Source organism: Gordonia sp. (in: high G+C Gram-positive bacteria), assembly GCF_049647785.1.
GTDB lineage: Bacteria > Actinomycetota > Actinomycetes > Mycobacteriales > Mycobacteriaceae > Gordonia.
The window spans coordinates 56,025-113,695 of record NZ_JBARYI010000094.1; the positions used below are offsets into that span (position 1 = coordinate 56,025).

At 62.4% G+C, this 57,671-nt stretch carries 38 protein-coding genes (2 of these 38 cut by a window edge); 12 read left to right on the forward strand and 26 right to left on the reverse strand.

What is annotated here, in order from left to right:
* The 4 genes from WBA38_RS16765 to WBA38_RS16780 form a co-directional block, all read right to left on the reverse strand.
* Positions 1-954: the 5' portion of a sulfate/molybdate ABC transporter ATP-binding protein gene (locus WBA38_RS16765; RefSeq protein ID WP_424293876.1), read on the reverse strand. Its footprint begins 72 nt before the window's first position; only the first 954 of its 1,026 coding nucleotides appear in the window; its start codon is at positions 952-954; its stop codon lies beyond the left edge, outside the window.
* Positions 951-1,757: an ABC transporter permease gene (locus WBA38_RS16770; protein ID WP_424323144.1), complete on the reverse strand. Its 807-nt coding sequence runs from the start codon at positions 1,755-1,757 to the stop codon at positions 951-953. Before WBA38_RS16770 ends, WBA38_RS16765 begins: the two co-directional genes overlap by 4 nt.
* The gene (gene modA, locus WBA38_RS16775) at positions 1,754-2,380 is read right to left on the reverse strand and encodes a molybdate ABC transporter substrate-binding protein (protein WP_424293878.1); all 627 of its coding nucleotides are present in this window, start codon (positions 2,378-2,380) and stop codon (positions 1,754-1,756) included. Before modA ends, WBA38_RS16770 begins: the two co-directional genes overlap by 4 nt.
* 128 nt (positions 2,381-2,508) lie before the next feature.
* The gene (locus tag WBA38_RS16780; RefSeq protein ID WP_424293879.1) at positions 2,509-2,916 is read right to left on the reverse strand and encodes a TOBE domain-containing protein; all 408 of its coding nucleotides are present in this window, start codon (positions 2,914-2,916) and stop codon (positions 2,509-2,511) included.
* Between the two features lie 180 nt (positions 2,917-3,096).
* Between WBA38_RS16780 and glp the strand changes: the two genes are divergently transcribed.
* From glp to WBA38_RS16805, 5 genes are read left to right on the forward strand one after another with little or no spacing between them, the layout of a single operon-like run.
* A complete protein-coding gene (gene glp, locus WBA38_RS16785) occupies positions 3,097-4,296 on the forward strand; it encodes a gephyrin-like molybdotransferase Glp (RefSeq protein WP_424293880.1) in 1,200 nt (399 codons plus the stop codon).
* Positions 4,293-4,769, forward strand: coding sequence for a cyclic pyranopterin monophosphate synthase MoaC (gene moaC / locus WBA38_RS16790; RefSeq protein ID WP_424293881.1), 477 nt, complete (start codon positions 4,293-4,295; stop codon positions 4,767-4,769). The genes glp and moaC overlap by 4 nt, the downstream gene beginning before the upstream one ends.
* A complete protein-coding gene (mobA, locus tag WBA38_RS16795; RefSeq protein WP_424323145.1) occupies positions 4,766-5,347 on the forward strand; it encodes a molybdenum cofactor guanylyltransferase in 582 nt (193 codons plus the stop codon). The genes moaC and mobA overlap by 4 nt, the downstream gene beginning before the upstream one ends.
* Positions 5,344-5,598 (forward strand): DUF6457 domain-containing protein, encoded by a 255-nt coding sequence (locus WBA38_RS16800; protein WP_424293883.1) that lies wholly within the window; start codon positions 5,344-5,346, stop codon positions 5,596-5,598. Before mobA ends, WBA38_RS16800 begins: the two co-directional genes overlap by 4 nt.
* The gene (locus WBA38_RS16805; RefSeq protein WP_424293884.1) at positions 5,595-5,831 is read left to right on the forward strand and encodes a MoaD/ThiS family protein; all 237 of its coding nucleotides are present in this window, start codon (positions 5,595-5,597) and stop codon (positions 5,829-5,831) included. Before WBA38_RS16800 ends, WBA38_RS16805 begins: the two co-directional genes overlap by 4 nt.
* A gap of 12 nt (positions 5,832-5,843) precedes the next feature.
* On the opposite strand, the gene moaA is transcribed toward WBA38_RS16805, so the two are convergent.
* From moaA to WBA38_RS16820, 3 genes are read right to left on the reverse strand one after another with little or no spacing between them, the layout of a single operon-like run.
* Entirely contained in the window at positions 5,844-6,848 is a 1,005-nt protein-coding gene (gene moaA, locus WBA38_RS16810; RefSeq protein WP_424293885.1) for a GTP 3',8-cyclase MoaA, read from the reverse strand.
* On the reverse strand, positions 6,845-7,273 hold the full coding sequence (locus WBA38_RS16815; RefSeq protein ID WP_424293886.1) for a molybdenum cofactor biosynthesis protein MoaE: 429 nt from the start codon (positions 7,271-7,273) through the stop codon (positions 6,845-6,847). The genes moaA and WBA38_RS16815 overlap by 4 nt, the downstream gene beginning before the upstream one ends.
* Positions 7,273-7,755: a MogA/MoaB family molybdenum cofactor biosynthesis protein gene (locus tag WBA38_RS16820; RefSeq protein ID WP_424293887.1), complete on the reverse strand. Its 483-nt coding sequence runs from the start codon at positions 7,753-7,755 to the stop codon at positions 7,273-7,275. The genes WBA38_RS16815 and WBA38_RS16820 overlap by 1 nt, the downstream gene beginning before the upstream one ends.
* Before the next feature lie 281 nt (positions 7,756-8,036).
* On the opposite strand from WBA38_RS16820, the gene WBA38_RS16825 reads away from it, so the two are divergent.
* The 4 genes from WBA38_RS16825 to WBA38_RS16840 all read left to right on the forward strand — a co-directional run bounded on the left by WBA38_RS16825 (position 8,037) and on the right by WBA38_RS16840 (position 14,558).
* Entirely contained in the window at positions 8,037-10,205 is a 2,169-nt protein-coding gene (locus WBA38_RS16825) for a glycosyltransferase family 2 protein (RefSeq protein ID WP_424323146.1), read from the forward strand.
* Between the two features lie 58 nt (positions 10,206-10,263).
* Entirely contained in the window at positions 10,264-12,219 is a 1,956-nt protein-coding gene (locus WBA38_RS16830; RefSeq protein ID WP_424323147.1) for a galactose oxidase-like domain-containing protein, read from the forward strand.
* A complete protein-coding gene (locus tag WBA38_RS16835; RefSeq protein ID WP_424323148.1) occupies positions 12,201-13,250 on the forward strand; it encodes a glycoside hydrolase family 6 protein in 1,050 nt (349 codons plus the stop codon). The genes WBA38_RS16830 and WBA38_RS16835 overlap by 19 nt, the downstream gene beginning before the upstream one ends.
* A gap of 129 nt (positions 13,251-13,379) precedes the next feature.
* A complete protein-coding gene (locus WBA38_RS16840; protein ID WP_424294271.1) occupies positions 13,380-14,558 on the forward strand; it encodes a glycoside hydrolase family 6 protein in 1,179 nt (392 codons plus the stop codon).
* Between the two features lie 37 nt (positions 14,559-14,595).
* On the opposite strand, the gene WBA38_RS16845 is transcribed toward WBA38_RS16840, so the two are convergent.
* The gene (locus WBA38_RS16845; protein ID WP_424294272.1) at positions 14,596-15,303 is read right to left on the reverse strand and encodes a trimeric intracellular cation channel family protein; all 708 of its coding nucleotides are present in this window, start codon (positions 15,301-15,303) and stop codon (positions 14,596-14,598) included.
* Positions 15,304-15,429: 126 nt separating this feature from the next.
* Here WBA38_RS16845 and WBA38_RS16850 point away from each other — a divergent pair, with 126 nt between their 5' ends.
* Positions 15,430-15,669, forward strand: coding sequence for a hypothetical protein (locus WBA38_RS16850; protein ID WP_424294273.1), 240 nt, complete (start codon positions 15,430-15,432; stop codon positions 15,667-15,669).
* A 26-nt stretch (positions 15,670-15,695) separates the two neighbouring features.
* Here WBA38_RS16850 and WBA38_RS16855 read toward each other — a convergent pair whose 3' ends face one another.
* The 11 genes from WBA38_RS16855 to WBA38_RS16905 all read right to left on the reverse strand — a co-directional run bounded on the left by WBA38_RS16855 (position 15,696) and on the right by WBA38_RS16905 (position 24,271).
* Positions 15,696-16,379, reverse strand: a complete 684-nt coding sequence (locus WBA38_RS16855; RefSeq protein ID WP_424294274.1) for a DUF6629 family protein — start codon at positions 16,377-16,379, stop codon at positions 15,696-15,698.
* Positions 16,380-16,593: 214 nt separating this feature from the next.
* On the reverse strand, positions 16,594-16,779 hold the full coding sequence (locus WBA38_RS16860; RefSeq protein ID WP_424294275.1) for a type Z 30S ribosomal protein S14: 186 nt from the start codon (positions 16,777-16,779) through the stop codon (positions 16,594-16,596).
* A 17-nt stretch (positions 16,780-16,796) separates the two neighbouring features.
* Entirely contained in the window at positions 16,797-17,375 is a 579-nt protein-coding gene (gene rplE, locus WBA38_RS16865; protein ID WP_424294276.1) for a 50S ribosomal protein L5, read from the reverse strand.
* 1 nt (position 17,376) lies between these two features.
* Entirely contained in the window at positions 17,377-17,694 is a 318-nt protein-coding gene (gene rplX / locus WBA38_RS16870) for a 50S ribosomal protein L24 (RefSeq protein ID WP_424294277.1), read from the reverse strand.
* A gap of 3 nt (positions 17,695-17,697) precedes the next feature.
* On the reverse strand, positions 17,698-18,066 hold the full coding sequence (gene rplN, locus WBA38_RS16875; protein WP_424294278.1) for a 50S ribosomal protein L14: 369 nt from the start codon (positions 18,064-18,066) through the stop codon (positions 17,698-17,700).
* A gap of 245 nt (positions 18,067-18,311) precedes the next feature.
* The gene (locus WBA38_RS16880) at positions 18,312-19,364 is read right to left on the reverse strand and encodes a hypothetical protein (RefSeq protein WP_424323149.1); all 1,053 of its coding nucleotides are present in this window, start codon (positions 19,362-19,364) and stop codon (positions 18,312-18,314) included.
* Positions 19,361-20,638: an ATP-binding protein gene (locus WBA38_RS16885; protein ID WP_424294280.1), complete on the reverse strand. Its 1,278-nt coding sequence runs from the start codon at positions 20,636-20,638 to the stop codon at positions 19,361-19,363. Before WBA38_RS16885 ends, WBA38_RS16880 begins: the two co-directional genes overlap by 4 nt.
* The gene (locus WBA38_RS16890; protein ID WP_424294289.1) at positions 20,632-20,925 is read right to left on the reverse strand and encodes a response regulator transcription factor; all 294 of its coding nucleotides are present in this window, start codon (positions 20,923-20,925) and stop codon (positions 20,632-20,634) included. Before WBA38_RS16890 ends, WBA38_RS16885 begins: the two co-directional genes overlap by 7 nt.
* Positions 20,926-21,270: 345 nt before the next feature.
* The gene (locus WBA38_RS16895; RefSeq protein ID WP_424294281.1) at positions 21,271-22,323 is read right to left on the reverse strand and encodes a hypothetical protein; all 1,053 of its coding nucleotides are present in this window, start codon (positions 22,321-22,323) and stop codon (positions 21,271-21,273) included.
* Positions 22,320-23,555: a sensor histidine kinase gene (locus WBA38_RS16900; protein ID WP_424294282.1), complete on the reverse strand. Its 1,236-nt coding sequence runs from the start codon at positions 23,553-23,555 to the stop codon at positions 22,320-22,322. The genes WBA38_RS16895 and WBA38_RS16900 overlap by 4 nt, the downstream gene beginning before the upstream one ends.
* A 20-nt stretch (positions 23,556-23,575) precedes the next feature.
* Positions 23,576-24,271 carry a response regulator gene (locus WBA38_RS16905; RefSeq protein WP_424294283.1) on the reverse strand — a complete coding sequence of 232 codons (696 nt, stop codon included), beginning with the start codon at positions 24,269-24,271 and terminating at the stop codon, positions 23,576-23,578.
* A gap of 237 nt (positions 24,272-24,508) precedes the next feature.
* Between WBA38_RS16905 and WBA38_RS16910 the strand changes: the two genes are divergently transcribed.
* Together WBA38_RS16910 and WBA38_RS16915 are read left to right on the forward strand one after the other, a co-directional pair.
* The gene (locus WBA38_RS16910; protein WP_424294290.1) at positions 24,509-25,216 is read left to right on the forward strand and encodes an acetoacetate decarboxylase family protein; all 708 of its coding nucleotides are present in this window, start codon (positions 24,509-24,511) and stop codon (positions 25,214-25,216) included.
* A gap of 102 nt (positions 25,217-25,318) precedes the next feature.
* Positions 25,319-25,828 (forward strand): hypothetical protein, encoded by a 510-nt coding sequence (locus WBA38_RS16915; protein WP_424294284.1) that lies wholly within the window; start codon positions 25,319-25,321, stop codon positions 25,826-25,828.
* 40 nt (positions 25,829-25,868) lie between these two features.
* Here the strand turns inward: WBA38_RS16915 and WBA38_RS16920 are convergent, their stop codons facing one another.
* From WBA38_RS16920 to WBA38_RS16950, 7 genes are all read right to left on the reverse strand, one after another.
* Positions 25,869-26,978 (reverse strand): hypothetical protein, encoded by a 1,110-nt coding sequence (locus WBA38_RS16920; protein WP_424294285.1) that lies wholly within the window; start codon positions 26,976-26,978, stop codon positions 25,869-25,871.
* Positions 26,975-28,153, reverse strand: coding sequence for a sensor histidine kinase (locus WBA38_RS16925; RefSeq protein WP_424294286.1), 1,179 nt, complete (start codon positions 28,151-28,153; stop codon positions 26,975-26,977). Before WBA38_RS16925 ends, WBA38_RS16920 begins: the two co-directional genes overlap by 4 nt.
* Positions 28,150-29,259, reverse strand: a complete 1,110-nt coding sequence (locus WBA38_RS16930) for a hypothetical protein (protein ID WP_424323150.1) — start codon at positions 29,257-29,259, stop codon at positions 28,150-28,152. Before WBA38_RS16930 ends, WBA38_RS16925 begins: the two co-directional genes overlap by 4 nt.
* On the reverse strand, positions 29,256-30,455 hold the full coding sequence (locus tag WBA38_RS16935; RefSeq protein WP_424323151.1) for a sensor histidine kinase: 1,200 nt from the start codon (positions 30,453-30,455) through the stop codon (positions 29,256-29,258). The genes WBA38_RS16930 and WBA38_RS16935 overlap by 4 nt, the downstream gene beginning before the upstream one ends.
* Positions 30,456-30,508: 53 nt before the next feature.
* Entirely contained in the window at positions 30,509-30,922 is a 414-nt protein-coding gene (locus WBA38_RS16940) for a hypothetical protein (RefSeq protein ID WP_424323152.1), read from the reverse strand.
* A gap of 218 nt (positions 30,923-31,140) precedes the next feature.
* A complete protein-coding gene (locus tag WBA38_RS16945; protein ID WP_424323153.1) occupies positions 31,141-31,368 on the reverse strand; it encodes an MbtH family protein in 228 nt (75 codons plus the stop codon).
* A gap of 53 nt (positions 31,369-31,421) precedes the next feature.
* Positions 31,422-57,671: the 3' portion of a non-ribosomal peptide synthase/polyketide synthase gene (locus WBA38_RS16950; RefSeq protein ID WP_424323154.1), read on the reverse strand. 5,271 nt of this gene lie beyond the right edge of the window; only the last 26,250 of its 31,521 coding nucleotides appear in the window; its start codon lies off the right edge, out of view; the stop codon is at positions 31,422-31,424.

Below are 57,671 nucleotides of genomic sequence, written 5' to 3' on the forward strand. Positions count from 1 at the left end.
GGCGACGAGGCCATTCTCGGCCTCGATTCGCAGTCGCCCGGCGTGCACCGACACCGACCGCACACGCGACTGCACAGCCCCCGACGAACGCGAGGCGGTGACCTCGTGGGGCACGGCAATGCCGAATGCTTCCGCCCCATCGTCGATCACCCCGTCTGCGGAACCGGGGACTTGGCCATCAGCGACGACCAATGCCCCCCGACGGCCCTCTCCCTGCTGCCAGCGCCCACGGATCACGCTGTACCCGGCGAGGGCGGCGGTGAATTGCGTTCGCGGACACGCAGCGAGCTCAGCGGGAGTCCCCTCTTCGACGACGCGACCGTCGTTGAGCACCAGACAGGAACTGGCCCACTGCCACGCATCCGACAGTTCGTGCGTCACCAGCACGCTGGTGGTCCCAGTGCGTGCGAGTTCGTCGGCCAGCATCCGCCGAATCATCGGTGCACTCTCGGCGTCGAGGGCGGCGAAGGGTTCGTCAAGTAGGAGCACTTCGGGTTCGGCAGCCAAGGCGCGCGCCACCGCGACCCGCTGCTGTTGGCCGCCCGATAGCTGCTTGGGCTTACGACCGCCAGCGTCGGGCAGTCCGATGCGATCGAGCCAACTGTCGGCGATCTCCCTCGCCTCACGTCGCGAGCGCCCCTGCGAGCGCGGCCCGAACGCTAGGTTCTCCACGACGCTCAGATGCGGGAACAGTCGCGGCTTCTGCTCCAGCAAGGTGATGCGACGGTGCTCGGGAGCCACGTGCACGCTGCCGTCGAGGTCGCGGTCGCCGAGCCGGATCTGACCCGCCGTCAACGGGACCAGCCCGGCGAGCGCCCCGAGGATCGTCGTCTTCCCCGCACCGTTCGGTCCCAGAATCGCCAGACAATCACCGGCCGCCACCGATACCTCTGCGGACACGGTGAAGTCGGCCCGTTCCACCTCGATCCGGGCGGTGAGCGCGCGGCCCGTCATACGATCCCCGCCCGCCGCCACGACCGCAGTCCCAGCACGATGACCGCAGTGCTCACCAACAGCAGAAGCGAGAGCGCGACAGCCGAATCCTGGTTGACGCCAACACCATTGAACGCCGTATAGATGGCAAGAGGCATGGTCCGCGTGACTCCCGGAGCGTTGCCGGCGAACAGCGCCGTGGCACCAAACTCGCCAAGGGCCCGGGCAAATGCGAGGGCGGCACCGGCAGTGAGGCCCGGCAGGACCAGCGGCAACGTGATGCGGCCGAGGACGCGCCACCGCCCAGCCCCGAGCGTGGCCGCAATGTGTTCGTAGCCGTCGCCCGCCGTCCGCAGCGCGCCCTCCACGGTGACGACATAGAACGGCATCGCGACGAAGGCCTGCGCGACGATCACCGCGGCGGTCGTATAGGGAAGGCTGTGCCCGGTGATTTCGAAAATTGGTTTGCCAATCAGGCCCGATCGCCCCAGCAGCGACAGCAGCGCCAGGCCCCCGACCATCGGCGGCAGCACCAGCGGAATCAGCACTAGGGCCCGCAAGATCGACGCCGACCGTCGACTGGCTCGGGCAATCAGAATGGCAAGCGGGGTACCGAACAGAATGCAGGCGACGGTGGCACAGGCCGCCGTCACCAACGACAATCCCAGCGCCGTCAACGACGCCGACGAAAACAAATCCGCGCCGAGGGTGTCCCAATGCACGCGGGAGATGAGGCCAATGATCGGCGCAACGAGGAGAGCCAACGCGAGCAGGGCCGGCGCATAGAGCGCCTTCGGGATCGGTGCCGCGCGAGATTCGGTCAAGGCAGGCCGAACCCGTAGTCCGCGAGGATTTTTCGACCCGCGGGTGAGAGGACGAAAGTAGTGAAAGCCTGCGCTGCCGTCGGCGACGGGGCTCGGGTGGCGACGGCAATCGGATACCGGTTGATAGCGACAGCCGCGTTCGAGGGAGTGACGCCGGTGAGCGCGTTCCCAGCCGCGGCCACGTCCGTTTGGTAGACGAGTCCGGCATCTGCCTCGCCGTTGCGCACGCGCGTCACAACCGAGGTCACATTCGTTTCCTCGCTGACCGGTGCCACCTGAACGCCCGCATCGTCGAGTAGCTTTTCCGAGGCCTTTCCGCACGGCACTTCGGGTGCGCACAGGACTGTCGCAATCCCGGGCTTCGCAAGGTCGGCAAGGCTTTCCACGTGTTTGGGATTGCCGGGCGCGACCGCGATCTGCAGCGTGTTGGTCGCGAAAACCGTTCCACCACTCGAGCGTCCCGCCGCAGTAACCGGTTCCAGGCTCGACTGGTTGGCGAAGGCAATAACGTCCACATCGGCACCCTCGACGATCTGCGTGGCAAGCGCCTGAGAACCGTCATAGACGATCGGTGCCACCGAATACTTTTGACCCGCTTCAGATTTGGTGAACTCGACCGACATCTCGTCGAACACTCCCTGCAACGACGCGGCGGCGAAGATGACCAGCGGCTGATCCTCGGGGCCGGTACTGGCGTTTCCGCAACCGGTGAGCAGCAGCGCAAGGCAGGTAACCAGCGCCGCTAACGGCTTTATGCGGCACCGCCCGGCGTTTCGACGACCACGTTGGTCGCCTTGACTGTCGCGGTCGCGAGCGAGCCGACTCCCAGGCCAAGGTCGCGGACAGCCTCGGTCGACATCAGCGACACCACCCGGTGCGGGCCGCAGCGCATTTCCACCTGACTCATCACGGTGTCGGACTGCACCTGCGTAACGATCCCGACAAACCTGTTGCGGGCGCTGGTTCCACGTTGAACCGGATCGTCGGCGTTGGCGGCGTCGTCGTGGAGAAGGAAGGCGGCGAGGTCGGCACCGTCGATGGTGGCCCGTCCGGAGTCGTCAGTCCTCGAGGAAATTCGGCCGGCGTCGATCCATCGTCGTAGGGTGTCGTCACTGACGCTGAGGAGCGAAGCTGCCTCTCGAACCCGAAATGCGGTCATAATCAGCAAATCTAGCCGCATCTGCGCTCCTCCGCATCCGCCTCCTGCCCCTTTTCTGACATCTACGGGTCCGGAAAGCGCCGTTGCGTCACGAAACGCCGCGATCGGTGACGGTTTGGTCGAAACGTGACAGAAAAGCGGAAAAGACCCGGAGGGTCTGCGGCGCGATACGCTGGCGACGTGATCACCGTCGACGAGCATCGTGCACGAATCCTTGGCGCGGTGGGGCCGTTGCCCGCCGCTGCGCACCGCACCTCCGACGCAACCGGCCTCGTTTTGGCTGCCGACATCGCCAACCGTTGGGCCGTACCGCTTTTCGACAACTCCGCAATGGATGGCTACGCCGTGCATGGCGCAGACGCGACGGTCGGCGCCACCCTGCGCATCGTGGGTGACGTTCCCGCAGGCAGCCCCGACGATCCGGCGATAGGTGCGGGTGAGGCTGTCCGCATCATGACCGGCGCACCGGTCCCGACCGCCGCCGACGCCGTGGTTCCACTTGAAGACACCGACCTCGGCACCGGAATCCTCGCAACCACACCGGAATCCATCACGATCACGGCGGCTCCCAAGCCCGGTGCCCACATTCGACGCGCAGGCGAAGATGCCCCCGCAGGTCGGGTGGCCGTCACAGCCGGAACCGTGCTGGGCCCCTGGCAACTGTCAGCCATCGCCTCCGCAGGCTTCGAAACCGTGCAGGCCCACCCGCGCCCCCGCGTCGCCATCATCTCCACCGGATCCGAACTCATCGCGCCGTCGGGCACCCCCACGCGCGGACAGATCCCCGAATCGAACTCGGTGCTGCTGACCGCAGCGGTCGAGCAAGCTGGCGCGATCGTGGCCGCGGTGAGACACGTCCTCGACGACAACGATTCTCTCCGCGCCACCATGGCCGAACTCGACGTGGATGCGGTCATCCTGACCGGCGGAGCCAGCGTCGGCGCGTTCGACGTCGTCAAGGCAGTTTTGGACGGCACCGGCAGCATCGAATTCACCACTGTCGCAATGCAACCCGGCAAGCCGCAGGGATTTGGCCTGTCCCACGGCATCCCCGTGTTCGCCCTGCCCGGAAACCCGGTAAGCGTAGCGGTCTCGTTCGAAATGTTTGTGCGACCCGCCCTGCGCCGCATGGGTGGTCACACCAACATCGATCGTCCGCTCGTCACCCGCCAAGCCGCGGTCGACTGGCGAAGTCGCGGTGGGCGCCTGCAGATCTTGCCCGCCATCTACGACGACAACACCGTCTCCCCCGCCGCACGTGGGGGCAGCGGCTCCCACTTGGTGACGTCCCTGGCCGACGCCACCGCGCTCGCACTTATTCCCGCCGACGTTGACCACGTTTCGCAAGGAGACCTCATTACCGTGATGGTGCTGTCATGACCGATCCCCAACCGTTTACTCACCTCGACGCGGCCGGACAGGCGCGCATGGTCGACGTGACGGAGAAGGCCCCCACCATTCGGAGCGCCACCGCCTCCGGCTTTGTCCGCTGCACTCCGACCATCGTCGAAGCACTTCGCGACGGCACCGTGCCCAAGGGCGATGTTCTCGCTGTCGCGCGCATCGCGGGGATCGCTGCCGCCAAACGGACTCCCGAGCTGCTCCCCCTAGCGCACGTCATCGGGGTGCACGGTGCGGCCGTCGAACTCCAAATTGTCGACGACGGTGTCGCCGTGGAGGCCACCGTTCGGACCGCCGACCGTACCGGAGTGGAGATGGAAGCGCTCACCGCCGTCAGCGTGGCCGCCCTCGCGCTTGTCGACATGGTGAAGGGCCTCGACAAGTCCGTTGAGATCGAGAACATCCGCCTCCTCCGCAAAACCGGCGGCAAAAGCGGAGACTGGATCCGATGACGGCGGCGATCGTACTGGCCGGCGGCCGAGCGAGCCGCCTCGGTGGAACTGACAAAGCAAATCTCCAAATCGACGGCCAGCCGCTCATCAATGCCGTTTACGCCTCGCTCGCCGAAGCGCACCCGGTAATTGCCGTAGGTCCGGAATCGATTGCACACCCGGGCGTGACGGTCGTGCAAGAGGAACCACCGTTCGGTGGTCCGGTCGCCGGACTGGCCGCAGCGTTCGTCGAACTCGACGGCATCCTGGACGCCGCAGCGGAGGTTTGGGTGTTGGCGTGTGACCTTCCGCGTGCGGCACTGATTGTCGCCCAGTTGCGCGAGATTCCGACGCCGGAAGCTGCCGACGCGGTGATTCTGCGGGACGCCGGTGGCCGCGATCAGTGGCTCGCCGGCCGATATCGAATAGCGTCGCTACGCAGCGCCCTCGATTCGCTGCCCGACGTTCGGGACGTGTCGATGCGACTGCTGGTGGCCGGCTTGAACCTGTACGGGGTTGACGACCGCCTTGGTGCCACCGAGGACCTCGACACGTGGGACGACGTAGCGCAGTATCAACATGAGGAGGACCATTCATGAGCACGTACCCACCCGGCCTGGATCCTTGGGTCGCCGAGCTTGCCCCCGCTTTGGGAATCGACGATCCGAGTGTCCCGACAGAACTCCTTTTGGATGTCACACGCGACGTCGCCCACTCGGTGTTGCGGCCCGCTGGCCCCATCACGACGTACCTGATCGGGGTGGCTGTCGCGAATGGCATGGCTGCCGAGACTGCGGCCGCGCGGATCCAGGAAGTCCTCGCCAAGCAGTCGGACCGGACCGACCCGTGATTATCCGCTACTTTGCCGGTGCCGCGGAGGCCGCAGGCCGCACCGAACAACCCCACGACGGCGGCCTGACCGTGTCAGCGTTGAAGGCACAATTGTCCGGCGAGTACGGCACTGAGTTTGCTCGCGTCCTCACCTGCTGCTCCGTCCTGGTCGATGGCACGCGCGCCACCGACGACACCTTCGCCCCGACGGGCGCCACCGTTGACGTGCTGCCGCCGTTTGCGGGCGGATAGCGCCGAAAGCGCCTATCCCCCGATGGCCGACATCGGCCGATCCGGCTGGAGGAAGCCGGGGTCGTCGATCCCGTGACCCGCGCGTTTGGCGGTCACCGATTCTCGGATCATCGCTTCGATGTCATCGACGGTCGCACCGGACCGCAAGCGGCCTCGCAGGTCCGATTCCCCCGTCGCGAACAGGCAGTTACGCAACTGTCCATCGGCGGTGAGGCGGACGCGATCACATGCCCCGCAGAACGGTGCTGTCACCGAAGCGATGACCCCGACCGTGGTGGTGCCGCCGTCCACAATGAACTGTTGGGCAGGATCTGACCCGCGGCCCGGTTTGGCAGTCAATTCAAATTCGGCAGTGAGCGCTTCCAAGATCTCTTCGCCCGTCACCATCTGCGCCCGTGACCAGGTATGTCCGGCGTCGAGCGGCATCTGCTCGATGAACCGCAACTGTGCATCGTGATCCCGCGCAAAGCGCAGCAGGTCGGCGAGTTCATCGTCGTTGACGCCGCGCATCGCGACAGTGTTGATCTTCAGCGGACGCAATCCGGTGGCCGACGCCGCGGCGATCCCGGCGAGTACGTCGTCAATGCGATCGCGCCGCGTCAATTTGGCGAAACGGTCAGCGCGCAGGGTGTCGAGGCTGATGTTGAACCGTTCCAAACCGGCTTCAGCCAGCGGCCCAGCCAAGTTCGACAGCCCAATCCCATTGGTGGTGATAGAGATTCGCAGCGGCCCCTGCTGGCCCTCGATGGCCGACAGTCGCGCCACAATGTCGACGATGTCGGGGCGCAGCAACGGTTCACCGCCGGTCAGTCGTGCCTCCACAATCCCGAGTCGGGCAAAGACTTCCACGAGGGACACCAGTTCGTCGGTGCTGAGCAAGTCCGGACGCGGTATCCACGGGACACCTTCGGCGGGCATGCAGTAGGTGCAGCGCAGGTTGCACCGGTCGGTCAGCGAAATCCGCAGGTCGCGGTGCACGCGGCCGAATCTGTCGACGAGACCGGTTGGGTCGCTCATGTCGTCACCCTTCCGAGCCCAACCCACGTGTGGGAGCCATCGCTCTCGAACTGCTTTTTCCACATGGGCAATTCGGCCTTGACGCGTTCGACCACTTCGCGGTTCACGTCGAACGCCTCGGCCCGATGCACCGATGACACGGTGGCGACAATCGCGACGCCGCCGACCGGCAGCGACCCCACGCGATGGCTGACCGCAATCCGCACATCAGGCCGATCGAGGCTGGTAACAATGTCCCGGAGGTACCTCTCGGCATCCGGGTGCGCACTGTATTCGAGTTCGGTAACGCGGCCCGCAGCGTCCGGATCATTGTCGCGCACGGTCCCGACAAAGACGGCGACTGCTCCGGCATCGGGCGCCGCGACGGCTGCGATGTGGGCGGCGACGTCCAGGTCGACGTCGGAGATGGCGGTGAGCGCGATCATCAGTGATCGCCCCCGGCTGCCTGGGCCACCGCATGCTCAGCAATTTGGAGGACCACCGGCACCCCGTCGCGGACGGCCCCCGTCGATCCAGCGAGGTTGACCACCAGCGCGCCGTCCCGCATACCTGCGACCCCGCGGGAGAGCATCGCCTGCGGCAGCGACGCGAGACCCGCGCGGCGAATTTCCTCGGCGATTCCCGGGAGTACGCGCGTCAACAGCGAACCGGTGGCCTCCGGAGTCACATCTCGAGGCCCAACACCTGTCCCCCCGGTGGTCACAACCAAGTCGGTCCCGGCGTCAACAAGATCGACAATGCAACGCGATATTGCCTCCCGGTCGTCGGGAACAACGCTCACCGTGGTCGTCCATCCGGCGGTACGCAGCAGCTCGGCGGCAAGCGGACCCGAAACATCTTCGCGCTCACCGGTGAACGACCTATCCGACACGGTGATGATTGCCGCTTTCCCTTTGATGAACTCCACAGTTCAAGACTGCCACGACCGGCAAGTTCCCGCATCGACATGCCCGACCGAGGCGCCGGTGACGCGATTGCGTGCCGCACCCGATGCCATCGGAACGGATGAACCGTCGAGGTCATGCCGCGTGTCCCAGTCCCGCTCATTCGAATACCCGACATATTCTGAACAAAACCGGCGTATTGCATACTGTCATTCTCAACAGTGATACGACGGGACATAAGTCGTTTTCCGGCGAATCGATGGGGAGTGCCTTCGCGGCACCGGAAGATTAGCTAAATCAGGGGGTGGAAGAAGTTACCGCGACCGGTTCTTACCAGGATGTCGTAACCGACGAGGATCAACCGGATCTGTCGTCCGACACCGCCACTGATCTCGACCTCGAGGACTGCCTAACGCTGGCCGTCGTCGAGGAGACACTGCGTCCGGCACCGCAGAGTTCCCCGACCGGCTCTGGCGACGAGGCTCCCGGCGGTACCGAACTCACTGGTCTCGTCGAGACAGAGATCAATCTGGATGGGTCGGACCTGGAGGTCGCCGTCCCGGACGGCGAAGCCGACGAGCCTGCCGACGCTGACCTCAACGCGGACCGCCCTGACAACGACTCGGACTCGACGGACGCTGAAGCTGATGCGATCATCGAATCCGCCGCAGCTTTCCCCACCATCTCCGCCGCAATTTCCCCAGAGGTGGCCAGGGCTCTCGTCGAGAAGGCGCACACCACCGGCGATCTCACCGACGACGACTCGTCGACCCTGAGATTGCGCCGGCCAAGCGGGAAGTTCCGCACGCTGTCCAACTGGTTGATCGCCGGACTCATGCTGACGATTTCCATCGGCTACGTCTGGTGGCTACTTGCCTCCGGGCCGCCGCTCGACTCGCGGATCTTCCGAGCGGTGTCGTGGGCTGCTGCGACGATCATCGTCCTGACCACCATCGTCGACGTCAGTCGGCTCGCGCTGGTCTCGATGCTCGCCATGTCGACGTCACTGGTGCGCTCCCCGATCCCTTCCCGGATCCAGCAGAATCTTCAGGTTGCCGTCTTCATTACTTTCGTTCCGCGATTGGAATCCCTTGAGGTGCTTGAACAGACCCTCATTGCGGCGAAGAAACTCAAATCAACGCCGGGCACCAAAGCCACCGACGACGACCCGCAACCACTGGTCGACATCTTTGTCCTCGACGAGGGCGACCCCGACGATCCCACTTCGGTGCAGGATCTCGTTGATCGACTCAACGCCGAGCAGGCAGGCAACACAATCCGGCGCATCAGTCGCCTCGGGATTAAGAAGTACAACCGCGGCGCCAAGTACGCCCCCAAGACCAAGCACGGCAACTTCAACGCCGCTTACGACGTCGTCAGCAATGATCCCGATCTTCCGAAGTACGACATTTTGGTTGGTCTCGACCCCGACCACGTGCCGCTACCGGAATTGACAACCCGCCTCATCTGCTACTTCAACGATCCGGACATCGCCTACGTGTCTGCTCCGCAGGCATACGGCAACGCCGTCAACCGCACCGTGCCAAAGCTGGCCGAGTCGCAGCAATTCGTGTTCCACTCCCTCATCCAGTCTGCGGCCAACAGTTACGGCGGCCCAATGCTTGTCGGCACCAACTATGCGATCCGCACGGCGGTCTACGACCAGATCGGCGGCGCCCAACCGTCCATCACCGAAGACCTCGCCACCGGCCTCAAAGCACTCACGAAGCGGAACCCCGAGACCGGCAATGAATGGAAGGCCGTCTACACCCCCGACGTCCTGGCCCACGGTGAAGGCCCCGTCACCTGGGGTGACTACTTTAAGCAGCAAAACCGCTGGGCTACCGGCGCGATCCGGCATGCCATCGCTGGACCGTTCTTCTTGCAGATGATGCAGATGTGGCGCCACCCGCGTCGCGTCCTGCACTACCTGCTGCTGATGGCGTTCTATCCAGTCATGGGCCTCACCTGGGTTCTCGGGGCGATCAACTCCGGACTGTTCGCCTGGTACGGCGACAGTGGCACAGTCGTGAGCCCAGAACATTGGATCCTGTTCTACACCTGGACAATTGTCCTCCAAATCTTCTGCTTTATCTCGGCTCGCCGGTACAACGTCAGCCCCTTCGAAACCACCAACTCCTGGGGTGTCTTTGGCATGTTCATGAGTGTCGCCGCCGCACCGATTTACGCGGCGTCGATGGTTAAGTCGTTCCTCACCGCCAACCCCAAGTTCGATGTCACCCCAAAAGGCAAGAACAGCAAGAAAGATTCGCTGTTTACGTTCCGGCACAACATTTTCTGGGTTGTCGTATACCTGGTGATCGGGTACCTCATCTTTGACCGCGATCGAGTTGCCATCGAAACGTTGGCATGGCCGACGATCGCCGGTCTGCTCGCTGTCGCTCCCATCCTCATTTGGTTGGCGTCGCGCGTTGTGGGCTGGACACGCCGCACCCGAACTCGGAGTTCTTAGCCAATTACGAATAGCGCACACGAACTCTTGCGCTGAACCGCTACGCGAAAGGTCGGTTATGCCGTTCTTCAAGAAGGTTGCCAGTCGGTGGTGGCGGTGGCTCATCACCGCTGTCGCAGTGCTGTCGGTTGCTGCTATTTCGGCACCACCCGCGACGACGCTCGTGCGCAACGTCCTGCATGAGCGTCTGATCAACTCAATTGACTACCTTGCCGAGAACGGCAAGTGGGACATCATCAATCTCGGCGACGACCAGGAAATCCAGGCCATCCACAGCACCGTCTTGCCGACGGGCAAACTACTGCTGATTGCCGGCTCTGGTAACAACCGGCAGATGTTCGAGGCTGGCACTTTCAAGACCATCGTCTACGACCCCATCACCGGGTCGGTCAAGCAGGTTCACACGCCCGAAGACATGTTCTGCGGTGGCCACGCGCACCTTCAGCACGGCAACGTCTTGGTTGCGGGCGGAACCAAGGGCTACGAGAAGCTCGGCAAAAACGTCACCCACGCGGCCGGCGCGATGGTCGTGGTGAACGAAAACCCGGACCGGGGCTACACCATTCCGAAGGGAACGGTCTTCACCTCCACCAAGAACGGCAACAAGTACCGCTCGGATGCCGCGATCGTGCTACCTCCGGCTACCAAAGACCCGTGGACCTACGAGGTCACTCCAGTGGAGCGCCGGGTGTTCGTCAAGTCCGAAGTTGAGGGCGCCAAGGGCGTCATCATGACCAACCATTCGTTCGCCGTGAACATTGGCCTTGACTCCTACGACGCATCGAACGTTCACGCGTACGCGCCCAAGCTCACGATGGAGAAGTACGAATACCAGGGCATCGACGATTCATTCGAGTTCAACCCGATCACCGAAGAGTACGAGCGCGTCGGCGACATGAAGTTCGCCCGCTGGTACCCGACCCTCACCACCCTGCCGAGCGGCAAGGTGATGGCTATCTCCGGCCTGGACAACGCCGGCACCATCCTCGACGGCGAGATCGAAACCTACGACCCCGCAACGCGTAGCTGGACCGAACGCCCCGAGATGAAGCGCTTCTTCCCCACCTACCCGGCGATCTTCTCCACGCTGCGGCCACTGGAAATGTTCTTTGCCGGTCCGAGCACCGGCTGGGGCCCAGCAACCAAGGCGCGCGAGCCCGGGTTCTGGAACTTGGCCAACAACACCTTCCGACCGGTTCCGGGTATCCGCGACCCTGAACTTCTTGAGACGGGTTCTGCTGCCTGGCTGGGCCCGGTGAACAAGCAGCGCATGGTGGTCGTGGGTGGCGGCGGGGTTGGCGACTCGCTTCGCACCACCGACCGCATCGACATTATCGATCTCAACGAGCCGAACCCGTCGTTCAAGCCGTTCGGGAAGCTCGAAGATCCCACGCGCTACCCGAATCTGGTTCCGTTGCCGAACGGTGAACTTCTGATCACCCACGGTGCCAAGCGGTACCGGGGCATCGACAAGAGCGACACTCTCAAGGCGTACATCCTGTCGGAGAACGGCAAACTGCGTCGTATCGCTGACCCCCTCGTGGGCCGCAACTACCATTCGACAGCCAGCATGCTCGCGAACGGGCAGATCATCACCGCCGGTTCAGATCCACTGTTCTCCGACAACAAGAACTCCAAGCCCGGCAATTTTGAGAAGCGCCTGGAGATCTTCACCCCACCCGAGGTCTTCCGCGCGCAACGCGACGGTCTGGTGAAGCCGACCGTCATCGACGGTCCAAAGCAGATGGCGCTCGGTACCCCTGGCACCTTCAAGCTCAAGCCGAAGGCGGGCAACACCAAGATCACGTCGGTCCGGATGTTTGTCCCGGCATCGACCACCCACATCACCGACACGAATGTTCGCGCCGTTGATGTTCCGTTCACCCAGGATGGCGACAACTTCTCCATTGTGCTGCCCACTTCAACCGCACTGATGCCGAAGGGAAACTACATGCTGATCGTCAACGATGATCAGGGCCTATCGAGCGAGTCCCGATGGGTGTTGGTCAAGTGATTCGACGTCGCCTATCTGCGCTGGCTTTGACTATCGCCTGCGCGGCCCCCCTGGCATTGACCGCATGCGGCAGCGACGATCCGCGCCCGCCGAACCAACCGCCCCCGGGCAGGTTGGCACCGGTGGAAGCGGAGTACTCCCTGAAAACCACGCCGGTCTACTACGAGAACCTGCAGAAGGCTCTCGAGCAGTATCAGACGGCGTACGGGAATTACACGACCGAGGCCGCCGTCGAGGCAGTCAATGGCCTTCAGGAGCAGCCTGTCGCCGAGTGGGTTGTCGGCGACGGCGACGACGCCTCGATTGATCGAGCCTTGGAGGCGGCAAAGGGTACGGTTCCGGTGTTCGTGCTGTACCACATCCCGGACCGCGACCTTGAGCAATTCTCGGCTGGCGGTGCGGACACCGCAGCCGAGTATCAGAAGTGGGCCAGAGGGATCAGCAAGCGCATCGGTACGCGCAATTCGGTTGTGGTGATCGAGCCCGATGCGCTCGCCCACATTCCGGATATGCAAACCCCGGAGGAAGCCAGTCAGCGCGTTCGATTGTTGGCCCAGACGCTGAAACTGTTCGCCGAGAACAACCCCAATACCGCCGTCTACCTGGATGCGGGTAACAGCGGGTGGCGCACGGCCAATCAGACAGCAGACTTGCTAGGACGCGTGGAGCGCGCTGGCGCGGAGATTCCGGGCATCGCTCTCAATATCTCCAACTTCCGGACCACCGAGGAAACCCACAAGTATTCCGAGGCCATCTCGAAGGCCTTCGGCAGGCCGCTGTACACGCTGGTCGACGTCTCGCGAAATGGTGCGGCACCGCCTGATCGACAGTGGTGCAATCCCGGGTGGGCACTTATCGGCAAGACCACCGACAGGGTCTTCGACCCGCAGGAGCTCTTTGAAGATGTCTTCATTAAGCGCCCGGCCGAATCTGACGGCGTTTGCGGGGCCAGCACGCAGCCGGCGGGCCATTTCGACAACAACCTGATGTGGCTACAGCTGGGGCAGATGGACATTGCCGAGAAGCCCTAAGCAGTCGTAATCTCGCCTAGGCAGTCGTAACGTCATAGCCGACGAGAACCAACTCTCGTCAGCTATGAGCGTTTCAGGACGTGACTTGACCGCAACATTGCTGTTATTAAAGTTGCATATGATACCGATGTGGCTAATGAGACTGGTGTGACTTCAAGTTCCCGACGCCGATCCACTCGCGTGTGGACGATGGGCGTGACCGCAGCGTTGGCGGCAACGGCTCTCGTCGCGCCCGGCCCCGCCACTGCGCTCCCAATCCCCGCACTACCAATTCCCGCCCTGCCGCAGATACAACTGCCTTCCAACGGCAGCCTCGGCACCGTCGATGGCGGCGATAACGGCAGCGGCAACGGTAACGTTCCACCGGTCATCCCGGAAACGCCATCGACCACCCTCCCCTACCTCGTTGGCGCACGCGCCTCCTACACGGGGAACGTTGAACGCATGCTCGGTGCGACCGGTGACGCCAGCCTCAAGGCCCGGTTGCAGGACCTGCTCAAGACGCCGGTGGCCCAGTGGGTCGGCGGAGACGGCGTCCCCGAAGTCACCCGCCTCGTCGCCGAGGGCACCGCGAAGAGCTCGGTACCGGTCATCGCGCTGTACCACATCCCCGACCGCGACCTCGGCAGTCATTCTGGCGGCGGAGCCCCGAACGCTGCCGCTTACAAGCAGTGGATCGACCAAGTATCCGGCGCGATAGGCCCCGGGAAGGCCGTGATCATTCTTGAACCCGATGCGTTACCGCAAACCCCGGACCTGAGCGCAACCAAGCAGTCGGAGCGCATCGATCTGTTGGCCTACGCGCTCACCAAACTGGCGAGCAACACAGGCGTCACCACGTATCTCGACGCTGGCACGGCCGGCTGGCGTTCAGCGACTGCTACGTCAAATCTGATGAAGCAGATCGCGAACAAGGGCGCGAGCATCACGCACGTCTCCGCCAATGTCTCGAACTTCAAGAGCACAGCCGCCACCGAGACATACATCCGCGATATCGCGACAGCCTTCGGCAAACCACTCAAGGGCATGGTGGATACCTCACGCAACGGCGGCAACGTCACGAACGGTGAATGGTGCAACCCGGCGGCGCAACGGCTGGGCCAGCTCTCCGACGTCATCTTTACCCCGACGTCAGACATGGAGCAGGTCTTTGTGAAGACTCCGGGCGAGTCCGACGGCGTTTGCGGTGTCAGCCAAAAGACCGCGGGCGCCTTCGACGATGCCCTCCTCCTCTTGCAACTCGGTATCGCCGAAGCGCAAGCTCGCACGGCACCCAGCCCACGTCGGAACGCCGCAGCACCGCGATAGTACGGCGGCACCGCGATAGTACGGCGGTCTGTTCGCCCTACTCGCCGCGCCGGCTGCCCCAAGCTCGTTTCATCCAGCCGCGCTGCCGCGCGCGCGGGCCGTGCCATCCGAACCTCAGTGAAGCGATACGTGCCGCGACCACCAGTACCGCGCAGAGCGATCCCGCCCAGGCACTGTAAACGTCAAGGTGCAACAGCACAGCGGTGGCCGCGGCACCACCGAGCGCCGGAATCGCGTAGAGGTGCTCACCCGGCCGAAGCACTGCGGGCACCTGCCCGGAAAGCACATCGCGAATGATTCCGCCGCCTATGCCGGTGGTGATTCCCAGCATGGCTGCGCTCGGGGCCGCAAGCCCGAAGTCGTAGGCGACGACCGTGCCCGTGACCACGAAGCTGCCGAGGCCGACAGCGTCGGAGATCTCCAACGGCCACCGGGTGAGCCGTGTTGGCGGCTGCCAGAAGAAGATGACCAGGCCGGTGGCGACCGCGGCAGCCACCAGCCACGGATCGGCAAAGGCGGTCGGCGGCGTCTTCCCGATAATCACGTCGCGAATAATGCCGCCACCCAAGGCTGTCGCCGCAGCCAACAGCACAATGCCGACGATGTCGAGGTTGCGTCGCACCGAAAGCAGCGCTCCCGAAGCGGCGAACGCAACAATGCCGATCATCTCCCCCGCCCGATTCAGCGCCGAGGCCGCGTTATCCAGATTCGACGCCGCCAAGTGCACCGACGCAATCACCGACATCGATGTTCTCCTCTAGCGTTCGGTCCCAACAGTTCCTCGCTGACATTAGCTGAGGACCACCACGACGCTGCCGCCGATCCGGTGCGTCTCGTCGCGCCCGGCGCGCACTCCTGCAACACTGGGCAAATGAAAACCAAATGGTCTGACATGTCGACACCCGTCCGCGCCGGAATCATCGCAGTGGCCGCCGTCGATGCCGGCGTCCGAGTGTGGGCACTGCGAGATCTGCGCTCGCGCGACAAGAGTCAAGTGAACGGATCGAAGTTGCTGTGGTCGGCTGGGCTTTCCACAGTCAACTCTGCGGGCATTCTGCCAGCGCTGTACCTACTGCGTGGCCGCAAGGCTTCTGCCGCCGACGCCGAATAGGCAAGCGCAGGCGGACATAGCTTTGGCTATTCGGGTCCGCTGACCGTCACGACGTCGCCGCCTGCTTCCGCACGCTTGTACTTCTCGTTGGCAAAGTGCGCAAAAACGATGAGACTCAAGAACGCCGCGAACGTACACCAGATCGACGAGTACCCGGAAACATTCATGATCGCGGCGGCCGTCATCGCAATAAAGTTGCCGACGCCCATCGCGATAACGAACGGGAAACTGCTCATAGCCGGTGCGACGCAGGTCGCGAAAACATAGGGCACGGCGAGCAATGCGCTACTAAACGGAACGCCTAACTCGTAGTCGAGACTGTGGTCGACCACTGTCACACCAATCCCCGACTGCGTCGCCAGGTAGAGCATGTAGACACCGAGAAGGCCGCCAACGACCACCGGTGCCAGCAGCAGCCGACGACGTCGTGGGTCTTTCTCCATCAGCCACACCGACCAGGGGACGAGGACTGGGAGGACTGCCCAGGCAAACATCACCCACATGTGGACTCCCGGGCCGGATAGCGTTGCACCCTCTCGGTCGCCCAACTCCAGCCAGGTCCAGCCTTCGAGCGCCTGATGAATCCCGAAAAGCAGGGGAAGTGACGCGAACGGCAGTTGCCGCACATCACGAACCAGAGCCAGTGTTGCCACGCCCGCAGCCGTGATCACTCCGGCACCGACAAAACTGGCAGTCGCTGAGAAGCACATGGATCGAATCATTTCATGCGGATAGGTCCCAAACGCCCCAATCGGCCCGAAGCGCTCCTTCGCATCGCCAGTCCGCATCTCGCTGATCCAAACACAACGGTCCAAAAACAACGGTCCAAAACCAAAGGCCCAAAAACGAAGGCCCAAAAAAACAAAGACTCCGTCTCCCAGTGGGAGACGGAGCCTTCGTCAAAGTTTGCCTACCGGCGTGAAATCACCAGCTCGACTTCTGCACACCCGGCAGTTCGCCAGCGTGTGCCATCTCGCGGAAGCACACGCGGCAGAGGCCGAACTTGCGGTACACCGAATGCGGACGTCCGCAACGGTTGCAACGCGTGTAGCCCCGCACGGCGAACTTCGGCTTCTTGTTGGCCTTATTGACCAGAGCCTTCTTTGCCATCTCAGTTGTCCCTAATCTCAGTTCGTCGCTGCGTCGTTGCTCTTGAACGGGAAGCCCAGGGCACGCAGCAGCGCACGGCCTTCGTCGTCGGTGGTGGCCGTCGTGACGACGGTGATGTCCATACCGCGCGGGCGATCGATCGAGTCGATGTTGATCTCGTGGAACATCGACTGCTCGTTCAGACCGAACGTGTAGTTACCGTTGCCGTCGAACTGACGGTCGCTGAGGCCACGGAAGTCACGGATACGCGGGAGTGCGATCGACACGAGGCGATCGAGGAACTCCCACATGCGGTCGCCACGGAGGGTGACGCGTGCACCGATCGGCATGCCTTCGCGCAGCTTGAACTGTGCGATCGACTTGCGCGCGCGGCGGATTTCCGGAGCCTGACCGGTGATGAGCGCCAGGTCGGCGACTGCACCGTTGATCAGCTTGGCATCACGGGCGGCGTCGCCGACGCCCATGTTGACGACAACCTTGACAACGCCGGGGATCTGCATCACGTTGGCGTAGTTGAACTCTTCGTTCAGCTTGCCCTTGATTTCCTCGCGGTACTTAGCCTTGAGGCGCGGCTGGACCTTCTCAGAAGTGGTCATATCAGATGTCCTTCCCGGTCTTGCGGGAGATGCGGACATTCTTGCCGGTCTCCTCGTCGCGGCGGTACCCGACGCGGGTCGGGTTGCCGTCGGCGTCGACGATCATCACGTTCGACACGTGGATCGGAGCCTCTTGCGTAACGATGCCGCCCGAGGACGCACCGCGCTCGTTGGCCGAGGCGCTGGTGTGCTTCTTGATGCGGTTAACGCCTTCGACGAGGACGCGCTCGCGCTGCGGGTAGGCCTCGATGACCTTGCCCTTGGCACCCTTGTCCTTGCCAGCGACGACGATGACGGTGTCACCCTTATGGATCTTCATGGGTCAGATCACCTCCGGTGCGAGCGAAACGATCTTCATGAAGCGCTTGTCACGCAGTTCGCGACCGACCGGTCCGAAGATGCGCGTACCGCGAGGGTCGCTCTCGTTCTTGAGGATGACGGCCGCGTTCTCATCAAACTTGATGTACGAACCGTCCGGACGACGGCGCTCCTTAACGGTGCGCACGATGACCGCCTTGACGATCTCGCCCTTCTTAACATTGCCACCCGGGATGGCGTCCTTGACGGTGGCGACAATAACGTCGCCCACGCCGGCGTAGCGCCGCGCCGAACCACCGAGCACACGGATGCAGAGGATTTCCTTTGCACCGGTGTTATCGGCGACGCGCACCCGCGATTCTTGCTGAATCACTGCGTAGTCTCCTTGACCTGGATACTGATGTCCGCCGGATTTCCGACCCGACGCACATGGTCTGTTACCGCCAAACAGGCGCCTGCCTGCAGTTTCTCCACACGAGTGGACATGCTGCAATGGGTTCGCCTGCCGACTTGCAGCGCACGCGCTGCAGGCAACCGCTCTAGTGTAGGCCAACCATGCCGGTCGTACCAAATCAGTTCGCTACTGTTTTAGCGTCTGGACCAGTACAAACGCCTCAGTTACGGCCGATTGCCGTGATCTGCGGCGGGCTCAGAAACCGATGGCACTGTGGCAAAGTCAATGCGACGTGCCTGTCCATCCTCGGCAATACCGATAGTCGCAAACCTGTCTCGTCGCTCCGGAAGCAGGCGGACAGTCACTTCGGCACCGGCTCGCGCGCCGACGAGGACACCGACCGCAGCGTCGCGAACCTTCGCGAGTTCGTCGGATTCGTCCGCCACGAGTTGCACCTCGCGATCGTCGAGCAAGGTGACCCGGACTCCACGGGATCGTGCGTCCCATGCGGCGTCGGCCAATTCGTTCATATCGAGTCCGGGCGCGCGAATACGGTCACGCAGTCCCGCTTCGACGAGCAGGCACACCGCGACTTGCTCGTCGGTGAGCCGTTGACCAGACGCAATGTATTCCAGCAGTGGCCGCACCTGCGCCTGCAATCGGTAGACGCGCGCATCGCGAACCTGACGAACGGCTTCGGTTTCCCGATCCCGCTCTCCCAGTCTGCGCAGCGCCGCAATTTGCTTGGCCCGAGGACGCGCCAGCATCGCGAATAGACTCGACATCGCAAGTACCCCGATGGTTCCCGGAACGAGCAACTGGGCAACTGATCCGAGTTCGGCCTCGCGGAACCACTCCGCGCCCACTACCAACCCAACGGCCAGAAACGCCCCCAACCAGGCCACACCGAGGCGTCCACGGACCGGCAGCAATCCGAAAGTCAACGCGGGGGCGGCACCGAGAGCGAGAATCGCAGCCCGGTAATCGAGGTCGCACGCCAAGACCGCCAGTCCGCTCGCCAAAGCACCACCAACTGCGGCTACCAGCGCATCCGCCAGCCTCATGGGGTCTTCGGGCGACCACAGGAGCAGAAACCACCCCAGTCCAAGTAGCGCGAAGCCCAACAAGTAGACAAAAGGCAGTTCCACGCCGCCGCTGGCAGTGCCCAGAAACAAGAAGATCACCCACACGGCGCAGGCGATAATGACGGCGGCGCGGCCGCGCAGCCCAACAACTTCGCCGACGTCGATCCCCGCGGTCTCCTCGGTGAGGTTCACGAGACACCAACCCGGCGCGAAAGGTCACTCAACCAACGGAGGCTGACGGTCGTGCCCGCACCGGGACTACTGACAACAGCCGCCTCGCCCCCGGGGAGAACCCCGATCCGGTGACGAATACTCAAGGCCAAACCAAGTCGGTCTTCCGGCACCGCATCGGGATCGAAGCCAGTACCGTCATCGGCGATCACCACCTGCACCAGCGATCGACTGATACCCAAAAAGATGGCGGTCTGCGCATCGTCACCGGCATGCTCGGCACTGTTGCGGACGGCTTCAGCCGCAGCTTCCGCGAGGGCAGCCGCCACTTCGATCGGGCATGAAGTCGCGTCGTCGGCAACTTCCACCGTGACCGGTAGGTCACTGTCGAGTTCGGCGATCACCGCCCGCAGTCGTGCGACCACTTCCCTGCCGGGGATGTCGCTGAAGGCCGCCGGGTCGCCTCCAACCAGTCCCTCAAGTGCTGCCAGCGCACCCGCAGCTTGGGCAGTGACACGCGGGTCGTCACGGTCGGCACCGACAGCGTTGAATGTCGAGAGCACGTGATCGTGGATGAGGGCGTCCACGCGCGCCAGTTCAACATTGGCCACTCCGCGGGCAACTGCACGTTCAGTTTCGTCTCGCGATTCGTCAAGCTCGGACCCAATCTTCAAGACCCGGCTTGCGAGAAGCAGAAATACGGACGTGAAAGCGATCCCGAAGAATGCTTCTTCCACGGCTCCCCACACATCGGGATCGACGACATTGTTGACCGCGACTGCCGCACCGAGCAGTTTGCATGTGGCGAGGCTGAGGATTCCTTCCCACAGGGGACGAACGAGGATCACCGTCAGTCCCGCGAGGCCCGCGAAGTCCAGGATCCAGCTGGCCGGGGCGTCAGTTTGGCCGCGGCTGGCGACGAGCCAGAGCAGACCCGCCACGATCAGCCCGACGGGTGCCAAGATAGCCAGGGTGCCGACGGCACGGTGCCAAGGCTTGACCAGCGCCGATACCAGCATTGCAATGCCGAAGCCGAACGAGAGCACAGCCGCTACCGGCGGATACCAACCCGGCAGCAGATTGGCGGCTTCGTCGACCAACTGCGGAATCACGACGACCGCGTAAAGCACATAACCGAAGCCAATAAAACGGGCCAGCGCCAAAACGACCCGATCGCGCTCGCTAGCAGAGCGGCGATCGGGTCGGGAAAAGTGTCGGGCGGCCAGAATCCGTTGGTTACCGCCTCGGATTCCGGTCAGCGAGCGGGATTGTCTCGCGACGGTTCTAGTCACCACTCGTCAAGTGTGGTGTATCCGTCTTGCAAAGCGCGAGCCAGGAGGTGCGCTTTCGTCGGCGCGCCGCGGCCTACGGCGGTGTATTTGGCACGAATTCGCGAGATGTGAGTGCTGACAGTCGACTGAGAGATGAACAGGTTGGCCGCTGCATCTTCCTTCGACTCTGCGGCCATCCAAGCGAGCAGCACCTCAACTTCGCGCGTCGACAAGGACGGGCGGTTCGGTGCCGCAAGTCCCCGAAGCGGGGGAAGTGTCATGCTCGGACGCTGACGCCCGATGCGCGGCATCCGCACGTCCGCTACCGGAACGTCAATCTCAGCAATGCTCACCAGAATCTCCTCAGTACTTCCCCGACTGGCATTTGAAGTCACCCAAAGAGACTCCCTTCAGGTTCACATCAAAGATTACGAAGAGATTACTCAGGCGGGTAGACCCAGAAAGGGGGACACCGATTGGGGGACACCGGAACCAGCTCCAACGTGGTAGGCGATTCCCCCAGAATGGGGGACAAACCGCCCTGAACTTGACATATAGGACACAAATCCGGCAACTGAGATGAATCGGCACTGCCGTCTCACATCTTCTTTTCAGATTTGCTAACTGCGCTCAAGAAGTTGCTGAACATCCGAGCGTCAGATTCGACGACCCGCAGCGTCGAAGTCGTGACGCACCACGCTGCCGCCACGAGAGACGGAGAGCGTCGCGAACGCAGCCCGACCGTTCGGCAGCAGCCGCACTGTCACCTCATCCCCACTGACAGCACCAGCGAGTGCTGCGACAAGTTCCGATGACACTGCGGCAATTGCATCGTCCACGTCGGCGTCACCAATCCGGTCATAGTCGTCAAGGAGCAGCACCCGCACACCCTTCGCCCGCGCATCCCAGGCCGCGTCGGCAACCGTCGGATCGTCGAAGCCCGGGGCCCGAATGTTGTCCCGCAACTGCGCCTCGACGAGCCGGCACCGCCGAACCTCAACATCATCGAGGGTTCGACCGGAGGCAATCAGATCAAGCAGCGGGCGCGCACCATCATCGAGTCGGGCCATCTGCTGGTCACGTACCGCGAGCGCCGCTTCATCCGCGGCGAGCAGAGCTGTCTCACGTTCGGTCTGCCCTCGGAGTGCATAGATTTGCCTGGCCCGAGGACGGACGATCGCCGCAAATATCGTCGCCATCAATTGCACGGCCAGATTCGGCAGCTGCGCCGCGAGCAACGCCGGTTGCGGCCCGTAAAACTTCGCCGCCAACACCGCCACCAGCAGGCTCAAGCCAAAACTGATCCACGAAGCAAGCACCCGACCGCGGACCGCGAAAAACGCGGTGATGATGACGCTGGCACCGGTTAGGGTCGCGTACGCCATACCCGGCCGATGACTCAACGCGGGCACGGCCATGGCCACTGCCGCTGGCGGAGCCACCACAATCAAGTAGGTTGCCCACCTCACGACAGGATCGCCAGGTGCCGCCAATAGGACGAACACGGCGGCCAGCATCACCAGCATCGACGCCAAATACAGGACCGGAATCTCCACTCCCCCGGCGGCGAATCCGATGACGAGCGACACCGCCCAAATCCCGACGGCCAAGGTCGGCGCCCATCGGGTTTGCAAACCCATAATGGTGGAGGCGTCATTGCGTGGCGGTTGACGCCACCAGCCGAGTGCTCGAACGCCCAGTCCGCTCATGGCTGTTGCCACATCATTTGGACGGTCGTACCTTCGCCGGGAACACTGCTCAAGCGCATATCCGCGCCGTCCAGATTGCGGAGCCGCTGCCGGATACTCACTTCAATCCCGAGTCGTTCCGGCGGGACAGCGCTCGTATCGAAGCCGGCACCATTGTCCGCGACAGTGATCCGCAGAAGCCCGGCCCGCACCTCCACGAGAACCGCACACTCGGCATCCGGGCCGGCATGGCCAATGCTGTTGCGAACCGCTTCCCCGACTGCTTCAGCTAAGGCCTGCACTGCCGCGGTCGGGTACGCAGTATCGGGATCGGTGCTGTCGACGATCACCGCAACATCGTGGTCGACAGAGGCGACCACCGCGCGCAGTCGTGCCTGAACTTCGTTGGCGTCGATACTGCCGACAGACTCCGCACCGCTCGCGAGCGCCAGGAGCTCACTGGTTGCCCGCCGAGCTTGATAGGGAAGTCGGCTCTCTGTTGGATCGTTCGCCGCCGAGATCAGGGTGGCGATCACCTGGTCATGAATGAGGGCGTCGAAGCGCGCTCGCTCGGCACGCTGAGCCGACCGCGCCGCCGATTCCCCCGCGGCAGCAATCGCGTCAGCGCGGGTCGCATCGAGGATTCGGCCGGACCGCACTACCCTGCCGGATGCGAGCACAAAGCACAGGGTAAAAACGGCACCCCAGGATCCCTCGATCAGGACGTTGGAATCGATTAAGTCAGAACGCCCCGTATCGGTAACCCATGCAGCCAATGCCGAGCAGACGACGAGGACGCCCGTGGCTTCAGCCATCGGTCGAACCAAGACCCACGCCATGGCGGGCAGTCCGGAGAAACTCATCAGCCACGTCACCTGCTCGGCGTCAGCGGTAATGCCGTTCCACGCGACGAACCAAGTGATTGCTGCCAGCAGGTACCCGACGGCGCACAACGGTGCGATGACTGGGATATACCGGTGCAACCGGGGAACAAATGAGACCGCAAGCAACGCGAATCCCGGACCGAAAGCGAGCGCTATACCGACGGGGGTAAACCATCCGGCAACCATTCCCGCCGGCTGTCCGAACATCGGGATCGAGGTGAGGAAGTAGGCAACGAATCCGGCGCCAATGAATCGCGACATCGCGACGAGGATTTTTGAGTGCTCGCTCGGAGCAACTGCTTCAGCGGCCGACCGAGGTGTGGTTGCGCGAACTGCGGCAGCAGAATTCGGCACTACTGTTGCGCCCATGTGGACCTTGGATGGGTCTTCTACTCTTGCCCGCGGTTTGGCATGGGGAGCCAACCGTCTTCAACCGCACGCTTGAAAAGGTCGAGTTTGGTACGCGTCGGCCGACCAGCGTCGGCGTACTTTTGTCGGATCCGCTTGAGGTACTCGTTAACGGTGTCCGGTGCGACACCCAATTCGTTGCCGACACTGATCGACGTGCCACCCGACGCGTACAGGGTGAGGACGCGTTGAAGTTGCGGGCTCAGGTCCACGGCATCAAGGTTTGGGTCGCCATCAATGGCGGCTGCCCACTCGACGGTCAGGATTTCTTCACCGCTCCCTGCCGCGCGTATTGCGGCAAGGATCTCGTCTTCGGAGGCAGACTTGAGAACAACGCCGAGAGCACCGGCACGTGCCGCCGACCGCAGCAGGTCTGGGTGCTCGCCGGAGGTATAGACGACGGTGACGATCCCGAGTTCGGCGAGACGATTGACGTTCTCACGGGGGGTAGTGCCGTCATTGAGGCGAAGGTCGAGAATGACGACATCCAAGGCGGAAGTCTGCTCAAGAAGTTCGTTGACGGTCGCCGCTGAGCCGATGAGGTCGAGGTCGTCCTGGCGTTCGAGGATTCGTTCGATACCCCACACCGGCGACTGATGATCGTCAACCATCCCCACCCGCACCGCGCGGGGCTGCGCAGCGAGGACGTCATCGCGCTCGTCACTCAAGTTCGTCATCTCCCCTACTTCGTCATGCGGTGTCCGTGGCGTCGACATCGGGATCTGTCCCATATCGAATACTCGGACACTCAACAATTTATCGGACCCCTCCGACAAGAACCCTTCTTTCCTCCATTCGTAGGACGAAAGTCACCCAAATCGCCCCCTCAACCTCGTAGCGTGAGGTGAGTGACCCCAACCCCTCTCCACCGTGAGCCACCAGCTGTACACCGCGTCCTCGGCGTCGACATTTCGATGCCCGTGGAAATCCGCTCCGCACGATGCTTTGTTGCCGCATTCACGGCATCCTCGGCCGCGATTAACGCCGCCATCGCCGACCGTGGCGAGACCAATCTGCGCCCACTGGAGGTTCGACGTGGGCGTGGGCTCTGCATGCTTGTCTTTGTCGACTATGTCGACGGCGACCTTGGACCGTACAACGAGTTCGGGGTGTGTTTCCTGATGCAAGCTCCGGGCGAGAGCGCTTCGCCGCTGCGCGCCCTCCGATCTCTCGGCTCCGGCGACGCCCACGCCTTGATTCACGAACTCCCGGTCGACGGCGAGTTCACGATGGCTGCGGGGCGGGAGATTTGGGGATTCCCCAAGGTGCTGGCCGACTTCGACGTGGACCACGATTCGTCGGTGAAGCGCGGCACCGTGAGCTTGGACGGCAAGCTGATCGCCGACCTCATTATTGGGCGAGGCATCGGTTTACCCGACTCGTCGAACGACACTGTTTTGCAGGCCTATTCGCAACTCGACGGGATTACCCGTCGGACACCGTGGCGTTTGACCTCCACCTCCGGCACTCGCAGTCGCCTCGGTGGCGGCACACTCAAACTCGGCACGCATCCCATGGCCAAGGAACTACGGAAGCTCAAGTTGTCGCGCCACGCCCTGATGACGACATCGGTGGCAAACCTGTCGATGGTGTTCGACGACGCAACCGTAATGGGCCGGTAGCCGGAACCTGGCATCGGCCACTGAGCGAAGGCCGTGCTAGAAACCCCGACACCGGGTGTTAGGCTCACCTAATTAGTACCGCATGAAAAGACCAGGAGAGTCATGTACGCATCCCGTAAGTTTCGTCGCCCCGCCGCCGCCATCGCCGCCATCGCCGCAGCGGGTGCGATGCTGACCGCTTGCTCAAGTTCCGACGACAGCGCCGACGCATCGAACGCGGTAAACACCTCCGCTAGCGCATCCGTCGACGCATCGACGGCGACGGTGGAGGGCCTCGACGCCGCTGCCGCACAGACCATCATCCGCACTGCTGTCGATGGCAACACCCCGATTGACGAGTTGTCGACTGTTGCCGACACCTCGACTCCGGGCTCCGCCGAGGCCCTCAGCGTCTTCGCGAAGGCCGCAGCGCCTGCTGGCTATACCCCTGACGCCTTCACGGTGACCTCAGTCAAGGCCGACGGCGAAAACAAGGCCATCGCGGTTACCTCAATTAAGTCGCCCCACGTGCCCCAGCCGATCGAGATGGATCTCGCGATGGTCAAGCAGGATGGTCAGTGGAAGCTGGCTGGCGCTGCCGTCACCACCCTGACCTCGATGATGCGCAAGTAGTCCACGGGTTCACCGGTAACAGACCCGACGACGGCGCCCCTCACTTCAAGGTGGCGCCGTCGTTGTCGTATTCCCAGGCGGCACCGCCTGAATCCAATGATCGACACACGCGGCGGTTCACGTATGTGCCGTCAACGTGGGTGATTGTCGCCGCGGCATCTCTGCCCGATGGAAGCAATCGCGCGACTATCGAGCCGCTTCGCACCTCGCCAAGCGCCGAAATCAACTCAGCGCGGATCGGTTCCACGCTCGCGAAGTCGAGTTCGTCCGGGCTGGTGTCGTCGAAGATGGAGACGGCAATACCAGTCTCGCGGGCGCGTGCGACGGCACGTCGAACCCCGGGCGAAACCAGGGTCCGGCCACGCACCTCATCGCGAAGCGCCGCTTCCAGCAGCCGCGCCCGTTCCATGTCGCTGGGAGAAAGTTCGCCCCCTTCGGCAGCCTGCTCCAGGAGTGGTTGCACGTCTCGCTCCAACTCCAAGAGCCGTACCCGGCGCTGTTCGGCGGTCGCCGACGAGGCAGCTTCGGCTTCCACCGCAGCAACTTCCTTCAAATCGAGGACCCTGACGAATCGCAGCAGTGGGCGCATGAAGAACATGATCAATGTCGCGGGAACCAGGGTGAGGAACATCCGCAGAAGCACCTGCAGACCAATGCCCGATTGCCATTCCCAGACGATCACCGCATACACGCATAGGCCGATAACAAGCACGAAACCGGCCCAAGCCCAGCGAACTCGACCGCGGACGATCAGCAGACACATGGCGACAGCAAAAACCACCATAGGTGCACCTGGGCGCACCCAATTGCCTACGCCAAGCGGGATCGTCCACCACACGGCCGAACCGGACGCGGCACCGAGCACCACTGCCGTGATCGTCCGAGGTAATCCGATGGGATCCGTGCGGCCGGAGGCCGACGCAATGAGCGCCAAGACGAGACCGATGGAACCAATAATGGAGACGACGAACTTGGTGGTCGAAATGTCGAGTTTGGGAAGAGCAAGTCCGATGAAGACGTAGACAACGACCGTCGCGGCAACGGCAATGCGCACTCCCCTTCCGCGCAAGCCCAGCATCTCCATCATGGCGTCCGAGCCGGCGGGCTCAGTGTCCAGTTCGGCAACAGCCTGATCGAACGTTTGCGTCAAGGTCTGCTCCACTCAATTGAAACCATGGCACCTTCTCCCGCGGCTGAATCGACCCACGCGCCACCGCCCGGTTGTTCTCGGAGCCTGGCGATGATCCCCAATTCGATTCCAGCCCGATCTGCCGGGACGCGCCGGGGGTCGAAACCGCTTCCGTCGTCGACGATGCGAAGGCGAATCAGGTCGTCGTCGAACGCGCCGATCAAGGCCCGCGATGCCGCTGGCCCGGCATGTTGAATCACGTTGGTCACCGCTTCGACTGCTGCGTCGGCAATTGCCTCAGTCAGGGGATACGGGTATCGAGCGGCCGGGTTCATCAGTTGGATATCGACGAGGGTGTCGTCACCGAGCCCGTTTACCGCTTCCCGAAGACGTAGGACGGTGTCTGCCGCTGAAAGCTCGTGTGGCACCGTTGCCGGACCTGTCCGGCCGCTCAAATTTGCCAATGCGCCAGCCGCAGTCGCGCGATAGCGACTGCTCTCCACGCCTTGCCCAATCGTGCGCAACACGGCGATCACTTCGTCGCGCACCACCACATCGAGACGATCACGTTCGGCAGTCCGGGCCGCGTGTTCTGCGGCACGCGCAGTGCGGGCCAGCACTTCTTCTCTTCGGCGATCAGATTTGCGGACAGCGCCAATCACCGCAACTTCGGCCGTCAGCAGCACTCCAACGAGCGATGCCGTTAGCAGTCCGTTGGTGTAGCCGAGAATGCCGTGGTGACCCTCTTTACTGAGTTGCTGGGCGGTACTAAGCAGCAACAGCACGATGGCCAGATAGGCCATGGACACGCTAGCGCGGTACACCGTCACCAACGCAAAGGCCGGCAGCACGACAGTGTTTGCCAACCAGATCGGCGGAGTTCCGTACCAGGGCGGGAGTGCTTCGCCGTTCCAAGCACCCAACCAAAGGACCGTCCCGATCACGTTCGCGACAGCGAGCAGCAGTGCGGCCGGGCCGATCCAGCGACCCGACTTCTCCAGCGATGCGGCAATGAGCACCGGTGCCGCTCCAACCACCAGCGCCACACTCACCGGAGTCCACCAGTCAGCGACCAGCACCACGCTGTGGTCAAAAACGGTGAGAAACACTGCGGGGACGATCATCGTGGTCAAGGCCATGGATATGGCGATGACCCGACGCATCCGCATTTCGTTGAGTCCGATTGTTCGGGTCACGTCCACACCACCTTGCTGACACGTCCGTCGAGGCCGAACTCGATTCGACGACGGCGAGCATCAGGCGCGACGGTGATCGAAGCGACCGGCACACGGCCCGGCGGAGCGATTCGGGCGATCAGTTCTCCGCTGTTTAACCCCTCAAGTTCAGTAATCAGCTTCGGCACCATGCGAGAGAGGAACGCTCGAACTATGTCGAGTGGCAAGTCGTTGAACGCACCGTCGTCGAGGAGCGTCACCGACACCCCGCGCGCACGCGCGGCCCACACGGCCCGTCGAGTTTGGCCATTATCGAGAGCGGGCGCGCGGATTCCGTCGCGGAGTTGAGCTTCAAACAGTCGGGCTTTCGCCACATGCGCTTCGGTCACCGCATCGGATTCGACGATGTCAGCAAGCAGGTCGCTCATGTGCAGTTCGATGCGGGCGATTCGTTCGTCTCGAGCGTGATCGGCAGCAAGTCGCGCCGACTGCACATCGGCGACTCGCCGACCGAGCGCCGCGAACGCATCAATCGATCCGAGGAATGGTGAAAGGGCGAAAGCACCGGCGGAAGCAGCGATGACGCTCAGCAGGTTGAGTGACTCCACTGGACTCCACCAGTCGGTGGCATCCAACGCCCGGGAAAACGACACACTCAGCACAATGCCCGTCACCGTACCGATCCACGCCGTCGCGATCCGGTTACGCGTGATCAGCACTACTTCAACGACGAAGGCAGTAGCGAGCAGTGGCGCGTAGCCGCGAATGACGACCGTCGAATCGACACTGATGGAAATCCAACACAGTCCCTGAGCCACGATGGCCAGACACATGGCTGTGGCCGCACGAACCAACCGGAGCCGCCCGGGGGCAGGTGCCAGCACCAGTGCGAACGCCGCCATGTAGAGGCCGATCGCACTGACCGCGGCAAACCAGAACATGCTGCCCGCCGACTGCGTCGTCCCAATAACGGTCATGACCGTTGTCAGCGCCAAAAAATAGACGATGAGGGTTGCCACCATGGGGATCTGCCGAACGTGCGGACCAGCGACGGTTTCCAAAGGCGCGGGCCGGGCAGCATGCGAACCCATCAGTGCAGTCGACTGGAGTCCTGTGTCGCCGATCATCTTCGTGCTTCCGGCCGGGACCATGTCAACTCAACGCGGGTCCCAGACCCGGGTGCACTCACTACGCGGCCTTTGCCTCCGTCAATCTGACCCATCCGTTCCATAATGCCTAGTGACACACCAATTCGAGCGTCCGACACAGCCTCCGGTTCAAAGCCGACGCCATCGTCGAGGACCATGGCAGCTATTGAGTCATCGAGAACGTCGCAGAGCACAACGCATGCGGCGCCAGGCCCGGCGTGTCGGTGAACGTTGCGGATGGCCTCGCCAATCGCCTCAATGATCGCCTCCGAGACATTGGACGGGAACCGTGTGCCGGGGTCACAGTTGACTGCGGTCTCAATGTCGATTCCGTCGTCGAGATTTTCCACAAATAGCCGTAGCCGCTGGGCAAACTCGAGCGCCGCCACCTGATGAACGGTCGTGGCCGGCTGCTTGGACCAGTTCGAGAGGTCGTCAAGGATGCTGGGCACACTCTCGACAAGGCTCTCGTCGACCGGTCCGGGCCGCAAGGCAACGAGCGTGGCAATGAGGCGGTCATGAATCATTGCATCGAGGCGTCGTTCCTCAGCACTCCGGAGCCCACTGGGCAGGCTTGCGATGGTACTCCGGAGGGCCGCAGTACGTTCTTCATCAAATCGAAGCGCACCGATGGCGACCGCCCACGAGATGACCTCGAAAACACACAGAAGCGCAAGGATCCAGATGGCCGCGAACGCCTCCGTGACGTTGGTGCCGCCTGCGGCGATCACCGCGGCGGCCAGACTTAATCCGCCCGCGACCACCACGTGAGCAATCGCCGCGGCGATGCGACCGCAGAAACCAAAGGCGCAGCCGATAACACCGGGGAGGAACACCACCCAGTAGTCCAGGCCCGAAGGCTCAGCGATGGAGTTGCCATTCCAAGCGACAAACCAGGCAAGGATTAGGGCAAGGTAGGAGATAGCACTGGCGAGGACGACTCGCTCAAGGTACTCGGTGCGATTCCAGACACCGATAGCGATGAGCGCAGCTGACGACGTGACCACCACTGCGATGGCAAAGGTGAGCCACCCCCACCCGGCCAACAGGGCACCCTCCACGACACGACTCGGTGCCAGGAAGAAAACTGCCAGATAGGCGATCCCCAGGAGCAGACTGCCGACCCGTTGCACCCGGCACAAGACCGGCCATCGGGTCTTTCTCGACGGCGACACACGCCAACCTTACTGAGCGAACCCCCGGCGAAACGCGATAGGTGCCAAAGTGCCTAGACGACCGAGCGAACGCCGGTCTCAATCGAGGGAAGGTCGCGCCCGAGCCAGTCGACGATCTGCTGCATCGAACGCGCAAGTTCAACCGGCGGCAACTTACTCAAACTCGGCAAGTTGTGCATGACGGCTGCGGTGAGGGCACTTTCCACAGACATGAACTGAGGATCACCAACACGGCGGTAGCCGTTGAGTGAGTCCACCAAGTCACCGAAGGTGACGCTTTCGTCGCCGAGACGGACTGCGGTCATCCACGGAGCAGCTTCAGCGCGATCGGCCAAGTGCACACTCAGACCCCGGATCCACTCCGTGCGTTCAACGCTCGCGTAGTTGTCCATGTCCGTACCCTTCGGGATGCTTCCGGTTTCAGTGCCGATGGCCATACGTAAACGCGCCAGTTGTGGCAAACGCATAAAGCCATCTGACAAGACAGCGTATCGGCTAGATCGACTGAACAATAGAAGCGACTTCACACCCGACACGAATGTGCGGCTACGGCAACCAACTTGACATCACCAAACAGCCCTGACCTGGCGTTATTCGATCCAGAGCCCGTTGTTGACAGAAAGATTCCCACTGAGATTCTGGTCACACTAACGCGGGCGGCCCAAATTCCTGTCATCCGAATGTGCTAATGCCCCTTTTGTTCGCCTGTCTCCATCGCATCGATCAGACTCTTCGGACGCAAATCCGTCCAGTTCTTTTCGACGTATTCCAAGCACGCGGCGCGACTGTCCTCACCGAACACCTGGGTCCATCCAGCGGGGATTTCCGCGAAGGTTGGCCACAGGGAGTGCTGGTTCTCGTCGTTCACCAGGACGTAAAAGCGGCCGTCTTCGTCATCGAACGGGTTGGTCATACTCTTCCTTTCATCGGACGCACCTTGCGCCAATTCGGCTTAGATCTGTGAACTCATGCCCCGCTGGCTTCGAGCCTGTCCCCAAGGGCAGCCTCAATTGCCGGGCCTATTATCTCAAGGGCTTCGGGATTCGCCATACCCAGATGGTGCGTGTCAACGTCAACGTTCACGATGGAGCCGGTAACAAACTTCCGCCAGTCTTCGACGAGGTCGACACCATCTGGCTTGTCGCGGATTGCGGTGAACAGCAGCATCGCCCCGGTGTATCTGTCAGCACGGTGCTCCGGAACCATCCGATCAGAACGTTCGAAGCTATCCATCACCCGTTGCACCTGGGCCTCGCTGAGCAGGCCCGTACCGACGATGGTCTTTCGAATGACATCTGCCACGTCTTCGGGCTTCTCAGCGCGGACTGCCTCACCGAGGTTGAACAGTTCCCGCCAGCCACCGAGAAGGTCACCGACGAGCTCTGCGCTGCCTTCCTCTTGCGGAACGTCGCCAGCACCTGCAGAGTCTCCTACCGAATCGCCCTCCAATGACCTAACAGGCGAGGCATCCATGACCGCCAGGAACTCAACTTGCTCGCCGCGGCGTTGCAGTTCCACTGCCATGGCATGGGCGACTAGTCCACCGAGGGACCACCCGAGAAGATTGTACGGTCCACTTGGGCGGACACGTTGGATCTCATCGACGTAGCGCAAGGCGAGCTCGGACACCGATTCCACCTCGTCCTCGCCTGCCGCCACCGCCGGGTCTTGCAGTCCGTATATCGGCCGATCTGCGAGGTACGGTGCCAGGCCTCCGTAGAACCAGGCCAATCCGCCAGCCGGATGGACACAGAATAGCGGCGCCAGACTTCCCTCGGTACGAAGGCCGAGCAGGACCCCGTTGTTGCCGCTGTATCCCGAGTCAATTCGTCGAGCTAATCCCCGAACGGTGGGTTCGTCGAAGATCCACGCCAACTCAATGTCTGGGGCGATCTGCTCACGCAGCCGAGCAAGCACCTGCGTAGCGGACAGCGAGTTGCCACCTAGACTGAAGAAACTCGACGTCGCCGAGACCCTCTCGATGCCAAGGACTGCGGCGAAAGCCTCCGCGATGACCGATTCTCTTTGACCGTCCGGTTCGTCGAACTCCTCGGATGAACCACTGAAGTCTGCATCTGGAAGGGATTTCCGGTCGATCTTTCCTGCAGAATTCAGTTTGATCTCGTCGACAAGCATCCACACCGTGGGCCGCATGTACTCCGGAAGAGCACGGGCGAGGTCGACCTTAATTGCGGCAAGGTCAATCGGCGCCTCCGGTGTGCCAGATAGATACGCAACAAGGTGTTCACCTCCACCGGGGGCCTGAGCCACAGTGGTCACCGCATGGACGACGCCAGCCATGCCGCTGAGGGCGGCTTCAACTTCGCCCAATTCGATTCGTTGTCCGCGAAGCTTCACTTGGAAGTCAGTACGTCCCAGGTACTCGAGTTGACCATCAGCACCATGCCGGACGAGGTCTCCGGTTCGGTAAAGTCGCTGCCCCGGCCCACCAAACGGGTCGGCAATGAAGCGTTCGGCCGTGAGGTCCGGGCGTGCGGCGTAGCCTCGCGCGAGTTGAACTCCACCGACGTACAGTTCTCCGGGCGCACCCGGCACGACTGGATGGAGTCGATCGTCAAGCACATAAGCGGTGGAGTTCCACACGGGCACACCAATGGGAACTGTTACCGCATCCGCACTGGTCTCCACCTTCGCATACGTAATCTCGACGGCGGCTTCCGTCGGGCCGTACAAGTTGTAGAGTTCGGCGCTCGCGAAAGCCGCGCGCGTCTGCGCGGCGACCGCTGGCGGCAGTGCTTCACCTGTGGTGGAAACGTATTTCACCGTCTTTAGCGCGCTGATTCTCTCGATACCGGCGATCTCAAGGAATACGGACAGCATTGACGGTACAAAGTGCACCATCGTGGCACCGGTCGCAGCAATTAGATCGCAGAGGTACCGCGGGTCGAGGTGTCCCTCTGCTTCCGCGATGATCATCCGTGCGCCAACCATCAACGGCGCATATATCTCCGGAACAGAGCAGTCGAAGGTGTATGGCGTTTTCAGCACGACCGCATCGGTGTGATCGATCGGCAATTCATCGAGTCCCCACCAGAGGCGGTTGATTACCGCGCGATGGCTGAGTGTTACCCCCTTGGGCCGCCCCGTCGACCCCGACGTAAACAGCGTGTAGGCTGCGTTTTCTTCGCGCAACGGCGCGATTCGATCGCGGTCGGTAACCGGATCCGAATTCCCAATTCCAGCTGCGATCGCACGTTCGGCGTCGACGGTGAGGACAACAATGTCCGAGCCGATACCGGCCATCGGTGACGCCAGCGCGCCGTCACCGGAGATGAGGACCAGATTCGCGCCAGCCGTCGCAAGCATGTACTGCACTCGCTCAGTTGGCGCATCCGGATCAATCGGCACGTAGGCGCCGCCAGCCGCACCGATCGCGTGGATCGCCAGCACCATGTCGACTGATCGCGGCATACACACCGCGACGGCAGAGTCAGGCCCGATCCCCTCGGCAATCAATCGTCGTGCGAAATAGCTGACCCCGCCAGCAAACTCCGAATACGAAATTGAACGACCAGAGAATTCCAAAGCCGACGCCGCCGGGGTTCGGGCCGCTTGCGCGTACAGCAGATCGGGCAAGACCGATGGGGCTATCGGCCGCGTGCATCCCTCGCTGACACCGGTGGTCTCAGAGCTTTCGTCTGCGGTCCGCAGGTCGACGTCACCGACTGCCCGGGACGGATCCAGAGTGAGTTGGTCGAGCACTGTGACCAGCCGATTCGCGAAGCGCGATGCTGTCACTTCGTCGAACATGTCCACCGCGTAGATGACGGAGCCCTCCCACTCGGCCCCCTCTGGTCCGGTCCACAACCCGACAGTCAAGTCCACCTGCGCGACTGGGTCGCCCGGGTCCATTGACGATATCTGCAAGCCCGCAACCTCAAGCTCTGCGGAGTCGTTGGCACCGAGTCCCGCCCCATCTTGGTTGAACGAGAGCTGCACTTGCATTAGCGGGGCGAACGCCTGCGAACGGACCGGATTCAGCCGCTCTACGATCTGCTCGAACGGCACGTCAGCGTGAGCAAAAGCATCGAGATCAACTTGCCGCACTTGCCTTACTAAATCGTCGAACCGTGTCGAGTTGGCGACTTGGGTTCGCAGAACCAGGGTGTTCACGAACATCCCGATCATGTCGTCCAGCACTGCCTGTCCGCGTCCGCCGACGTGCGTGCCCACCGCGATATCGTCCGTTGCTGACAATCGAGCAAGGACCACGGCCAGGGCCGCGTGGACCACCATAAACGGCGTCGCACCGAGCACGGTCGCGACATCATTCACGCGGCGAACAACATCTGCGGTGAGGCTGAACTTCACTCTCGCGCCTCGCATACTCGCGACCGCTGGCCGTGGTCGATCGGATGGCAGCTCAAGTACGTCAGGCAGACCACTCAGTTGCAGGAGCCAGTAGTCCAACTGCTTCCTGACGAGGGAATCGGGGTCGTCGATCGAGCCGAACTCGCGGTGTTGCCATAGCGCGTAGTCCGCGAATTGGACCGCTCGGGGCGCCCACCCGGGTTCCTGACCGGCTGCTCGCGCCGAATACGCGGAAATCACCTCGGTCAGCAAGGGCGCAAGCGACTGCCCGTCGCCAGCAATGTGGTGGATTACAACCAGTAGGTACGAGCCGCCAGACCGTTCACGCAGCACCCGCACCCTGATCGGTAGATCGGATCCAACATCGAATCCGCGATGTACCGACGCAAGGAATTCATCCATTGCATCGATCTCGGCGAAATCGAGTAGCTCACCGATCTCGTCGACTCGACGAATCTGCTGATGCCCGGCACCATGCTCGTCAGTGGCGTAGGTCGTCCGCAGAATTTCGTTGCGACGGATCAGATCGACGACGGCATGTTGCAGCGCCTCGATGTCAAGTTCACCCGCAATGCTCACCGCCAGCGGGATGTTGTACGCCGCGGAATCTGGCTCGAGCTGATTGATGAACCACATCCGTTGCTGCGCGAACGAAAGCGGAACCACAGCGGGCCGGGGGTCAACGGCGACGACCGCCGCCAGACCTCGGCCGCGGCCGCGAACAGCGGCAACTAGTGATCGAACGTTGGGAGCGTCAAAGACATCTCGAACAGAAACCTCAACCCCCAACGCATCGGCGACGCGGGCCGAGAGGCGCGCGGCGAGAAGCGAGTTGCCGCCGAGCTCGAAGAACGACGCGGTAACCCCAACGTCGTCTCGTCCGAGGAGATCGGCGAAGACTGTTGCCACGGCGAGCTCGTCCGATGTACCCGCCCGAACGTGCTCACCCAGTTCGGCGGTTGGCAGTGGCAGCGCGGCCCGGTCAATCTTGCCGTTCGCGGTGAGTGGCAATGCTGGCAAAGCGATCACATCGTCCGGCACCATGTAGCCGGGGATCTGCAGTGCGAGCGCGGTCCGGACGCTGGCCGCGTCCACGACGGTCGTCGCATCGACCATCACATAGCCGAGCAGGCGATCACCGATCACCGGGTCGTGGGCGAGGCGCACTGCCGCAGCGGTAGCCTGCGGGACAACCGCGAGGAGCGCGGCCTCGATCTCTCCGAACTCGATACGGAAGCCGCGCAGTTGTACCTGCGCATCGCCACGTTGCAGGTACTCCAGGTCTGCACCTCGACGGCGTGCGAGGTCACCGGTTCGATACATGCGCGAACCATCTGATGCGAAGGGATCGGCAACGAATCGCGTCGAAGATAGTCCAGGCTGCCCCAAATATCCGGTAGCTAGTTGGCCACCACTGACGTACATTTCGCCAACGACGCCGTCCGGAACCGGATGGAGTCGATCGTCGAGGAGGTGAATCGCCAACGACGACAGAGGGCGACCGATAAACGAAGCATCACCCGCGCCAACCGCGCTGGGATCGATGGGACGGAAACTGACATGCACCGTAGTTTCGGTAATTCCGTACATGTTGACCAGTACCGCTTGGTCCCCGGGGTTGTCCCGGAACCAGCGACCAACCTGCTCGAAGCTCAGTGCCTCGCCGCCGAAGACCACATAGCGCAGACCCAGTTCGACGGGACTACGTCGCCGCGCTTCGGCCAGCTGGTAGAACGCGGATGGCGTTTGGCTCAGGACCGTGACCCGTTCACGGGCGAGCACAGACAGGAACGCCACCGGGTCGCGCGCCAGATCGCGGTCCACGATGACCAGGCGCCCTCCGGAGAGCAACGGTCCCCACATCTCCCATACCGAAAAGTCGAAGGCGTACGAATGGAACATCGTCCATACGTCGCAGTCCCGGAAGTCAAAGTCTTGTGCGGCACTGTCGATGAGCGTGACGACATCTCGGTGCGTCACCTCCACGCCTTTAGGGCGGCCGGTCGACCCCGACGTGTAGATCACATAGGCGCGTGAATCTGCCGGCACCGGCACCATCGGCGACACACTAGCCGTCGCATCGATAAGCGACTTAACGTCGGCGGTCGTAGCTGTCGCATCGAGGTGCGCCCACAACCCGTGATTGGCGGTCGTCGAATCAACGATGATCAACGACACCTGCGCGTCGCTGACAATGTAGGCAAGCCGCTCAATCGGGTTGCCCAAATCGAGCGGTAGATAGCCAGCACCGGCTTTGTGTACGCCGATAATCGCCGACATTAGATCCACACTGCGCGAGGTTGCGACACCAACCAGATCACCCGGCTTCACTCCGCGCGCGGTCAGCGATGATGCCACCGCGTCCGATCTCCGGTCAATGTCGGCGTAGGTAAGGTGCGTTGCTCCGGCGGTTACCGCTATTGCGTCTGTTCGCCGCTCAGCCATCTGCGAGAACAGCGATGGCAAAGTCCATCCGCTGTTCACGGTTTCGGTGATCGCGAGCGGCCGAGCATCAAGAGCCCGGAGTTCTTCCGGCGTGCGGATCTCGACATCGCCCACTGCCGCATCCAAGTCTGCGGTTAGGGCATCCAACAATCGGACGAAGCGATCGGCAAACAACGATGCTGTCGCGGTATCGAAAAGATCAGTCGCGACGATGACCGACCCTGCCCACTGCTGCGCGCTCAGCTCGACGTTCAACGTCAGATCGCGCTGTGCCGGAACTTCGGTCGGCTCCAGCCTGGTGAGGCCGATATCGCCGATCTCTACCGGTTCAATCGACTCCTGCAAAGCATTCGTCACCACGAGCATGACCTGCGTGAGCGGCGCGAATGCCTGGCTGCGGACCGGATCGACTGCTTGCACAATTGCCTCGAACGGCACATCAGAATGTGCAAATGCCGCCACGTCGCTCTCCCGCACCTGCGACAGCAAGTTCGCAAAAGATGTCGCCACGTCAACCTTCGATCGCAGCACCAAGGTGTTGACGAACATCCCAACCAACGGATCCAGGACTTCTTGTCCGCGTCCGGCAATCGGGGTCCCAACGGCCACATCGTGTTCACCGCTCAGCCGAGCCAAGAGAACACTCAGTGCCCCATGCAACACCATGAAAGGCGTGAGGTTTCGTTTGTCTGCTACGGCACGAACACGTGCGGCGAGCGCTTCCGGAATGGTGAAGTCAACACGTGCACCCCGCCCCGACGCTTGCTGCGGGCGCCGACGGTCCGCCGGAATTTCCAAGACGTCGGGCAGCCCCTCGAGCTGCCGCACCCAGTAATCGAGTTGTTGACCAACGACGGATTCCGGATCGTCCGGCGTTCCCAGGACTCGGTGCTGCCAGATCGCAAAATCAGCAAACTGCACCGGCAACGGCCGGAATCGAGGCAATTGGTTCAGTCGCCGTGCCGTGTACGCGGTCACAAGATCGCTGATCAACGGGCTCATAGATTCACCGTCCGCCGCGATGTGATGGAGCACGATCACGACGACATGATCGTCGGTCGACTGGCGGAATACCCGTACTCGGATCGGCCAGTCCTCTGCGAGCCGGAATCCACGAATCGAGGCTGCTTCAATCTCGCTCTCAGAGTCTACGACTGCCCAGTCGAACCGCTGGCCAACATCACTGATGGCATCGACCAGTTGGTACGGGGTTCCTCCCGCTGCCGGGAATCTGGTCCGCAACACCTCGTGCCGTCCAATAACGTCTACCAGCGCCTCGCGAAGCACCTCCAGCTGCAACGGGCCCGTGACTCGGAGCGCCGTCGGAACGTTGTAGGTACCGCTTGCCGGGTCAAGCTGATTAATAAACCACATCCGCTGCTGTGCGAACGACAACGGAATTCGGTCAGGCCTGACCGCTTCAGCCACGACCGGCGGCAATGCATCTCTGGCCTCGTTCGCTGACAGTCGGTGAGCCAACTGGCTCACGGTTGCTGCTTCGAAGACGTCTCGCACGGACACGACAATTCCGATTCGGTCGGCGAGTCTCGCCGCGAATCTGGCAGCGGACAATGAGTCACCACCAAGTTCGAAGAATCCAGCATCGGCGGAAATCAACGAGGGATCGAGATCGAGCACTTCCGCTGCGACATCAGCGATGACTCGTTCGGTGCCCTCCTGCGGCGCTCGGTATTCCGTCGCCGGAAGTTCCGGTGCCGGGAGCGCCCTCTTGTCCAGCTTTCCGACAGGTGTCAGCGGGAGTTCCGGCAAGACTGTGACGGACGACGGCACCATGTGAGCCGGGAGGCGAATACTCGCGAATCTCCGCAGATCCTCGACAATGGCCGAGTGGTCGGATGGCCCGTCGTTAATGAGGACGACGTACGCCGCCAATGCGGTGGCGATCGAACCGCCGACACCGACCACCACCGCGCTCCGAACGGCCGGGTGCTCGGCGAAGAGATTCTCAATCTCGCCGAGTTCGATGCGGAGTCCGCGGAGCTTGACTTGTTCATCCGACCGGCCCGAGTATTCGAGACTGAGCGCACCCGCCGGGGTCACTGTCCACCGCACGACATCTCCGGTGCGGTACATCCGACTGCCGGGTGTCCCGTGCAGGTTGGCGACGAAACGTTCAGCGGTCAAGGCGTGACGGTCAAGGTAACCGCGCGAGAGCGCTGGCCCCGACACATAGAGTTCGCCGGGAATACCGGCGGGCACCGGATTCAGTCGATCGTCAAGCACCTTTAGACTCACACCGGCGATCGGCCCACCGAGCGTTACCGGCTCTCCGACCTGCATTGCGGTGCCAATCGTAACGGCAATCGTCGTCTCCGTAGGACCGTATAAATCGCGCAATTCAGTATGCGCTGCCCAGCGGTCGGCGAGCGACTGCGGAACAGCCTCGCCTCCCGCACCGATCGATACCAAGGATGGCACCCGCGTTGGGTCCATCGTTGCTAGGACCGACGGCGTCAGGAAAGTATGCGTGATCTGGTAGTCGGAGATGAACCGTTCCAAGGCGGGCCCGCCGACCGCTTCGACGGGTCGGTACGCCAATGTGCCTGCGGCTACCGTTGCCAGCAGGTACTCCAGCACTGACGCATCGAAACTCGGGGACGCGAATCCAAGCACGACCGTTCCGTCGCTGGCCTGGAGTCGCAGCGCTTCCTGGTGCGCAAAGTTCGCCAAACCCGAATGCGACACCGCGACGCCCTTGGGGCGGCCCGTCGAACCCGAGGTGTAGATGATGTATGCCAGATTCGCGGAACCGAATGGCGCGGGCAACTCGTCCGGTTGCAACGGTCCGGCCGCGCGCTGCTCAATTGCGGCCCGGACCGCGGCGTCATCAATGCACGCCCATTCGAAGCCGTTTGACGGAAATTCACCCGCTGAAGTATCCGTCAGCCCGAGGATTGAGCCAGAGTCTTCCACCATGGCCGCCACCCGCTCGGCCGGGTAGTCGGGGTCAATTGGAACATAGGGCGCGCCGGTCTTCGCCACGGCCCAAATTGCGGTAAGCAACTGCACCGATCGACCGATCGCCAACGCCACGGGCCGTTCCACCCCAACACCTTGCTCGATAAGCCAGCGCGCAAGGCGATTCGATGCTTCGTCAAGTCCTCGGTAGGTGAGTGTACGTCCCGATCCGTCGAGAACCGCGATCCGCTCCGGCGCCCGGGTGGCCGCTGCACTAAACATGTCGGCGAGCACAATCGGATCAGATGCGGGACCACTGGTTGCAGGAAGGAGCCCGGAGATTTCTGCCTCTGCCGGGTCGATCAGGGCAATCTCACCAATCAGACATTCCGGGGCGTCACCGATGACGGTCAGTATCCGGACGAGAGTTTCCGACAGCGATCGCGCACGTGCTGGCGCGATCTGTCCGGAGAGGTACTTCAGGGTCAGGGAGATCGCTTGGCCGTCCCCGGGATGGGGTGCCGTGGATAGGGTCAGCGGGTAGTGTGTCGCGTCTGCGGCGTCCAGGCCGGTGATCTGGAGACCGTCGCCGTGCCCATTCTCGGTGCTCGCGAACTGCGCGGGATTGAGTGGGTACGACTCGTATACGAACAATGTGTCGAAGAGCGATGGATGCCCGGTCGCTTCGAAAATCGAAGCCAAACCGACATGCTGGTGCCCGAGCAACCCGGTCTTTGCACTCTGCAATGCGATCGCCGCATCCCTGACCGTGGTGTCCTTCCTGACCGTCACCGGTGAGGGCAAAGTATTAATGAAGAGGCCGATGGTCGTCGCCGCACTGGCGATCTCGGCGGGACGACCCGAGACCGTTTCGCCGAACACGACTGTCTCGGATCCAGTCAAGCGCGAGAGCAGGATCGCCCACCCCAATTGCAGCAGGGTCGACGTCGTAACGCCGAGTGTGCGGCCCACCTCGTGCAGCCTCGCCCCGGTCACCTCGTCCAATTCCGCCCGGATCTCGCGCGATTCTTCAGCAGGTGAATTCACCTCGCCCGTGCCAACGAGAGTCGGCCCTTCGACGCCTGCCAAGGCAGTGGTCCAAGCCTTGAGGTCAGCCTCTCGATCGGCCTGCCCCAGCCAGGTCAGGAAGTCGTGGTAGCCGTCGGCTGTGACCGCTGGAGCATCCTCGGTGCCATACGCCGAGTAAATCTCCCCCAGTAGCAAGGGACCGGACCAGCCATCGAGAATCAAGTGATGGTTTGTGACCACCAATCGGGCGTCATTGCCTGGCAAACGGACCAACATGAATCGAATCAGCGGAGCTGACGCGACATCAAACCGTCGATGCCTCTCGTCGGCGACCAATGCTGTCAAAGCCGAGTTCGGTTCCGTGGATTCGCGAACGTCCTCCACCACGAGTCCGATGTCGAGTCGATCGGCGATCACGCTCACCGGAGTACCGGATGAGGTGCGAACAAAGGCCGCTCGCAGGGCTGCGTTTCGGTTGACGACCGCGTTGAGCGCACGCTCCAGTCGCGACTCGTCGACGGCTCCAGCCAAGTGCAGCACAGCCTGAGTTACATAAACGTCGGTGTCATCCCCAACAATCTCGGACTGGAAGAACAGACCGCGCTGCAGTGGCGACAATGGCCACAGCGACGTATCTGGGTACCGCCGCAGAATCTCGTCGATCTCGTCCTGTCCAAGATCCTCGCCCGGAACATCCATCGGACTGGGACCAACTCGACCGTCTACGTCAGCAACGCGTTCGGCGATCCGAGCCAACTCCTCCTGCCAGGCTACGGACAACTCCGACAGCGCAGTTCGATCGAGCACTGCGGCGGGCGCTGCAAGGTGTAGGTCGAACTGCCGGCCAGCTTCGGAATGCTGCACGGAGACGTTGATTGAGACCGGGTTGAGCGCCACCATCGCGCCACCTCTGGTCGACGGGAAGACCGGACCTCCACCGATCGGATAGATCTGTGTCGCCTTCGTCGAATCTCCCGTCTCGCCCGTGACGGTCGATGTTCCGATACCCGAGAAGTTGAATCCAATTTCGGGTAGCGGGTAAGTCGCGATGCTCGATTCTCCGCCAAGGTATCGCAACGGCCCAAACGCTATGCCGCCGTCGGGTTGGGCCGCTCGTGCCTCGCGCGTGGCCTTCACGGTGCGGATAGGGTCGGACGACACCGCGACTGCTAGCGGTTCCAGCGTCGTAAACCAACCAACGGTGCGACTGATGTCGGCACCGGGCACCAGGTGTTCCTGTCGGCCATGACCTTCAAGCAGCAGGCTTACCGAGGATTGCCCGACAACTCCGTGCAGTCGGTGCACAGCCGAGGCGAGGCTCGCCACAAGCAGGTCCTCAACGCTCCCGCCGAATGCATCCACCACGTCACCGAGTGTCTGTTCAGTCAGGGTGGCAGGCACAAGCGTGGCGACCGATTCGACGGTCGACTCACGATCGCGAGTGCGGTCGAAACTTCCTGCCAAAATGCGGACTGAATGCTCGCCGGGCAACTGGCTGCGCCAGTACTCCTCCTGGTCGCCAGCAGCTTGGGCCCACTCCCCAAGGACACCGGCCCACCGCCGGAAGGAGGTACCCTCCGCTACGAGGTCAATCCGCTCGCCACTCGAGTGCTGAGCCCAAGCTGTCGCTAGGTCACCCAGGATCGTCTGCCAGGAGACGATGTCGACCGCTATGTGATGGACTGCGACGACAATTCGCCCCGAACCAGCATCGCTTCGGGTGCCAACGGCCGATACGACCACCCCGGTGCTCGGATCGAGGTGCCTAAGCGCCCGACGGTGCGCGTCAGACAGCGCCCGACTCCAACTCTCCGGCCGGTCAGCGATCCGAATGTCGTCGATCTGAACATGCGGCGGCTCGCTGGCGTTCCCGGCGACTAGTTCCCACGCGCCGTCGCGCTCGACCAATGTCGCGGCCAACATGGGATGCACTGCGGCGAGCTCACCCAACAGGGCACGCAAAGTATCGGCAGTCAAGGCCGGAGGCAAATTCAGTACAACGGCCTGCGAAAAATCGGCGAAGTCTTCTGGACTGTCTGATCGCTCAATCATCCATCGGACCATCGGCGGCAACTGCGCCACTAAGCCCTTGCCGCCACCTGCGTACTCGTCGAGCACAACTGCACTGTCGACGGCTAACCTCGCCAGGCCGCGGACGGTCGGGTTCTCAAAGATGTCGCGAGGGCTCAGCCGATGGCCTGCTGCCCGCAATGCCGATGCGAGTTGGATCGAAGCAATCGAGTCACCGCCCATGGTGAAGAAGGAGTCGGTTACCCCGACGCGGGCTTGCCCGAGAACTCCGGCGAAGACTCGGGCAATCGATGCCTCAGTTTCGTTGGTTGGTTCCACCGCCAAGCTCGTCGTCTCAATAGCCACCGGTTCAGGGAGACCGTCCCGATCAAGCTTGCCGAGGGTGGTCGTAGGCAATGCCTCAAGTGTGACGACTGTCGACGGCACCATGTAACCCGGGAGTCGGCGTTTGAGTGCGACGAGGAGTTCGTCGGTGTCGACACTTTCGCCAGCCGCAGGCACAACGTAACTGACGAGGAGCGTTCGACCGGCAGCAGATCGGCGATCAACCGTCACCGCCTGGCTCACAGTTACCTGCGCCGTGAGTGCCGCGTCGATCTCCCCCAGTTCTACGCGCTGTCCGTTGATCTTTACCTGGAAGTCGGCGCGCCCCACATATTCGAGATCACCGGTGTTCGTTCGACGAACGAGGTCACCGGTGGCATACATCCGGGTGCCAGGCCCGCCCTGTGGCGCTGCCACAAATCTGCTCGCGGTCAATCCACTGCGGTGCAGATAACCCAGCGCAAGCTGATCACCGGCAAGGTACAACTCGCCGACGACCCCGACAGGTACCGCATGGAGTCTGGCGTCGAGGACGGTTGCGGTGACGCCGGAGATCGGGCTGCCAATGGTGACCGTTTCGTCGCGGCGCACTGGGCCCGCGGTAGCCCAGACCGTTGTCTCCGACGGTCCGTAGAGGTTAACCATCCGATGTCCAGTCGACCATCGAGCTGCGAGCTCTGGAGGACATGCTTCACCTGCCACCGTCACGGTACGCAACGACGGCAAACTGTCGGGATCCATGGTCGCCAACACCGTCGGCGTCAGCACCAGTTCGGTCACCGCTCCATCGGCGATGACCCGCGCGAGATCTTCGCCGCCGTAGACCGAAGCTGGCGAGACGATCAGCGCCGCACCGCGCGCGTAGGCCCAGATCATTTCGAAGAACGCCGCATCAAAACTCGGGGACGCGACGTGCAGGACCCGACCGTCAGGCTTCGTACCAAATACTTCCGTTTGTGCTGCAACAACGTTCGCAATGCCTCGGTGCGACACCGCCACGGCTTTGGGCAGTCCAGTAGAACCGGATGTATAGATCAAGTAAGCAATGTCATCGAGCGTCGGCTCACCCAGGCGATCAGCAGCGGTCAAAGGCGCCGATGACAGATCGGGCAATCGCTGGGCGAGTTCGGTGCCGTCGATGGAAATCCACTCGCCGACATTGAGTCGCGGCAGATCCGCTTCGGTTGTCAGGCCGAAGTCGGTACCGGCATCGCGCAGCATGTGCATGACGCGATCGTCGGCCAGCGCCGGATCAACAGGTAAGTAAGCAGCACCAGTCTTCACCACGGACCACACTGCCAAGACTGATTCGACGCTGCGACTGATTCCGAGTGCGATCACTCGTCCCGGCCCCGCACCGCGCGTAATCAACTCCCGTGCGAGTTGGTTGGTCCGGGCTTCGAACTCCCGGTATGTCAGGGTGGTGCCTTCGCATTGGAGCGCCACCGATTCAAGGTCGAGGTGCCGCCGATCAAGCAACTCGATCACCGTCTCGGGGTGCGCCGACATCGCGACGTTCCCGAGCACCGGCAACGGATCCGAGGCAATCGCGAGGTTAATGTCACCGACCGCAAGGGTGGGCTGATCAACGATGGCCCGCAAGATCACGACGAGTCTCGCTGCGAATGAGGCGACGGTTTGCTCGTCGAATAGGGCTGTCGCGTAGTTGAAGAGGCCGGTGACATCCGATGTGCCATCGGCACGTTGGGACCGCGACCAGCCGAGTGACAGATCGACCTTGGCGGTCTTGTCGGGCGGATCGAGAGGGGTCACGGTGACGTCGGCAAGTTCCAGCGCCTCCAGGGCAGCACCGCGACTGCCGTTGCTCGCCTGGTAGGTGAGCCCGACTTGGAATAGCGGAGGTATCGAAAGATTGCGCGCCGGTGCCAAGACATCGACTAGTTCTTCGAACGGCACATCGGCTTGTGAGAACGCTGCCACGTCGACATCACGAATTGACCGAAGGAGACTTGCCGACGGCTCGTTGGGATCAATCCGTGTGCGCAAGACCACTGTGTTGACAAACATTCCGATCAACTGGTCCACTGCCGCGGCTCCGCGACCGGCCACTGCGGCACCAACTGCGATGTCGGTTTCACCTGACAATCGAGCCACGAGAATGCTCAGTGCGGCGTGCACCACCATGAACTCGGTAATCCCATGCTCGCGAGCCAACTGCTCAATCGCCGCAGCGAGTTCGGCATCGATGGCGAATACGTAGTCGTCACCGCGCGGATCTATAGTCGCGGGTCGCGGCCTGTCGGTGGGTAGCGCGATGGCGGCGGGTAGCCCCTTGAGTTGCTGTGTCCAGTACGCCAACTGCCTGCCGACGACCGATTCAGGATCGGTAACCGTTCCGAGGGTCTCCCGCTGCCACAGTGCATAGTCGGCCACTTGCAAAGTCATTGGCTGCAGCATCGAAGACTGCCCTCGTGAACGCGCTTCATAAGAGGCAAGGAGCGCTTCGATCAACGGACCCAGCGATTCACCGTCGCTGGCGATATGGTGAACCACAATCGCGAGCGTGTAATCGCGTTCGCCTGTCAGAGAATCATCACGGAGCAGGGCCGCTCGTATCGGCCACTCATCAGAGACATCGAAGCCGAGAGTCAGCAACCGTCGAAATTCCCCGGGGTCACCAGTAACCGTCCAGGCAAGTCGGTGATCGACCTGTTCAACGGGCGAGATGACTTGCCGAGGCGTCCCGTCGGGGTCGGCGACAAACACAGTTCGCAGGACCTCGTGCCTGCGGACCACATCGGCAACGGCCCCGGCGATTGCCACCTCGTCAAGATCGCCGGTGAGCGCCAGCAGGATCGGGATGTTGTACGCGCTCGATGTCGTGTCGAATTGGTTTATGAACCACATCCGCTGCTGGGCGAAGGTCAATGGCAATACATCCGGGCGTGGGACGACAGCTCGCAGCCGATGGCGCGCGCGGTCGTGTTCGCCGGTGCCATCGAGCAGTGCGGCAAGTTCGCGGACGGTCGTCGACTCGAAGACGTCCCGGACTCGGATCTCCGAATCGAAGGTGTCACTGACGCGCGCCGCGACCCGAGCGGCGCTGAGCGAGTTGCCCCCGATCTCGAAGAAGGATGCGGTCACCGACACGGTCTCGAGTCCCACAATCTCGGCGACGATGTCGGCGATCAGCTGTTCAGCGACGGTTGCCGGCGCGACAAGTTCCGCGACAGCGAAATCTGGAGCGGGCAAGGCCCGACGATCGATCTTCCCCGCAGCGTTCAAGGGGAGCTCATCGAGGAGCATCCAACCGCTGGGCCGCATGAAGGCCGGTAGGACCTCGCTGGCGTATGCCTTCAGCTCATCGAGATCCAGCGAACTGCCCGATACATAGGCAACGAGTTGCTGGCCGGCAGGCAGGTCAACAACGGCCGCGGCGGCGTTCCCGACGTGGGTGTGACGTGCCAACGTCGATTCGATCTCGCCCAGCTCGATCCGTTGTCCGCGTAGCTTGACCTGGAAGTCAGCGCGCCCGAAATACTCGAGTTCTCCGGCCTCGTTCCAGCACGCCAGGTCACCTGTCCGATACATTCTGGCCCCCGGCTCACCGAAGGGATCAGCGATGAATCTCTCGGCAGTGATCGTTGACCTGGCTTGATAGCCGCGTGCCACGCGGACGCCGCCGTGGTAGAGCTCGCCAACTACTCCCACGGGTACCGGCCGCAAGCGGCTGTCGAGGACGTGGGCTGACGTGTCCAGAACTGGTCGCCCCAAGGGAATCGCACCGGTAGATTCGACGACGACGTGGACCGCCGAATAGATCGTGACTTCGGTCGGACCGTAGAGGTTAAATAGTCGAACATGCGGGAGTCGCTTATGAACTGCGGCCGCCAGCCCAGGTGATAGCGCCTCACCGCCAACAGCGAGCGTTCGCACCGATGCGAAGTCCGCTAGTTGCTCATCTGTCGCGAGGTCGAGAACCGCAGCGAGGAGCGATGGCACCAACACGACATTGGTAACGCGCTCGGCACCGATCAGTGACAGCAGGTACAGCGGGTCCCGTTCCCCGTCCGGGCGCAGGATGACCGAACGTCCCCCTTCGGATACCGGCCGGAGGAAGTCAATGATTGAGGGATCAAACGTCGTCGCCATCGCTGACAGCACCGAGTCCCGCGGCCCAAATCCAAACCGAGCAAAGTCGTCGTCAATCATCGACCGCAAGGAACCGTGGGTGACGGTGACACCCTTTGGCTTGCCCGTCGACCCCGACGTAAACACCGTATACACCGCGGTCTCGGGCGTAATTGGACCGAGCCGCTCCGATGCCTCCAGCGGCGGCACAGGAAGCTCGGGCAACGGCGAATCGGCGTCAATTCGCAATACTTCGACGTCGCCCAAATTCCCGGGGAGCGTCGCGTCTCTACCGGTGATGACCACCTTCGCACCAGCGGTTTCCACGACGTATTCGAAGCGCTCCACTGTCGCTGCCGGGTCCACCGGCACGTACCGTCCACCTGCGTCGAGAATCGCGTGGAAGGCCACGGTCAACTCGATCGACCGTGGCAATACCACCGCTACTGCATCTTCCGGTCCGATCCCAGCGCTAATCAAGGCGCGGGCAACGAGCGTAACTCGCTGGTGCAACTCCCCGTAGGTCAAGGTGCGGTCGCCGTAGGTGAGGGCAGGCATTCCCGGAGTCATTAGCGCATGCTCGGTTAGCATTTCGGAAACGACCTGGTGCTGGTCGAATACACGCATCGCGGCGCGAGCACTGGTCGCGCCCGACAACAGTGCCAGACGCCGACCTTCGGTTGGAAGAACAATCTCCGCATCGCCGACTGCCGCTTCCGGCGTGCTCGTTAGCTGGTCGACAAGCTGAACAAATCGCTGCGCGGTCCGTTCAATTGTTGCCGCATCGAAGAGATCGGTCGCGTAGACGATCGATGCCTCCCAATCAGCGTCCCGCGCAGGTGCCACCGCGAACATCAGATCGACCTTTGCCGGCACATCTGACTGCTCGATCGCTGTCACTCGGAGGCCAGCTCCGCCAGCATCGGTCCCGGCATCAACCTCCGTGCCAGCCAACTCCGCTACCACGCTTCGCTCAACCGTGAGTGCCACCTGAGAGAGAGGCGCAAACGATTCGGAACGGACTGGGTCGACGGCGTCGACAACAACCTCAAACGGCACATCGGCGTGCGCATAGGCGGCCAGGTCGATTTCTCGGACACGCGACAGCAGTTCCGTGAACGATTCCTGCGTATCGATCTCAGCTCGCAGTATCAGCGTGTTGACGAACATGCCAACGAGATCATCGAGCACTCGATCTCCGCGTCCGGCGATCGGGGTGGAAACGGCAATATCATCGGTCGATGACAGCCGTGCCAAGAGCACCGACAAGGCCGCGTGCAGAACCATGAACTCGGTGGATTCCGACGCCGCCGCGATCCCGCGGATCTGCCCGGCGACGGATGAGGGAATCTCGAATCGGTGAGCGGCACCCCGCTGAGTTGAGACGTTCGGCCGCGATCGGTCGGTCGGCAGTTGCAAGACGTCCGGAAGTCCCGCCAACTGCTGAGCCCAGTACGCAAGTTGCCGACTAAATTCGGAGTCCGCATCGTCTGAGCTACCGAAACTTGACCGCTGCCACAGTGCGTAATCAGCGAACTGAACGGTTAACGGAGGCAGGATACTGGGCGAGGCACCGGCAACTCGCGCGCTATATGCGCCGACCATGTCCCGAACGAATGGAGCCATCGATTCACCATCAAACGCAATATGGTGCAGGACGACGAGGAGCACGTGCTCGGCAGGTCCGCTTGACTGCAGACGGACTCGGACGGGCCATTCGGTCGTCACATCGAAGCCTGCTGCAGCATCTGCAGCTAAGGCATCTGCGGTGTCAACAACTCGCCAATCGAGCCGATCTGCAATGTCGGCGACGTCAGCGATCGCCTGGTATGGAACTCCACCTTGCTCCGGGAATGTTGTACGCAGTACCTCGTGACGCGCCACCACGTCGCCTACGGCAGCCCGAAGCGCCTCCACGTTGAGCGGTCCAGTCAGGGCAAGCGCTAGCGGCACGTTATATGCGGGCGATTGGCTGTCGAATCGATTGATGAACCACATGCGCTGCTGAGCAAAGGACAACGGGATGAAAGCCGGTCGCGGCGATACTGCGACAACCGACCCACCGAACGCCGTCGAACGGGACGCGTTCCCGATTCGCTGCAAGAGCGCACGAACTGTCGGAGCTTCGAACACATCCCGCACTGTGACATCGGTGTGCGTGACAGCGGCGACCCTCGCTGCCAATCGTGTGGCGGACAGTGAATCACCGCCGACCTCGAAAAAGCTCTCAACGGCACTCACCCTGTCGAGGCCGAGCAGATCGGAATAGATCTCCGCGATCTGTTCCTCTGCTTCGCCTTCAGGTGCCACGAAGTCACGCCCCGAAGCGAAATCGGCCGTGAGCGCGGGGAGTGCAGTGCGGTCAAGTTTGCCCGACGCGGTCAATGGCATCGCGTCCAAGACCAGGAAGGCCGCGGGCACCATGTATCCGGGTAGCCGTTGCGACAGGTACTCGCGCAGCTCCTCAATCCCGAGATCGATACCGGCCTTCGCCACCACATACCCGCTTAAATGCGAGACTCGACCGTCGTCGGTTACTGCGATTACCGCAGAAGTTTGAACCCCGGGGTGGCCGTCGAGAACGTGCTCGATGTCGCCGAGTTCGAGTCGCAGGCCGCGCAATTTCACCTGGAAGTCGCTGCGCCCCATGTGTTCGAGGACAAGGCCTTCATCAGCAACCTCGATCCACCGAACGAGGTCGCCGGTGCGGTACATCCGCCGTCCGGGGTTGCCGAACGTGCTCGCTACGAACGACGCGGCAGTCAGTCCGGCGCGGTGCAAGTAGCCGCGAGCCAAAGCTGGCCCCGCGATGTACAGTTCCCCGACAGCACCGATCGGCACCGGGGCAAGCTGCGAGTCAAGGACGGCCAGCTCGACAGCGCCAAACGGTCCGCCGATATCCATCTTGCTTCCGGGATGCTTTGCCGAGCTGCCCGTGCCAACAATGGTCGTTTCCGTTGGTCCGTAAACATTGTGCAGGTGCGCACGCTCGGCCCAAGTATTGATGAGATCGAGCGGCACATTCTCACCGCCGACAGCCAGGATTCGAAGAGGTGTCCGTTCTGGCCGAAGGGTCTCTGCGACGCGTGGGGTCAGGAATGCATTCGCGATCCGGCGTTCGGTGAGGAAGTCCTCCAACTCGACGCCGCCGACAACCGACTGCGGCCTGATGTGGAGAGTTCCACCTACCTGGTAGGAGGTCAGCATCTCAAGTAACGAGGCATCGAAACTGGGTGAGGCGAACGAAAGCATGGCAGAACCGTCGACGACGCCCGTGCGATCGACATACGAGGCGGAAAAATCCGACAGGCCGCGATGGGTGACGGCAACTCCCTTGGGCTTCCCCGTCGAACCCGACGTGTAGATCACGTAAGCAATCGAATCGAGGTAGCGCCGCCCAACGATCTCTTCACGGCTCAGCTGGGCCGGCGAAGAACTCGAAAGCTCTGACCTGAACTCGACACCGTGCAGGTCAATCCATTTCGTGGCTTGATGCGGGAGCGCACTGAAGTCCGAGTTGGCAGTGAAGCCGAGCCGCGCGTTCGAATCTTCGAGCATGAACGCAATCCGGTCTGCGGGATACTCAGTGTCGACGGGCAGGAATGCTGCGCCAGCCTTCGTAATCGCCCAAATGCACAGATGCAGTTCCAGCGACCTATTCATCGCCACCGCGACTACATGCTCGGGCTTCACGCCGCGATTGATGAGTTGTCGGGCAAGGCGATTCGAAGCCTCGTCGAGTTCCCGGTAAGTCATCGCCGCGCCGTGGTCATCAACTACCGCGACGCGATCCGGACACCGGCTTGCGACGCTTGCCAGGAGGTCAGCGAGTGTCGATGGTTCAACCAGTGACGGTGACTTGACCGGCATCAAACGCGCACGATCGGCCTCGCCGAGGATTGTCAACGACCCGATGAGTTGGGCCGGTGATTCGACGAATTCGCCCAAGACCACCCGCATCGAGTTGACTGCGGCTTCGGCCAAGCCTGCGGGGAGGAGGTCGGGCCGGTACTTTGCCGTCAGAGTAAGTTCACTACCTCGGCTCGCAGCGGCGATGCTCAGCGGATAGTGGGTGGAGTCATTAGTCACCACGGACTTCACGGACAAACCGGCGAGCTCGCCCGCAGACGCGAGCGAATCCGCGTCGACTGGATACGACTCGTAGACAACCAGGGTGTCGAACAAGACAGGCTCGTCCAGCGCAGCCGAGATCTCCGGTAGGCCGACGTGCTGATGATCGAGGGTCGTGAGCTTTCGCTTCGCAAGTGCTGCCAACGCATCGGTCACCGAAGCACGGTCGTCAATGTCGACCATCACCGGGATCGTGTTGATAAAGAGGCCGACCATTTCGTCGATCCCCTCGACCTCCGGGGTGCGGCCGGAAACTGTCTCGCCGAACGTGACCGACCGCTGTCCGGTATAGCGACCGAGAACGACCGCCCACGCCAACTGCAGAATGGTCGCGACGGTGCTCCCACTCGTCCGAGCGAGTTGTTCCAGCCCGGCGAACTCATCCGGCAGCAAGACGATTGTGTGATCGATAGAAGCCTGCTTGCCGGCTCCGCGCTGCCCAGCCGCGACCAGCGTCGGCTCCTCGAATCCGTCAAGCGCCTTCTGCCAGGCACGCACTCCGGCATCACGATCTTGTTGGCTTAGCCACGACAAGTAGCTATCAAAGTCAACGCCGCGCCGTAGTTGCGCGACATCGGCTCCGGCGTATGCGGCAAATAGTTCGGCCAACAAGATTGGTCCCGACCAGCCGTCGAGAATGATGTGGTGGTTGGTCACAACGAGCGTCGCGCCCGCCGTCGTTTGAATGAGCACGAAGCGGATCGCGCCAGGCTCGCGCAGATCGAACGCTTCGGCAGCGGTCAGGTCCGCGACTTCGCGTACCTTGCGCGCTGCGGTGGCGTCATCGAGCGTCCGCAGGTCTACCTCTCTCCAGCTAAGGCGAGCTTCGGGCGAGATGACGGCAACCGAAGTCCCGAGCTCAGTGCGAACAAACGCGGCGCGAAGCAGGGCGCGATTAGCCAGCACCGTTTCCGCAGCGGCACGAAGGCGTACGCCGTCAACGGCGCCTTCGAGGTCGATCCGAACTTGCGAGAGGTAAAAATCTATCGGGTCGGCATCGGAGTCCTGGTCAGATGTTGTTGCGAGTTCGGACTCGAAAAGCAATCCGGCTTGCAGGGGTGTGAGGGGCCAGATATCCCACCGCGGATATGCGTTGTCGAGAATGTCCAGTTCGCGCTGGGATAGCTCGACCCCGGTGATGTCGGAGGGGGTCCTTCCGACAGCGACTCCAGATGAGACTTGCTCAGCAGTGCTTGTCAGTTCACGCATCCAAAGCTGCGCGATCGTTTCGGCGTCCTCCGCGCTGACTGCCCCTGGAATATAGGTCAGCTCACCTTCCAGAGCATACGATTCGCCCACGATATGGACCGAGAGATTGGCGGCCAGGGCAGCCGCAGGTACGAGGCCGCCGCTCAATGACCCCGGCAAACGCTCAGACTCGGTGACCGGACTAAAAGGCGGAAGCGGTTCTCCAGCATCTGCGTCGGGCGCGCGGCGCACACCCAGGAAATTGAATGCGATCTCAGGCAGCGCCCGGGTCTCCGCACTCGGCACGGAGCGCTGCATTGTCGACTCGTCCAGCCACAGTGCCCCGAAGCCGATGCCTTGGTCGGGAGCCGAGGCAATTTGCTCCTTGACTGCCTTAATCGTGCTGACAAGCGATTCCGGCTCGAGATCGCTCGACGGAACACGCACCGCTGAAACCGCGGTAAACCAGCCGACCGTCCGCCCCAGATCGGCACCGGGGGCAACGTGCTCGGCGCGTCCGTGGCCCTCGAGAAGGATCGGCACTCCATCTACATTGCGCTTCCCACCGATTGACCGTCCCCATAGGGCAACCGCGCGGCCCAAAGTGGCAACCAGCGCATCCTGGACCGTGCCGCCGAAGGCTGCGGGTACGGTATCGGCGAGTGCCCGCGCGACGTTCGAATCGAGTCTGATCGCGAGGGTTCGGGCATCGCGTTCTCGATCGATAGCGGGGTCGATTCGTCGGCGCAACAAGGAGCGGTTCGCTGAGCGCGCCCGTTGCTCCCACAGCTCCGCCTCGTCCATACGCAATACGGCCTGCTCTTGGAGAACCGTTGCCCACCGACGCGCTGTGGTGACTTCTGGCGCGAGGGCGAGTTCGGTGCCTGCAGTCGCCTGCGCCCAGGCGGTGGCCAAGTCGGCAACTATGACCGACCAAGACACGGTGTCGCACGCGAGGTGATGCGCGACCACGACGATGCGATTCTCGTTTGGCACCGTCACCGCGGCAAACATCGCCCCGACAGCGGGATCGAGCAATGCCAAGGCTTCTCGATGCCCTGAGAAGGTATCGGTGGCTCCGAAGCGGAGGGACGCGCTGCAGTCGAAGTCGGCTGCGCCCGCCGTAAGAATTTGCTCCCCTTCCACATCGTGGAGCGTCGCGGTCAACATTGGGTGGTTCTCAACGACCGCTGAAATCACCCTGCCGACAAGGTCAGAGTCCGCGTTCGCTGGGAGTTCGAGAATCGCAGCCTGCGAGTAGTCCGCAAGATCCGCCAGTTGCGGGCTGCGCCTCATCAACCACTTCATGACCGGCGTCATTGGCACCTCACCGACACCGCCGCCCGGTAGTTCGGCTAGAACATCGTGCACGATCAGCCGGTTTGCCTGAGCTAGTCCGCGAGCCGTCCGGTACTCAAAGATATCGCGAGGCCTCAAATCGAATCCGCTAGCACGCAGCGCCGATGACAACGAAATCGACATGATTGAATCGCCGCCGAGTTCAAAGAACGAGTCGGTCGCAGAAATCTTTGGCACGCCAAGCAACGAGGCAACGATTTCGGCGATACGTGCTTCGTCTCCGGCGAGCGGTTCAACGAACTCGCTGTGCCCGGACAACTCCGGCAGTGGCAATGCTCGCCGGTCAAGCTTGCCCATCGAGGTGCGCGGCAATTCCTCCAAGATGACGATCGCAGACGGAACCATGTAGTCCGCCAGTAGTTCTCGAAGGCGACGGTCAATGGACTCGACGTCCAGTTCACCAACTGCACCATCAGCTGATTCGGCGACGACATAGGAGACGAGGAGTGCGCGGCCGGCAGGCCCCGGAACGCCGACAGTTACTGCTTGGGCTACGCCGTGGCACGCGATCAACGCCGCATCAACCTCGGCAAGTTCAACCCGCTGCCCACGTACCTTGACCTGGAAATCCGTGCGCCCCGCGAACTCTAGGTCTCCATCTGTCCCCCAACGAACCAAATCCCCGGTGCGATACATCCGGGCACCTGGCTCACCATAGGGATCCGCGACGAAGCGTTCAGCAGTGAGGTCGGGGCGCAGAAGGTACCCGCGCGCAAGCCCATCAGCAGTCACGTAGAGTTCGCCGACGACGCCGACCGGTACGGGCTGCAGTCGAGCGTCCAGAACCAGCACCGCCACGTCGTTGATAGGGCGACCAATGGTCACTGCACAACCCGGCCGCATCTGAGAGTAGGTCGCCCACACCGAAGTCTCTGTTGGTCCGTACAGGTTGAACATCTGGCGGCCGCCGGTGGCCCAGCGGTCAACAAGGTCTGGCGGGCAGGCTTCACCCGCAGTCGTCAAGCGACGAAGCGATCCTCCGTTTGTGGTTGGAACTGTCGCCAACGCGGTGGGAGTAATCACTGCATCGCTCACACGATGACGGTCAATGAGATCGCCGAGGTCGGGGCCGCCATAAACGTCCGAAGGCGACACCACCAGCGGCACCTGTTGGGCCCGAGCCCAGATCATCTCGAAGAAGGCCGCGTCGAAGCTTGGTGAAGCGACGTGAAGAACACGAGCATCCACGTCGCCACGGGTCAAATTGCCCTGCGCCTCGATCAGCGCGGCAAGCCCTCGTTGAGGCACCACGACGGCTTTGGGTCGACCGGTCGAACCCGAGGTATAGATGACATACGCGGCATCATCCACGTGGGGTGGACGCACCAACTCGTCCACTGCGATCGAGTCGGGTGACAACTCTGCCATCTGCGCTGCGATGAGCGGATCGTCTAAGACCGTCCACCTGGTCGAAATCTCTTCGTCGGACTCGTGGACAGCCCCCGCCGCATCACCAACCTCCGAGAGAGTCAGCCCAATCCGAGTCCCGGAATCAGCGAGCATGTACCGCATCCGATCAGCCGGAAGCCGGGGGTCGATCGGCAAGTACGCCGCGCCGGTCTTAATCACTGACCACACCGCGATCACCGATTCTCGAGAACGGGGCACCCTGATGGCGACGACGTCGCCGGGCCCCACTCCGTCGGCAATGAGCCACCGCGCCAGCCTGTTTGTCGCCGCCTCAAAAGCCAGACCGTCGACTTCACCGTGCTCATCGATAATTACCGGGATACTCGGTGCCAGCCGCCGGTCAGCGAGAATATCGATCAGGGTGGAGGGCCGTGCCACTGACGGACCTCGCGCTGGAACCAACTCTCGGCGGGCAACCGGGCCCAGCAGATCAATATCACCAACTCGACCGTCCGCATCCGATGCGATCGCTTCGAGCACCCTCAGGAAAGTATCTCGGAACCGCTGAGCCGTCGATTCATCGAACAGAGCGGTCGCATAGCTCATGTGTCCGGTCAGCCCGACACTGCCTGCTGCGGTCCGGCGCTCTACGAGACCGAATTCCAGATCGAAACGCGCAGTACTGGTGGACAGGTCGTCTCCACGCACTCGCAAATCCCCGACTACGTACTCCTGGCCGTCGAAACTGGCGTCGCCGTCACGACGCTGGTATGTCATGCCCACTTGGAACAGCGGCGCATAGGCCGTCGAACGGTCCGGTGCCAGCAAGTCCACCAATTGCTCGAAGGGCAGGTCAGCTTGTCCAAATGCTTCGATGTCCGACGCGCGAATAGCATCTAGCGCCGCGGTTGCGGGCTGTCCCAATCCGATCTTGGTACGCAGGACGACGGTGTTGACGAACATACCGATCATGTCGTCTAGCTCGGGGCGACCGCGACCGGCGACCGCAGCGCCGATACTGACATCGTCGGTCGAGCCAAGCCGACCCAAGGTCACTGCCAACGCCAGATGGACCACCATGAATGGGGTCGCTCCGCGGCGGGCAGCTAGGTCAAGGACGCCCTCGACGGTCGCTGCGGGCACGTCGATTGGCAGTTGCCCGCCGGACGGGTCGAAGACCGCGGGACGCGGACGGTCGGTCGGTAGCGCGAGCAGTTCAGGGGCACCTGCCAGCGCGCCCCGCCAGTAGCTCGCTTGCTGAGCTGCAGCGGACTCGTCAGAGGCAGGATCGCCCAAGAAGTCGCGTTGCCACGCGGCAAAGTCCGTGTACTGCACTGGCAGGGGCTCAAGGTTGGGTGCGGTCCCCGCCGAGCGCGCCGTGTAGGCCACCAGGAGGTCACGGGCAAAAAGTGGCACCGACTGACCATCAAATGCAATGTGGTGCACCACCACGAGCAACGTGTGCTTGGAAACTCCGTCGGTCGCCAAAGCCACCCTGAGTGGTAGATCGGTAGTGACGTCGAAGCCCGCCATTCCCGCTGCCCGCGCTCCTGCTTCGGAGGAAAACACGCCCCAATTCAACGAGCGAACAGCCTCAGTGGGAGGGATGACGCGCTGGTGGGGGTGCCCGTCGCCATCCGGATCTACGGGGAAAACCGTACGTAGGATCTCGTGTCGCTCGACCACGTCGGTCAACGCATCGCGGAGTGCGTCAACGTTCAGTTCCCCGTCAAATTGCAACACCATCGGGATGTGATAAGCCGTCGAATCGGTGTCGAACTGGTTGATGAACCAGAGTCGCTGCTGCGCTGGCGACAGGTGGGGGCGATCTCCATGATCGCGCCGTTCCAGTACGTTCGCTGCTGTCCGAGGCCCGACGCGCACCGCCAGTTCACGAGGCGACGGGGCATCGAAGAGGTCCCTGATCGGTATGTCTGATTCCAACGCATCACCGATTCGCGCGATGACACGCGTCGCTGATAGCGAGTCGCCCCCAATATCGAAGAACGATGCGGT

What these genes read in the sequence shown, in the direction of transcription:
- WBA38_RS16830 (WP_424323147.1), top strand. Translation starts at nt 10,264, where the DNA reads ATGCCGTTCTTCAAGAAGGTTGCCAGTCGGTGGTGGCGGTGGCTCATC.
- WBA38_RS16900 (WP_424294282.1), bottom strand. Translation starts at nt 23,555, where the DNA reads ATGGGCGCAACAGTAGTGCCGAATTCTGCTGCCGCAGTTCGCGCAACC.
- WBA38_RS16895 (WP_424294281.1), bottom strand. Translation starts at nt 22,323, where the DNA reads ATGAGCGGACTGGGCGTTCGAGCACTCGGCTGGTGGCGTCAACCGCCA.
- WBA38_RS16905 (WP_424294283.1), bottom strand. Translation starts at nt 24,271, where the DNA reads ATGACGAACTTGAGTGACGAGCGCGATGACGTCCTCGCTGCGCAGCCC.
- modA (WP_424293878.1), bottom strand. Translation starts at nt 2,380, where the DNA reads ATGTCGGTCGAGTTCACCAAATCTGAAGCGGGTCAAAAGTATTCGGTG.
- WBA38_RS16930 (WP_424323150.1), bottom strand. Translation starts at nt 29,259, where the DNA reads ATGATCGGCGACACAGGACTCCAGTCGACTGCACTGATGGGTTCGCAT.
- WBA38_RS16890 (WP_424294289.1), bottom strand. Translation starts at nt 20,925, where the DNA reads ATGCCGCGCATCGGGCGTCAGCGTCCGAGCATGACACTTCCCCCGCTT.
- WBA38_RS16940 (WP_424323152.1), bottom strand. Translation starts at nt 30,922, where the DNA reads ATGCGTTTGCCACAACTGGCGCGTTTACGTATGGCCATCGGCACTGAA.
- rplE (WP_424294276.1), bottom strand. Translation starts at nt 17,375, where the DNA reads ATGACCACTTCTGAGAAGGTCCAGCCGCGCCTCAAGGCTAAGTACCGC.
- mobA (WP_424323145.1), top strand. Translation starts at nt 4,766, where the DNA reads ATGACGGCGGCGATCGTACTGGCCGGCGGCCGAGCGAGCCGCCTCGGT.
- WBA38_RS16815 (WP_424293886.1), bottom strand. Translation starts at nt 7,273, where the DNA reads ATGATCGCGCTCACCGCCATCTCCGACGTCGACCTGGACGTCGCCGCC.
- WBA38_RS16860 (WP_424294275.1), bottom strand. Translation starts at nt 16,779, where the DNA reads ATGGCAAAGAAGGCTCTGGTCAATAAGGCCAACAAGAAGCCGAAGTTC.
- moaA (WP_424293885.1), bottom strand. Translation starts at nt 6,848, where the DNA reads ATGAGCGACCCAACCGGTCTCGTCGACAGATTCGGCCGCGTGCACCGC.
- moaC (WP_424293881.1), top strand. Translation starts at nt 4,293, where the DNA reads ATGACCGATCCCCAACCGTTTACTCACCTCGACGCGGCCGGACAGGCG.
- WBA38_RS16910 (WP_424294290.1), top strand. Translation starts at nt 24,509, where the DNA reads ATGCCCGTGGAAATCCGCTCCGCACGATGCTTTGTTGCCGCATTCACG.
- WBA38_RS16945 (WP_424323153.1), bottom strand. Translation starts at nt 31,368, where the DNA reads ATGACCAACCCGTTCGATGACGAAGACGGCCGCTTTTACGTCCTGGTG.
- WBA38_RS16780 (WP_424293879.1), bottom strand. Translation starts at nt 2,916, where the DNA reads ATGACCGCATTTCGGGTTCGAGAGGCAGCTTCGCTCCTCAGCGTCAGT.
- WBA38_RS16835 (WP_424323148.1), top strand. Translation starts at nt 12,201, where the DNA reads ATGGGTGTTGGTCAAGTGATTCGACGTCGCCTATCTGCGCTGGCTTTG.
- rplX (WP_424294277.1), bottom strand. Translation starts at nt 17,694, where the DNA reads ATGAAGATCCATAAGGGTGACACCGTCATCGTCGTCGCTGGCAAGGAC.
- WBA38_RS16850 (WP_424294273.1), top strand. Translation starts at nt 15,430, where the DNA reads ATGAAAACCAAATGGTCTGACATGTCGACACCCGTCCGCGCCGGAATC.
- WBA38_RS16915 (WP_424294284.1), top strand. Translation starts at nt 25,319, where the DNA reads ATGTACGCATCCCGTAAGTTTCGTCGCCCCGCCGCCGCCATCGCCGCC.
- WBA38_RS16855 (WP_424294274.1), bottom strand. Translation starts at nt 16,379, where the DNA reads ATGTGCTTCTCAGCGACTGCCAGTTTTGTCGGTGCCGGAGTGATCACG.
- WBA38_RS16845 (WP_424294272.1), bottom strand. Translation starts at nt 15,303, where the DNA reads ATGTCGGTGATTGCGTCGGTGCACTTGGCGGCGTCGAATCTGGATAAC.
- WBA38_RS16800 (WP_424293883.1), top strand. Translation starts at nt 5,344, where the DNA reads ATGAGCACGTACCCACCCGGCCTGGATCCTTGGGTCGCCGAGCTTGCC.